The organism is Mycobacterium sp. IS-1264, assembly GCF_001954195.1.
Taxonomy (GTDB): Bacteria; Actinomycetota; Actinomycetes; order Mycobacteriales; family Mycobacteriaceae; genus Mycobacterium.
This window is the reverse complement of record NZ_MBES01000052.1, coordinates 113,636-170,022: the sequence shown is the minus strand read 5'-3', so window position 1 is coordinate 170,022 and position 56,387 is coordinate 113,636. Positions and strand designations below refer to the sequence as shown.

Sequence of the window (56,387 nt, the reverse complement as noted above, 5' to 3'; positions counted from 1 at the left end):
GCCGCCGACGAGCTCGGTGCGCGATACGTCGCGGCCGATGCGTCCGACCCGGACGGATTTGCTTCTGCGATAAGCACATTGGAATCGATCGATCTCGTGGTCCACGCGGCCGGCACACTGGGCGGAACCTACGCGCGCAAGCAGACCTTCGAGCAGTGGCGGACGATCATTTCGGCCAACCTGGATTCGTGCTTCGTGGTCACCGCCGCGGCGCTGCCCCGGATGCGCGCGGGCTCGCGGTTCGTGTTCATTTCGTCGTCGGCGGCGCACGAACCGATGATGGCCCGCACCGCCTACTCCGCGTCCAAAGCCGGCATGAACGCGTTCGCTCGCGCGTTGGCGCTCGAGGTCGACCGCGACGGCATCGCCGTGCACATCGTCACGCCCGGCCCGGTGGAAACCGAGATGCTGCAGGATGTTCCCTTCGAGATGTACGCAATTCGGGTGTCGGACGTGGCGGATGCGGTCGCGTGGCTGGACGCCGTCGACCCGTCGGTGGACCTGCCGGAGATACGGCTTTCCGCCGTGCAGCGGGGCCCGTATGCCCGCCCGCCGGTGGTGCCTACCGAAGCGCGGCGCCGGCGTCAGGGAACGCCTTGATCACCGATTCGCCGAACTCCCGCAGCGAATCGGGCTTAGCGAAATCGGCGAACCACACATAGAACCGCTCGACGCCCTGGCCGGCCAGACCGCCGAAGTGCCGGATCAGCTCGTCGGCATCGCCGCATACCAGGCCCGACCCCAGGTTGCCGAATCGTCGGGTGCTCACCTCGCGGACGGCGTTCGGATCGTCGCCCGACCTGGCGAACCCGATCATCTGCTGAACCGAGACCCGCGCGGATCCCGTTTGCGAGGCGAGCTTCGGCAGCCGGTCGATGCGATCCGCCTGCAGATTCCACCAATCCGCATAGTTACGAACGAGTTCCATCATGCGCGGTCCGCTGCCGCCCAGGACCAGCGGTATCGGATGGTTCCGTTTGGGTAGCTGAACGGGGCCGCCCTCGTCGGCGCCGTCGCCCCAGTACTGCCGGATCAGGGCCAGGTGACGCCCGAGTTGCGCAACGCGGGCCACCGGATCCTGTTGGCCCACTTCGAATCTGGTGAATTCCGCCGGCCAAGATCCTGCGCCCAAGCCGAGGTCGAATCTCCCTTCGGAAGCGTTCGACAGGGTCACGGCTTGCTTGGCGAGCACGGCGGGATGCCGGAAGGCGTCGCACAGCACCAGGTGACCGATCCGCAGCCGCTGCGTCTTGGCCGCCACCCACGTCGCAATCGCCATTGCCTCCCAAATGCTTTCGTTGGGCAATCCGGGTGCTTCCAGATGATCGATGAAGGCGATTCCGTCGAAGCCGCTGGCCTCGGCGTGCAGCGCCCGATCGGCGATGTCGGCCGCGGACAACCGCACCTGCGGCAGGAACAGATACCACTCGACCATGCACCCACCTAATGCTCGCGCCGATTGCAACAGCGTCGCTAGTTTACTATTTTTATTATGTTAGGGGTCTTATGGATGTCGGTCTGACTTCGGAGCAGCTGTCGCTGCGCGACACTGTGCGCGACATCCTGCGCGCCGAGTGTCCCCCCGACGCCGCCCGCCAAGCGATGACCGACCCCGAACGCTGGCGCGCCATCTGGAAGACGGTGGTCGACCTCGGCTGGACGGAACTTGCCGCACCCTCAGAAGAAGGGGCTCGCGGCGATTACGGGCCCGTGGAGTTGGCGGTGGTTCTCGAGGAGTGCGGCGCCGCGATCGCGCCGATCCCGATGCTGAGCAGCGTCGGCCTGGCCGCGGGTGCGTTGCGCGCCGGTGGCCTCGACGCGGCACTGGCCGACATCGCCGGCGGCGTCGTCGCCACCCTGGCGGTGCAGTGCCCCGGCCGCCGCCTGCCCGGGGCCCCGGTGACCCTGCGGGACGGGCGCCTACGCGGGCGGGCCGTCGCGGTGCCCAACCTGTCCCGGTCGGAGCTGATCGTCACGCTGGCCCGATCCGATGACGGCGTCCTGGTGGCTGTGGCCTGCTGCGGCGACGGGGTGACGCCGGTGCCGCCGGGCGAATCGACCGACCCCGCCCAACCGGTGGCCGACGTGGAGATCGACGTCGAGCCGTTGGCGACCGCACCGGTCGGCGTCGGGTCGGCGCTGACGGCGCCGTTGGTAGCCGCCGCGGCCGACCTGGTCGGCGTTGCGAGCGCCGCCCTGCATCGATCCGTCGAGCACGCCAAGGCGCGCCGTCAGTTCGGTACCCCGATCGGGGCCTTCCAGGGGATCAAACACGCGCTGGCCGATAACTACGTCGGCCTGGAACGCGCCCGCAGCCTCACGTATGCGGCGGCGGCCCGCCTCGGCGATCCCAGCGCCATGCCCGCGGACGCGTGGACCGCGGCGGCCCTGGCCAAGGCGGCGGCCGGCGACGCGGCGGCCAATTGCGCGCGCACCGCGGTGCAGGTGCACGGCGCGCTGGCGCAGACCTGGGAACACGACATCCACCTCTATGTCCGGCGCGCGTGGCAAGGCGCCGCACTGCTCGGCGACAGTCGCGCGCTCTACCACGCGGTGGGCCGCCGCTTCGCGGGAGGCGCGGCGTGAGCGCCGTCGTGCAGGAATTCGCCGCCTGGCTGACGAAATTCCTGCCGAACGACTACTACGAGAACTATCGCCGATACCGCTGGGACCTCCCGCTGCGGCGCGACTATCAACGGGCCGCGTTCGAGGCCGGATGGATACAACCGACGTGGCCCCGCGAACACGGCGGTCGATCGCTGGGCCTGCGCGACGCCATGGAAGTGCGGCTCGAAGGGGCGATGCGCTCGGCGCCCAAGCTGCCCAACATCGCCGGCCCCAACGTCGCAGCGCCCGGCATTCGTCAGTTCGGCACACCCGCGCAGATCGACCGCCTGCTGGTGCCCCTGCTGCGCGGCGAAGAATGGTGGGCGCTGGGCATGTCCGAGCCCGAAGCCGGGTCGGATTTCGCCGGCTTGCGCACCCGCGCCGCGCGCGACGGAGACGTGTTCCGGATCAACGGTCACAAGATCTGGACCACCCAGGCGCACGAGTCGCGGTGGTGCACGCTGTACGCCCGCACCGATCCGGACGCACCGAAACACCGCGGCATCTCGTGCCTGATCCTCGACCTGCACTCGCCCGGGGTGCGGATCGAACCCATCCGGATGGCGTCGATCTCCGACGAGACGTTCTGCGAGGTCTTCCTCGACGACGTCGAGGTGCCCGCGGAAAACCTGCTGGGGCCACTGCACGGCGGTTGGAACGTCGCGCTGGCCTCGCTGCAGCACGAGCGCCGGATGATCTGGGTGATGAACTGGGTCGAGATCAAGCGAGGTCTCGACTCGGTGCGGGGCACCCACGACGACGATCTATACGCCGAGCTCGGCTCGCTGCTCGCCGATGCCGAAGCCCTGCGAGCCACCGGCTACCGCTCGCTCGGCAACGAATTGGCCGGACGACCCAGCCCCGAAGCCGACATCATGAAACTGCTCGGATCGGTTACTTTGCAACGTGTTTGGGAGCTCGGCGCCGCCGCGGCGGGTCCGAGCTCGGCGGGAGACCCGGATCTGCTCTTCGAACGCCAGGATGCGCTGGCGGCAACAATCTACGGCGGAACGTCGGAGGTCCAGCGCAACATCATCGCCGAGCGGGTGCTCGGGCTGCCGAAGGGATGAGCACGATGGACTACGACCTCGGCGACGATGCCGGCCAACTGCGAAACCATTTGCGGGAGCTGATAGCCAATCACATTCCCGCCGACTTCCTGGGCGCCTGCACCGACGATCCCCGCGACCTGGCGACCACCGAGACATTCTGCAAGCTGCTCGCCTCCGAGGGGCTGCTGGCCCTGGCCTGGCCGAAAGAGCATGGGGGCGGCGGTGGTTCGGTGTGGCAGCAGACGGTGCTGCGCGAGGAAATGTGGGCCCAACACGAGCCCCGCGGTCCGCAGTACATGGGGATCAACTGGGTGGGCCCGGCGCTGATGCGCTACGGCACCGCCGAACAAAAGGCCAAGCACCTGGCGGCCATCGCCTCCGGCGACGTCATCTGGTGCCAAGGCTTTTCCGAACCCGAAGCCGGAACCGACCTCGCGTCGTTGCGTACCCGCGCGGTGCCGGATGGTGACGGATGGCGCATCACCGGCCAGAAGGTGTGGACGTCGTATGCGCTGATGGCGTCCTGGTGCGTGCTGGCGGCGTGCACCGACCCCGACGCCCCAAAACCCAAGCGGCTCACCCTGTTTCTGATCCCGATGGACCGGCCCGGTTTCACCGTCCGGCCGATTCCCTCGATGCTCGGACCGCACCACCTCAACGAGATGTTCCTCGACGATGTGCCGGCGTACACCGGTGACGTGCTCGGCGAGATCGGCGACGGGTGGCGGGTGATGCGCGAGGCGCTCGCATTCGAGCGGGTGGGCATCGCGCGGTACGCCCGCTGTGAATCGCTGCTCGATCGGATGCGCACCGAGCTCGGCGACGACTGGAATGCGTTGCCCGAATCGATTCGCGCCCGCTGGGTGCGGGCGTTGGTGGACCTTCGGGTCGCCCGGCTGCTGGCCTATCGGGCGGTGTCGCTGCAGGACGATACCGCGGCGGGCGCGGCCGCCAGCGCCGCTCGGATCGTCACCACGACGTGCGATCAGCAAGTGGCCGAGCTGCTGTTCGATGTGCTGGGGCCGACCGCGCTGGACAGCGGCGCCTCGGCGCCGTTGCACGGAGCGATCGAAGACCATTGGCGTTACGCACAGGCGGCCACCGTGGCATCGGGCACCATCGAGGTGCAGAAAATGTTGGTGGCCCGTGACGTGTTGGGAGAGCACCGGTGAAAACCGACCTGCCACAAGATATCAGCGACTTCGCCGACGTTGCCACCAAGCGGCTCACTCGGTTCGGCGGGCCGCCGGCGGCGCTGCGCGCCGAGACAGATGACGAGGTTCGGCGGTCGGCGCGCGCGGCCCTGAGCGAGGTCGGCGCGTTCGAGCTCGACGTCCGCTCGGCGGCCGACGATCTGCTGGCCGCCGCGGTGCTCTGCCAGGCCGCCGGCGCGACGGCGCTCCCCTATCCGCTCGTCGAAGAGCTGCTGACAATCGACGGCGCCCGCCTGGCCCTGGTGAATCCGGACGCGCCGCGCATCGATCACGGCGATCTGCCCGGCGACTGGATCGCCGCGGACCTGGACGGCAACCGCTACCACCCGCAGCCCGGGTCGCGGACGAACGCGAAACTCGGGCCGTTTCTGGTGCCGGCCACTCTGAGCGCACCCGATGGAACCGTGCCGGTCGCCGACGTTAATCTTCATCTCGTGCTGGGATCATGGCGGATTCTGGGATCGGTGCAGCAGTCGCTGCGGATCGTCACCGAACATGTGCGAGCCCGAATCCAGTTCGGCAAGCCGCTGGCCGATTTCCAGGCGGTCCGGTTCGCCGTCGCCGACGCCGCAGTCGCGGTGCGCGGGCTCCATGAGCTCGCCAAATACACCATCTCCCGCCCGGAATCGGTAGCGCCGCAAGCCCGTTCGGCCGACGCGCTCGTCCTTCGGCTCAAGGCATCCGACACCGCGCGGCAGGTGCTGCGCACTTCCCATCAACTGCTCGGCGCGTTGGGCTTTTGCGACGAGTCCGACGTCAGCGTGCTCGACCGGCACACCCAGCCACTGATCCGATTGCCGCTGAGCACCGAACAGCTGGCGCTGCGGCTGATACCCGGTGTGCCGGACGGTTCGCTGGAGACGCTGTTCAGCGGTCCGGTATCGGCATGAGCCGCGCCGGCGACGATGCAGAGCGCAGCGATGAGGAGGAGCGGCGCCATTGAGCACAGAACCCGTCGCGCCTTCGGCAACACCCAATCCGCTCGAAGACGGAATCCCGTTCGGGACCAAACTGGCGCAGCTCGCCGAAGAACGGCACGGCGAAACGGCGGTAACCATCGTCGCGCTCGACGGCAGCGCGCAGTCGCTGACGTTCGGTGAGCTCGACGCCCGCGCCAACCAGTGGGGGCGTGCGCTGGCGGCCAGCGGCGCCGAGACGGGTTCCCTTGTCGCGCTTGCTATCCCGAATTCAGTACACCTCGTGCTCGGGACCCTCGGATGCTGGAAGATCGGCGCCGTTCCCGTACCCATGCACTGGGACCTGCCCGAGTGGGAGCGAGAGCGGGTGCGCGAGGTGATCGACCCCGCCGTCGTCGTCGACGAAACCACCCGCTGGGAGTTAGAGGCGCGCGCTGCCGGTGAGTCCTCGAGCCCGCTGCCCGAGGCCGTTGCCCCCCACTCCAACGGCATCTGCAGCAGCGGGTCGACCGGCGTGCCCAAGGTGATCCTCAGCCTTGCGCCGTCGCTGTGGACGCCGCAGCACGGTGAACCGTTTCTGTCGAACTGGACGCCGGTGGCCCAGCCCCAGACGATCATGGTGCCCGCGCCCATGTATCACACCAACGGCTTCGCCACCTTCCTCTTCCTGCTCGCCGGCGACCATCTGGTGGTGCTCGAAAAGTTCGACGCAGCATTGGTTTTGGACGTGATCGAACGCTATCGGATCACCAACTTCACGGCCACGCCTACCATGCTGTCGCGCATCGCGGCCCGGCCCGACGTCCGGCAGCGCGACCTGTCCAGCGTGGTGTTCATCCTGCAGGGCGCCGCGGTGATGCCGCCGTCGCTCATGCACACCTGGTGCGAGCTGCTCAGCCCCGAGCGGATCGTGACGGCGTACGGCATGACCGAGAACCTCGGGCTGACCGCGTTGCGGGCCGACGAGTGGCTCACTCACCCAGGCAGCGTCGGCCGCGGCTTCCGTGACACCGAGATCCGGATCCTGGACGCCGACAAGAAACCGCTCGGTCCCGGTGAACACGGCGAGGTCTATCTGCGCGCGCCGATGAGCGCGGGATCCCGCTACCTGGGCGGCGCGGCGCCGCTGCCGTCGACCGATGACGGCTTCGTTTCCGCCGGCGACATCGGATACCTGGACGACGACGGCTACCTCTATATCGTCGACCGCCGCGTCGACATGATCGTCACCGGCGGCGCGAATGTCTTTCCCGCCGAGGTGGAGTCGGCACTCGCGGGCCACCCGGGCATTGCCGACGTCGTGGTCATCGGGCTCTCCGATCCGCAGTGGGGACGTCGCGTGCATGCCGTGGTGCAACTCGCCGAGGGCCACGATGGGCTCACCGAGCAGCAGGTGATCGAGTACGCCAAAAGCCGGCTCGCCCACTACAAGGCCCCCAAGACCGTCGAGTTCGTCGACGCGATTCCGCGCACCGCGGCGACCAAGGTCAATCGCTCGGCGATGATCGCGGCCCGGGGCGGCTAGTCAGGCCGTTGCGGGCGGGAATTCGGCGCGCTGCGCGATGGCATCGCGGTAGGCGTACACCCGATTCGAGACCGTCCCCAGTACGGCAATGGTGCGGCCACCACGTCCGTACGCCGCGAGGAACTCCCAGGTATCGGGATCGCCTTCGATAACTTCGAGCGCATCGTAATCGGTTGGTACGCCCAGCATTTGCACCTTCACGTCGTACTGATCGGACCAGAAATATGGCACGTCGACGTACGCCTCCGCGTCGTCCGGCCCCGCCAGCAGCGTCCGAGCCGCGGCCGCACCCTGACGTCCCGCGTCGTCCCAGTGCTCGGTCCGCAAGTGCCGTTCATACAGCGGGTGAAACCAGCGCGCGACATCGCCGGCGGCGACGACATCGGTGCCGCCCTCGACCGCTCCAGTGGCATCGCAGACCACGCCGTCGTCAACAGGCAATCCCGAACCTTCGAGCCAATCGGTGGCGGGAGCCACGCCCAGTCCGATGACGACGAGATCGGCCGGAACCTGTGCACCATCGGTGAGCCGAACCGCCTCGACGCGGCCGTTGCCGACGAATGCGTCGACACCCACGCCGACCCGTAAATCCACGCCATGGTCGCGGTGCAGGTCCGCCCAGCGAGGTGCCAGCTCGCCGCCCAAGGCGGCCAGTAATGGACTGGTGGCCTTCTCGATCAGCACCACGTCCAGGCCCAACGACCGGCAACTCGCGGCGACCTCGGCACCGATGAACCCGCCGCCGACCACCACGACCCGGGGCCGCGAGCCCAACCGCTGGCGGATCGCCAGGCAATCGTCGACCGTGCGCAGCACGAACACACCGTCGGGAACCGGGCCCGGCCATTGGCGCGGGACCGCGCCGCTGGCGATCACCAGCCCGTCGAATCGCACTGCCAGATCCTGGTTTTCGTCACGCACGTGGACCACCCGCGCGGCCATGTCCAACTTGAGCGCCGATGCCCCTCGCAGCACACGCGCCTCGAAGTCGAACTGCGGCGCCAGGTCGACACCCGCCCGGTGCACCTCGCCGGTAAGCAACTTCTTCGACAGCGGCGGGCGATGGTAGGGGGCTTGCCGCTCGGAACCCACGATGGTCAGCGCACCGTCGTAGCCCTCTTGTCGCAGGGTCTCGGCCGCCCGCGTGCCAGCCACGCCCGCACCGACCACGACCACGTCCTTCAGCTGACGACTCGGCATCGGCTCACTCCTCCACCTTGATCGCCTGCGTGGGACAAGACACTTCGGCGCCAATCAGCTGCTGGCGCAACTCCGCGGGCGGCTCGTCCTGGAGCAAGTGGAGCCCGTCTTCTCGCACGTCGAACACCTCATGGCAAATGCTCATGCAGACGCCGTTGCCGTCGCAGGTGTCCAGATCCACCGAAACCTTCATCGAACCTCAGCCCTTTCCGCCGCTACGCCGGAAACCCCGCGGGAACCGTCGGGTCCGCCCGACTTGGCCTGAGCACGCGCCCGCTCCTGGGCCGCCTTCGCCACCGGCGAGTAGTTCAGGTAGTCGACCGCCATCTGGGTGGACGCCTCGTCATTGGGATGGTGGCTGGGCCGCAGATACCGGACCGGCGTCGTCACCATGAGCTTCCAGGGGCCGACCACCCGGTACTCGCGGGCGGCCCACAGCCAATCCCGCCACCGCCACTTTTGGTCGATGGTCGGATCCTGCGCCATCAGGTAGCGAGCGCCCGCGATCCACCAGCCGACGAACAGCGGCGTCGTGAAAAACATCGAGAACGCCCTGATCCAGTAGTTGCCGCTGACGTGCTGGAAGACGTCGTACACCAGCGAGCGGTGCTCGACCTCTTCGGCGCCGTGCCAGCGCAGCAGGTCCAGCATCATGGGATCGGCCTTCGCGTAGTCCAGGCCTCGGTTGGTCAGCACCCACTGGCCCAGCATCGCGGTGTAATGCTCCAGCGCGGCCACATCGGCCAGCCGGCGATACAGCCACCACCGTTTCAGTGCCGGCGGAAACCACTTGGGGGCGTCACCCAGCGTTATCGACAACAGCCTCCCGAGCCGGTCGGTGTACGGCTTGGTGTCGATGCCCTGCTCGGCCAGGTGGTCCAGCACGATCTGGTGCGCCCAGGCGTGCCAGGACTCCTGCTGGATGAACGGCTTGATGGCGGCCTCCAACTCGGGGTCATCGACCAGCGACGACGCCTCGAGGACGGCCTTGATGAAGTGCCGCTCACCCTCGGGAAGCAACAGATGCAGGACGTTGATCATGTGGGTCGAAAACGGGTCGCCGGGCACCCAGTGAAGGGGTGTGTCCGACCAATCGAAACGGACCATCCGGCGGTACTTCGGGTGTCCTTCGTGGTGAAGTTGGACCTCTGGCATGAGAAGCTCCTCCCGCCGACGAAGCGCCTCCGCCGGTTCCTTCGTTGCCTCGAAACGAACAGCCAAGCCACCAGCGAAGCGAACGGCGCCGCGCCGCGGAACAACTGTTCACTCAACCGCGTACCCGCCCGAGGGACGGGTTATTCGTACCGTCGGTACTGCTTTCCTGAGAGTTCAATCAGGAAGCGGCGGACTCCAATTCACGCATGCGCTGCAGCGCTACCTTCGTCAATCGCATCGACAACGCCGGCGAGAGCCGCTCCAGGTACCAAAATGCCTTCCACCATGCCGGCACCACGATGATCGCGTCTCCCCGCAACACGGCACGAAGGGCGCGCTCGGCGAATATCTCGGGTGCCATGGGCCGCAACCGTTCCCACGATTTGAGGAGGTCCTCGTCACTGACGCCGGGCATATCGACCCGTCCATACTTGCCTCCGGTGAGGATCGGGGTCCGGATCGCGCCCGGACAAAGCACCGACACTTGCACCCCGTGGCGCTCGGCCTCCACCCGCAACGCCTTCGAGATCCCGACGACCGCGTGTTTGGTGGCGGTGTAGCTCACCGAGCCGGGCGAGGCGACGAGACCGGCCATCGACGCCGTGTTCACGATGTGACCGGAGCCCTGCCGGATCATGTGCGGGTAGACCGCTTGGATGCCGTGCACCACACCGCGCAGGTTCACATCAAAGACGTCGTTCCAGTCCTCGAGCGTGTATGAGTCGGCCTCGCCGGCGACCCCGATGCCGGCATTGTTGAACAGGTAGTCGATCCGCCCGGATCGCTCCACCACCTCGGCGACCGCGCGTTCGAACGACGAGTAGTCGCGCACGTCGAGCTCGATCGCATGCGCCCTAACACCGCCACTGTCGAGGCGTTGTGCCAGCTCCTGCGCCATTGCGATTTGACGATCGGCGATCCAGATCTCGGCGCCCCCGTCGAACAGCTTGGTGGTCAGCGCGGCACCGATGCCGGACGCGCCGCCGGTAACCAATGCGATCTTCCCTGACACCGTCGCCGCCATGGCGGAAGAATATTCGCATTCCACCTTCGCGGATATGCCACAGCGCGCGGTAACCTCATTCTCATGACCGGCCCCAACGAGGAAACCGAAGTAACGCGCGCCGAGCGATTCATCAAGACGGCTGTCGCGATACTGGGCGAAACCGGACGCACCGACTTCACCGTGCAGGAGGTCGTGGCGCGCTCCAAGACCTCGCTGCGGGCCTTCTATCAGCATTTCGGCAGCAAGGACGAGTTGTTGCTGGCGCTGTTCGACAGGACCATCGCGCAATCCGCGCAGGGCTGGCGCGCCGAGACCACCGGCCTGGACAGTACGTCCGCGCTCAAGCTGCTGATCGACCGCGTCAGCCAACAACCGGAATCGACCACCCAGGACAGCCTCAATCGCGCGCTCGGCCTCTACAACCAGTACCTGGCCGAGACCCGTCCCCGCGAATACGCACGCGTGCTGTCTCCCATGCATCAACTGATTCGGGACATCGTGGGGCAGGGCATCACCGAGGGCGTGTTCAACCCGGGACTCGACGTCGGCGCGGCGGCCGCGATCGTCATGCAGACGATAGTGGGTGCGCAGCGATTGCATTGGCTGGGCAGCGAATTGAACGGCACACCGATCGACGCCGGCCAGCTGTATGACTTCTGCAGCCGCGCTCTGGGCATCCGGGAGACCGACGAGGAGTCGGCCGCGCCGTCCCTCTCGGAGCTGTTCGCGCAGATCGGCATGCGGCCGGGCTCGCGCGAGGGCGAATTCGCGATGACGATGCCGGTCAGCCCGCAGGTGGTCAACACCTCCGGCGCGCTGCAGGGCGGCTTGATCGCCACGCTCGTGGACGTGGCCGGAGGACAGTTCGGGCTGGAATACCTGCAACCAGGCACCACGATGACGACCGCGGACCTGTTCGTCCGCTACCTGCGGCCGATCCGGCAGGGCTCCGCGTTCGCGGTGCCCCGGATGCTGCGGTCCGGGCGCCGGTCGATGGTCATGCAAGTCGACATTTACGGCGACGGCGACGAACTGCTCGCCACAGCGACGGTGAACTTCGCGGTGATCGAGGGAACGACACCCCAGCTCCCCAGCTGGCCAGGCGCCTGACGGCCCGCTGCACATGCCGAGCCGTCACATTTGCCACAGGAGCATCCGGCGCTGACCGACACAATGTTTGCCCCGCCTCCCAGCGACAACTCGGAGGTCTCCCTCCGACCACGCTCAACTCCCAAATACGGAAGTTGTCGCTGTGAGGCGGGCAAGAGGTGTGTCGCCCCTGCGCGGAGACCAGTGTGGCGAATGTGACGCCGGCCCGGGCTGGGTACACGTTGTTGCGCAAAAGTGGTAACGTCATTACCACCGACTGAGAATCAAGACTGCCGCAAGGAGATCGCCATGCCGTCTCGCGAACTTTCCTTCCCCGTGTTCGACGCCGACAACCACATGTACGAACCGCAGGAAGCGCTGACCAAGTTCCTCCCGGACAACCGCAAGCACGTGATCGACTACGTCCAGGTGCGCGGTCGCACCAAGATCGTGGTGCGCGGCCACATCAGCGAGTACATCCCGAACCCGACGTTCGAGAAGGTCGCCAAGCCGGGCGCCCAGGAGGACTACTTCCGTAACGGCGCGCAGGGCAAGAGCTACCGCGAGATCCTGGGCGAGCCGATGAAGGCCATCCCCGCTTTCCGCGAGCCCGGCCCGCGGCTGGAGGTCATGGACGAGCTCGGCATCGACTACGCCCTGATGTTCCCGACGCTGGCCAGCCTCGTCGAAGAGCGCATGAAGGACGACCCGGAGATGACGCACGACGTCATCCACGCGCTCAACCAATGGATGTACGAAACGTGGTCGTTCAACTACGAGGAGCGCATCTTCGCGACTCCGGTGATCACCCTGCCGATCGTCGAGCGCGCGCTCGAAGAACTCGAATGGGTGCTGGAGCGCGGTGCCCGCACGGTGCTGGTGCGCCCAGCGCCGGTGCCCGGCTTCAAGGGCAGCCGCTCGTTCGGCCTCGAGGAGTTCGACCCGTTCTGGCAGGCCTGCATCAAAGCCGAACTCCCGGTGTCGATGCACGCCTCGGACAGCGGTTACTCCGAGTTCGCGAACGTGTGGGAGCCAGGCGACGAGTTCCTGCCGTTCAAGCCGACGCCATTCCGCAGCTTCGCGATGGGCCATCGGCCGATCCTGGACGCCATGGGTGCGCTGGTCTGCCACGGTGCGCTGTCGCGCAATCCCGACCTGCGGATCCTGTCCATCGAAAACGGCGCCGACTGGGTGCCAGACCTGTTCAAGGGCCTCAAGGGCGTCTACAAGAAGATGCCGCAGTCGTTTAGCGAGGACCCGGTCGAGGCGTTCAAGCGCTGCGTCTACATCACCCCATTCTGGGAGGACCGGTTCACCGAGATCGTCAACATGGTGGGCACCGACCGCGTGCTGTTCGGGTCCGACTGGCCGCACCCCGAGGGCCTGAAGGATCCCATCTCCTTCGTCGACGAGCTCACCGATTTCGAGCAGGACGATGTCGCCAAGATCATGGGCGGCAACCTGATGAAGCTGATGAAGGTCTCGAAGCCGGCCAAGAAGCCCGTGTCCGCCTGACGGCGTTCCCGGATCACACCTAGCGCGCCCCCGAGGTCCGAGGGCCCGACTTTGTCTGCCCTGGTGAACATGCGTCCTATAGACGGGCCCACCCGTGTTGCTATAGAAAAGAACCCACGCAACACCACGGTCAGTATCCAGAGATAGACGGGCATCCATCGCGGCCTCGCCGAGGCGGCCGACTAGGAGCGCACGATGAATCTGGCTCCCGCGGAGTCATTTCCCACCCAGATCGCCTTGAGCCCTCGACTGCTGTCGGAGCTGGGCGATCCGCACAGCACGCTGAGGGCAACCACCCAACGCAGCGGAACGGTAGTAATCGTCCGCGCGGGCGGTGAGGTCGACGGCTCCAACGAGCACATTTGGCAGCGGCTGGTCGGCGAGGCGGCCGCCGTCGCCAGCGAACCCGGTCCATTCGTTGTCGACGTGAACGGCCTCGGCTTCATGGGTTGCTGCGCATTCGCCGTCCTGGCCACCGAATCGGAGCGGTGCCGTCGCCGTGGGGTCGAACTTCGGCTGGTGAGCTGCGATCCCAGCGTCGCCCGGGTGGTAGAAGCATGCAATCTCCGCGACGTTCTGTCCCTGCATCCCACCACCGACGCCGCCCTGTCGACGGCGCCTGCGGCGCGTTAGCAAACTGCTGCGCTGAGCACCCGTTACCCGTTGATAGGCTGATTGCCTGCGAGTAATGGATTCGCACAGGCTTTTTGCTCGGTCCGTAAAGGAGGGACGGCCATATGGTCGCCGAAAAGGACTGGGACAAAACCGTGGGTCCGGCCGACGAGGTGCGTCGCATATTCGAGAATGTGCCGGCGATGCTCGTTGGCCTGGAGGGGCCGGACCATCGCTTCGTCGCCGTCAACGCGGCTTATCGCGCCTTCAATCCGACCGGCAACCCCGTGGGAAAGCTTGCGCGAGAGGTCTTTCCGGAGCTGGAGAGCCAGCAGATCTATCACATGTTCGACCGGGTGTATGAAACCGGTGAACCACAATCCGGGTCGGAGTGGCGGCTGCAGGCCGACTACGACGGTACGGGATTGCAGGAGAAGTTCTTCGACTTTGTCGTCACGCCCCGCCGCCGCGAGGACGAATCGATCATGGGCGTGCAACTCATTTTCGACGATGTCACCGCCCGGGTGCGGGCGCGGCTCGCCGCCGAGGCGCGCATCGAGGAGCTGTCCGAGCGCTACCGAAACATGCGCGATTCGGCCACCGTTATGCAGCAGGCATTGCTGGCCCCGTCGGTGCCCGTCGTTCCCGGTGCCGACATCACCGCGCAGTACCTCGTCGCCGCAGAGGACACAGGTGCCGGCGGCGACTGGTTCGACGCAATCGCCCTCGGTGATCGGCTGGTTCTGATCGTCGGCGATGTCGTCGGCCACGGTGTCGAAGCCGCGGCCGTGATGTCGCAGTTGCGCACCGCCCTTCGGATGCAGATCGTTGCGGGCCGCACCATCGCCGAGGCCCTCGACGCTCTGGACCGCTTTCACGAGCATGTACCCGGATCGAAGTCGGCAACCATCTGCGTCGGTTCGCTCGATCACGCCACCGGGGAGTTCCAGTACTGCACCGCCGGACACCCCCCGCCGCTGCTCGTGACCGCCGACGCGCAGTCGCGGTACGTGGAACCGTCGGGCGCGGGCCCGCTCGGCAGCGGGGCCGGATTTCCCGTGCGCTCCGAGCTCCTCGACGTCGGCGACTCGGTCCTGCTGTATTCCGACGGCCTGATCGAACGTCCCGGCCGGCCGCTGGTTGCCAGCACCGCGGAATTCGCCGACCTGGCCGCCAATGTCGCCGGCGGCAGCAGCGGTTTTCTCATCGACGCGGGGGCGCGGCCGATCGACCGCATCTGTTCGGAAACCCTTGAGTTGCTGCTCCGGTCGACCGGCTACAACGACGACGTCACACTGCTTGCGGCGCAACGGCGTACGCCACCCTCGCCGTTGCACATGACCGTGGATGCGACGATCCGCGCCGCACGCGCCGTGCGCTACCGGCTTCGCGATTGGTTGGCGGAGATCGGTGCCTCCGACGCCGACATATCCGACGTGGTGCACGCCATCTCGGAGTTCGTCGAGAACGCCGTCGAACACGGTTACGCCACTGACGTTTCCGACGGCGTTGTCGTCGAGGCATCTTTGTCCGGCGACGGCAACCTCCATGCTTCGGTCCGCGACCACGGCAAGTGGAAGGACTACCGGGAAGGCGAACAGGGCCGTGGGCGCGGACTCGCGATGGCCGAAGCCTTGGTATCCCGTGCTGTTGTCACGCATGGCATCGACGGGACGACTGCCAGTCTTACGCACCGCCTTTCGCGGCCGGCGAACTTCGTCTCCGACCCAATGATCGGCCGGCCGACCTACCAGCGTGCGGTCAACTCCGAATTCGTCTCCATGGTCGACGAAGCCGGTCACATCATCGTCAGCGGCGATGTCGATGCCCACACCGCATCCACCCTGGATCGTCAGATTGCAGTCGAAAGCCGCTCGGGCATAGCATCTTTGACGATCGACCTTAGCGCGGTCACCCACCTGGGATCGGCGGGCATCAGCGCGCTGGCCGCCGCGCGGGACCGGGCGCGCATGCAGGGTGGCGACTGTCTGCTGGTGGCACCGCCCGGAAGCCCGGCGCACCACGTCTTGTCGCTGGTCCAGATCCCGGTAGTCAGCGGCGAGATCGAGAACGTCTTCGTCGAAGATTAGGTCAGCGCGCCTTGCCGTGACGCACCTGATTGAACGGCACCCCGCGGTCGGCGGCGTATTCCCGTGGAAAGTCCAGCACCCGTTCGCCGATGACGTTGCGGGCCATCTCCGTGGTGCCGCCGCCGATGGCGACATTCTGCCGCGACAGATAACGCAGCCCGGCCTCCAACCCTTCGCCGATGTCCCCCACCACACCAGCCGCCCCCGTGATCGCCAGCGCCGTGTCCATCTCGAGGGTCACCGTCTCGGAGTGGAAGAGCCGGATGAGCGTGCCGCCGGCCGGAGGCAACACGCCGTCCCTGACGTTGCGGTACACGTGATCGATCAGCTGCTCGGCCACCGCGCGGTGCACCAGCGCCCGGCCGGCCATTTCGTGCACGCGCTCGTTGTCGGCCTGTCCCGTCTTCTCGGCGAGTTCGGCATAGTCGACCGGGGTCGTATGGCCGCCTTCATGGCCCGCGCCGCTGGAGAATTCCGAGCCCTGCCCGACGGCCCGGCGTTCGTGATACAGCTGCCGCGACGCCACCGCCCAGCCACCGTTGACCTCCCCGACGACGGCGTCGTCGCCGACGTCGACCTCGTCGAGGAACTCCTCGCAGAATTCCGTGGAACCGCTCAGCATCGTGATGCGCCGCAACGTGATTCCCGGATGCGCGATCGGCACGAGGAACATCGTCAGGCCCTCGTGCTTGGGCACGTCCCAGTCGGTGCGGGCCAGGCACAATCCGTAATCGGCGGCGAACGCGCTGGTGCTCCACGTCTTGGCGCCGTTGAGCACCCAACGATCATCCCGCCGTTCCGCGCGCGTAAGGACGCCGGCCAGATCCGAGCCACCGCTGGGCTCCGACAACAGTTGCACCAGAACCTCATCGCCACGCAGCGCGGCGGCGATGTGCTGCCTCTTCTGATCTTCGCTACCCATGTCGAGCAATGTGGCGCAGCAAATTGTGAACGTCGGGGTGTTGAGGATCAACGGCATCTCGTAGTTGCGGGATTCCTCGTCGAATGCCTTCTGATATGCGTAATCCAGCCCCAGACCACCGTATTCGCGGGGAAAGCAGATGCCGGCGAATCCCCCGTCATAGAGCCGCTTTTGCAGTTCGCGAGCTCGCAGCCAGGAGCGTTCGTCATCGCGTGGCGCGCCCGGCGGAGAGTCCGGGTCGATGGCAGGCATGTTGTCCGCCAACCACTCTCGCGCGCGGGCGGCGAACTCCGCGACGGTTTCGGCTGCCGTCATCCGGCGTTCACCATCGACCGGACCGCCTTCTCCGACTCGTACACCCTCAGGTTGTGCTCCTCGGGAGTGCCAAACATAGAGCGGTACAACGTAACCCGTCTCAGGTACAGATGCAGGTCGTGCTCCCAGGTGACACCGATGCCGCCGTGCATCTGCACGCACGCCTGAACGACGCGCCCGGCAGTCTCCCCCACGTAGGACTTGGCGATGCTGGCCGACAGGCCCGCCTGGGGCGCGCCGGCGGCCACATCGGCGACCGCCGCGGCAGTGGTGGCGCGGCACGCCTCCAGCCACAGCTTCATGTCGGCGAACCCGTGTTTGAGCGCCTGGTACGACGCGAGCGGGCGACCGAACGTATGCCGGTCCAGCGCCCATTTGACGGTGAAGTCGAAGACCGTCTGCAGGACGCCGACCACCTCCGCGCACTGCAACACCTGAGCGATCTGGCTCTGCCGCTCGATCAACGCCGGCGTCTCGGCCGCGCCCCCCACGGCCGCCGACCGCTCCACCACCACACCGTCGAACTGCACCCGCGCGTACTGCTTAACCAGGTCCACCGACTGCTGCGGCACGATCCGTACGCCCGGCGCGTCCGTCCGGACCAGGAATTGGCGAACGTCAGAAGCATTTGGGCCGCATCGCGCCACCACCAGCAGCAGCGCGCTCTGGGCGCCGGCCTCGACGCGGTCCTTGGTGCCGTCGATGCGGTACCCGGCGTCGGTTTCGGTGGCCGTCACCGTCGGATCCAGCGGCGCCCAGCCCCGGCCCGGCTCGGACACCGCCCACGAGGCCACCGTTTCGCCCGACATCAGCGACTCGATCGTGTCGGCGTGCGCTTGCGCCTCGGCGCAGCCGGCCAGCGCGGCGAGCACGATGCTGACCGGGTACAGCGGTCCGGGCGCGACCGTCTTGCCCAGCTGCTCGGCGACCATGGCGAGGTCGGCGATGCCGCTGCCCGACACGCTGCCGCCGCCCAATTCCTCCGGAACCAGCAGACCCGTCCACCCGAGTTCGGCGGCCCGCTGCCACCATGCAGGATCAAAGGACGCGCCCGCGGCGTGCAGCTCGCGGACGTGACGCAGCGGCGCTTCCTTTTGGAGAAAGGCTTGGGTTGTGGAAGCGAAGAGTATCTTTTCGGGAGAGTCGACGGCGGTCATGGTGTCGACAGGGCCTTCCTGGGCATTCGATCGCCGCTGCCAGGGATGCAAGGTGGAAAGTGTGGGTGGATGATCGTCCGCCTCATCGGTCCTCGTCGGAGTTCGCTGGAGACTCTGATGCTATCAATGAGCAATACAGTAAGAGATACCGGAGTCCAGTCGATAATGATGTTGACCAGCGGTGAGCGCGATGCCTAAGGCGAAGGAACCGCGGGAGGATTCGGCCACATCGAAAGCCGACGCCATGGCCCTCCTCGAGGAGGCCGAGGCTGAGGCCGCCGAGGCCGAAGCGCTGGCGGCGGCTGCCCGCGCCCGCGCCCGCGCCGCCAGGCTGCGCCGCGAGGCGCTGGCTAAGGCAGAACCAGAGCCCGAGACCAAAGACGAGGCTGAGGCCGAGCCGGAGGCCGCCGCAGAACCCGAGAGCAAGGCTGAGCCCGAGAGCACGGCCGAGCCCCAGCCCCGGGCCGACGAGGCGGAAGCCGCGGAGGCCGAGCCCGAAGAGACGGCCGATGAGGAAACCTCCGACGAGACCGCCGAGGCCACGGAACCGGCGGCGGGGGCGGCCCGGTGGCGGCGCTGGCTGCCGTCACTGTCCGTGACGTGGAAGGCGGCGGCGATCATCCTGATCGTCGGCTTCGGCGCGGCCAGTGGATACATGGTCTGGCAACACAATGCCGCCACCGAGCGAGACCAGCGCGCCGCGAGGTTCGTCGCCGGTGCCAGGCAGGGCGTTGTCAACATGACCTCCCTGGACTTCAACAATGCCCAGCACGACGTCCAGCGCGTCATCGACAGCTCCACCGGACAGTTCAGGGACGATTTCCAGCAGCGCGCAAAAGATTTCACGACGGTCGTCGAGCAGTCCAAGGTCGTCACCGAAGGCACGGTCAACAGCGCGGCCCTTGAATCCATGGACGACCATTCCGGAACGGTATTGGTCTCCGCGACCTCGAAGATCACCAATTCTGCGGGCGCCAAGGACGAACCGCGCGCGTGGCGGCTCCGCGTGACCGTGACCGATGACGGCGGACAGTACAAGATGTCGAAAGTTGACTTCGTGCCATGACCGAAAAGACGCCCGAGGCAACCGAAAAGCCCGCAACGCAGGAATCGCCCGCGCGACCCACCCGGAACCGGCTACGCATGCTGCGCAACGCGAAACTCGTTCCGGTGATTTTGATCGTGCTGCTGCTGATCTCCGGCGGATCGGCGGCGTGGCTGTACTTCCGGCAGTACAAGCCCGCGCAGCAGACCAGCCCCGACGTGGCCCGGGCGGTGGTCAGCGCGGCATCGGATGGAACGGTGGCGCTGCTGTCCTACTCACCGGAGTCGCTCGACAAGGACTTTGCCGCCGCCAAGTCGCACCTCGCCGGGGACTTCCTGTCCTATTACAACCAGTTCACCTCGGAGATCGTGGCTCCGGCCGCCAAACAAAAGTCGCTGAAAACCACGGCTCACATCATGGGCGCGGCGGTGTCGGAGCTGCATCCGAATTCGGCCGTCGTTCTGGTCTTCGTCGACCAGAGCACCACGAGCAAGGACAAGCCCGATCCGTCGATGTCGGCCAGCAATGTGTTGGTGAGCATGACCAGGGTCGACAACCACTGGCTGATCACCAAGTTCGACCCGATCTAAGCCACGCGACCCGAGCGCTACATCGCGAACACGCGGCGCAGCGTCTGCGCGTGCAGCGCCCGGTTCTCTTGGGACACAACCCAATCCGGAACCAGCGCATCGAAGCCGTTGAAAGTCGCGGCAATAACGTGCAGCTCGGTGTGAACGTAGGCGTGTAGCAGCCTGTTGGCATAGTCGATCGCCTCGTCACGGCACGGGTCGATCTCGGAGCAGCTGATAAACGTGGGCGGCAGGCCCTCCAGGTTCGCCCGATGCGCCGGAACGTGTTGACCGTTGGCGCCGGCTTGACTGAGGTAGTGGTTCCACGCCCGGCTCACCGCGGGACCGTTGAGCCCCGGCGTGCGCTGGAATTCGCGCCGCGATTGGGTGGCGTCGGAGTCCAGCATCGGCTGATGCAGGATCTGCACCAGGATCTGCGGACCTTCGTCGTCGAACATGCGCTGGGTCAGGCCCGCGACCAGTGCGGCGCCGGCGTCGCGGCCCATCACCGCGATCCGGCCGACATCCACGTTCAGCTGGGCGCAGTTGCGGATGGCGTAGTAAAAGCCCGCCTCGACGTCGTCCAATGCCGCCGGGCAGGGGTTTTCCGGCGCCAGCCGGTAGTCGACCGAGACCACCAGGCATCCGGCGTCCCTGGCCAGCTCAACGCATTGCGCGTGATCGGTGTCGAGGTTTCCGGTCACGAAGCCTCCGCCGTGGGCATAGAGGACCAGGGGTGTGCCCGAAGCGTCTTGCGAGGGGCCCCGATATAAGCGGAGGTTGAGCTGCTGGCCTCCCGGCCCGGGGATGGATCGCGATTCGATGGTCACTCCGTCGGTGCCGACTGCAGCGGCACGCTTTGCGGCCAGCAAATTGGCGTGTTCCCGCTCGGCAGAAAGCGTCTCGGCCTGGAATTCGACGATGCCCACATCGATCGCGGCCTCGCGCAGCACCGGGTCGATGCGGTTAAGACCTTGCGGCCGCGTCAGATCCGTTTGTGTCATACCCTCTCAACTTCCGTCCGGGAAACCCTCTTCAAGGTAGACCTGCGATTCCATGTGGTGAAAGATGCGGTACCCGTCGCCGCGAGGAGTGAGTAGCCAGGTGATCCAGCTGGTGCCGGTGTGCGCGATATCGGATTCTTCTCCGGTGAAGCTCCATCGGCTCAGCAGCACGCAGCGAACAATGCCGCCGGCGAGTTCCTCGGCGCACCACAGCCGCGATGACATCGATGCCCGCTTCAAGCGGCCGGCCAGCCGGGCCCAATGCCTGTCGAGTGCGTCGGCGCCGATCAGCGGCGTCGCGTACTCGTCGCCGATGTACATCGGCCGCGGATCGTCACGCTCCCAGAGGTCGGCGACGCCGGCGATATCCAGCGCCGCCCATTTCGCGTCGTATTCGCCGATCAGAGCGCTCAACTTGGCGGTCAGATCGGCCATCGCTCACCGTTCCCCGGGCAACGCCTTGACGGTTGCGGGTAGCCCGTAGAGCGCGGTCGCGTTACCGCGCATGATCCGCTCGCGCTGGTCGGCGGGGAACCGGTTGATGGCGTAGGTCGGGGCGTCGTAGCTCCAGTGCGGGTAGTCGGTCGAGAACATGAGATTGTCGCCGAGGTCCATCATCTGCAGGTACTCGCGAAACTGCACGGTGTCGGTGTCCTCGAGCGGCTGCGTGGTGAACCGGACGTGTTCGCGCACATACTCCGAGGGGCGGCGACGCACATGCGGAAGGTCGCCGCGGCGGGCTTCCCAAATCCTGTCCATCCGCGACATCACCGGCATCGCCCAGGTGAAGCCGCCCTCGACGAAGACCACCCGGAGGTCGGGATGGCGATCGAACGCACCGTCGAACACCAGGCTCATCAGGTGCGAGACGTACAGCAGCGGCCAGGACGCGAAGAAGTCATGCCAGTGCGCGGGGTTGCCTACCGGGTACAACGGAATCAACTCGAAGGGCGTCTGACCCATCAGGTGCGTGGCCACCGGGAACCCGTTGCGCGAGGCGGCCTCGTAGAGCGGGTCGAAATGCGGGTTGCCGAAAGGGATTCCACGGGTCTGCGGGGTCATCAGCACCTGTGCCATGTACGGATGCCCGGCCCACCGCTCGACTTCGCGGGCCGCCTGCTCGGGCGTTTGCGCGCTGACGCTGATCGACCCGCGCCAGCGGCCGTGCCAGTTGTGTTTGTCGAGCCAGACGTCGGCGAGCCAGTCGTTGTGGGTCGACTTCAGCACATGCTCGGCCTGCGGCAGCTGCGCGTCACACATCGGCTCCAGGGTCGCGATGCTGACACCGGCGTCGAGCAGCAACTGCTTGGCGGCGAAATCCGGGTCGCTGCCGGCGACTCCGCCGTCGGGCGGGGCCGCGTCGAGGCGCAGCGACATCGTCTTGTACGAGTCCGGCGTGTCGTAGAAGTGCGGCACGGGGCTGACGGCATTTCCCGTCGGCCAGATCTTGTCCACCCATTCGGCCGGGGCGTAGGACTTGAGCACCTCGGCGGAGACGGGCAGCGGGTGCACATCGGTGTCGACGATGGTGACCGCGATTTCGTCTTCCTGACCCGTTGGTGAGTCGACTCGCTCGATCGTTGTCATCACACACGCTCCTTGATCCCGTAGAGCTCACTGGCGTTCCGCCACAACACCTTGTCGCGTTGCGCATCGTCGAGTCCCTCGGCCATCGCGTCCGGCGACGACGTGGACCAGTGCGGATAGCTCGACCCGTACATCAGCAGGTCGGACTTGCCGCTGAACTCCATCCAGCGCTGCATCGCGCCGGTGTCGACCGGTCCGTCGAACGCCGACGAGCAGAACCGGACATGGCCGGGCAGGTACTCGCTGGGATAGCGGTCCACCCACGGTGTTTGGTCCCGCATCGACAACCAGAAGGTGTCCAGTCGCCACATCAACGGGGTGAGGATGTCGTAACCGCCGTCGGCGAACACGAATTTCAGGCTCGGGTGCCGGCCGAACACGCCCTCGACGATGAGGGTTGCCAGGTGCACGAAGTAGTTCAGCGGCATGAAGGCCGCATATCCCGGGTAGGTGTGCGCGTGGCCGGCGAACGTGGGCGGATGGTCGACGCCGTTGCCGCCGTTGATGTGCACCGCGACCGGCAGGCCGTGGGCGGCCGCGGCCTCCCAGATGGGCTCGAACATCGGTTTGCCATACGGCTCGCGCGACTGCATCGGAACGCCGACCTGCACCAGCTTGGGATGCGCAGCGAGGCGCTCGATCTCGGCGACCGCGCCCTTCGGGTCCTCGGGGTTGACGCGGATGGTGCCACGGAAGCGGCCGGTGGTGTCGGGTTCCAGCCACCGGTCCAGCAGCCAGTCGTTGACCGCGGCGCAGATCCTGCTGTTGAGCAGGTAATCCGCGATGTTTCCGCGGGTCAGCGGGTTCAGGATCGCGTAGTCCACGCCGTTTGAGGACAAATGGCGGCCGACGGTGTCGGGATCCGACCCCGGGTAGTTCTCTCCGTAGAGGTCTTGGCGGTAATCGCCGCCCGGCGCCTGGTACCACTGCTGCTCGACATCGGGGATCGCCCGCAGCTTGTGGGCATCGGGGAGATAGCGCCGGATCTCGGCGTTGTAGCGGAAGTGCGGCTGCACATTGGTATCTATGACGTTGGGGCTCATGCTGTCAGGTACACCTCACCGTCGGTGACGTCGACTTCGTAGGTGCGGACGCGGCGTCGCGGATCGGCGACGTTTTGGCCCGTCGTGACATCGAATTCCCAGTTGTGCCAAGGGCATCGAACGATTTGACCGTCCCGCACCCGGCGCATCCGATCGGGCAATTCCGGAGCCGACTCGTTGGTGCCGCCGATCAGGCCCAGGCACAGCGGCGCACCCTCGTGCGAGCAGTAGTTCACGATCGCGTACAGGGCGCCGCGCACGTTGTACACGCCCACGCCGAACTTCCCGACGTCAACCAGTTTCATGCCGCCGGGTGGCAGCTCGTCGAGGGAGCACACGAAACGCCGCGTGGGCACCTGCTGAATCTCCGCCTTCTTGACACCAGGGTCAATACTGTGCCCATTACGGTAACTACTACAAGACCGTTGGGCTTCGTTGCTATTTATACTATGATAGCGATATTCCCTTCGATCCATACCCGCCATACCGGCTGTTCAGGAGGAGCGCGGATGACGCTCAGCACCGACCCGGGCGGCCAGCCCGTCACTCTCGACCTCACCGGCGAAACCAGCCCGTATCCGTTCTTCGAGTACATGCGGCGCACCGACCCGGTCTGGCATGGTGCCCTGGCGGACCACTCCCAAATGCCGGAGGAGATGCGCCCGCCCGACGAATGGGTCCTGTTCGGTTACGACGACCTGTTCCAGGCGTTCCGCGACGACCGCATTTTCAGCTCGCACAAGTACGACGAGACCATCGGTTTGGTGATGGGCCACACCATCCTGGCGATGGGCGGCAAGGAACATCACGACCACCGCAACCTGGTGGCCAAGGCGTTTCGCGCCACCGCGCTGGAGCGCTGGGAGCCTTCGGTCATCGGGCCGGTCTGCGATCGGCTGGTCGACGAAATCAAGAACGATGGTCACGCCGACCTGGTGAAGGCGGTGACCTTCGAATTTCCGACGCGGATCATCTCCACACTGCTCGGACTCCCCCGCGAGGATCTCGACCTCTTCCGGCGACTATCGCTGGACCTCATCTCGATCCCCACCGATATCGAGGCGGGGCTCAACGCGGCGACCGAGCTGCATGGCTACTTCCTCAACCAGGTCGAACAGCGGCGGCGCAAACTCACCGACGACATCATCGGCGATCTGGTCGCCGCTGAAATCGACGGCGAGAAGCTCAGCGACGAGGCGATCATCGCGTTCCTGCGCCTGCTGTTGCCCGCCGGACTCGAGACCACCTATCGCTCATCGGGCAACCTGCTGTACCTATTGCTGACGCATCCCGAGCAGTTGGCGATGGTCTCCCGGGACCGATCACTGATTCCGAGCGCGATCGAAGAGGGCCTGCGGTTCGAAACCCCGTTGACCATGGTGATGCGGACGACGACCGAGGAAGTCGAAATCGGTGGCAAGACAATCCCATCCGGAGCGCAGATCGACATGTGCATGGGCTCGGCCAACCGCGACGACAGCCGCTGGACCGATCCGAACACGTTCGACATTCAGCGGCCCCGCCAGGCACACATCGCGTTCGCCGGCGGCATCCACATGTGCCTCGGCATGCATCTGGCGCGCCTGGAAACGCGGGTCATGTTGAACAGCCTCTTCGACCGGGTCAAGGATTTGGCGTTCGTGCCCGACGACGGAACCGGCGAGGAGTCGAAAATCGTCGGGCTCACCTTCCGGTCGCCCAACAAGCTTCCGGTCACGTTCAGCCCGGCCGCATGAGAAGCCGCGCGGCTATCCTCCACGATGTCGGAGGGCCCTGGTCTGTCGAGGAATTCGAGCTTGATCCGCCGAAAGCGGGCGAAGTTCTGGTCGAGATGGCCGCCGCGGGGTTGTGCCATTCCGACGACCACATCCTCAAGGGCGACATGTCGGCGCCCAACGAGGTGATGCGATCCCTCGGGCTGCCCACCATGTTCCCGATGATCGGCGGCCACGAGGGTTCCGGCATCGTGCGTGAAGTCGGCGAGGGCGTCACCGGCGTGGTGCCCGGCGACCACGTGGTGATGTCGTTCGTCGCCGTGTGCGGACAGTGCCGCTGGTGCGCGACCGGGATGGAGTACATCTGCGACGTCGGGATCGGCACCATGATTCCGGGAATGCCCACCGATGGCACCTTCCGGCATCACACCGCCGACGGCCGAAATCTGGGCCACATCGCGAAGGTCGGTGCGTTCGCGGAACACACTGTCGTATCGACGAATTCGCTCGTGAAGATCGAGCCGGACCTGCCGCTGGCGCCGAGCGCGCTGCTGTCGTGCGCGATCCCGACCGGCTACGGTTCAGTCGCGAACCGCTCCAACATGCGCGCTGGGGACACCGTCGTCGTGATCGGCGTCGGCGGGATCGGCACGGGAGCGATCCAGGGCGCCCGGATTAACGGCGCCGCGCAGATCGTCGCCGTCGATCCCGTTGAGTTCAAACAGAAGTCGGCGTTGCGGTTCGGCGCGACCCACAGCACCGCGACCCTCGATGAGGCGCTCGACCTGGTGCGCGGCCTGACGTACGGGGTGATGGCCGACGCGGTGGTGGTCTCGCCGTCCTTGATCACCCCCGACGACGTGCGCGACGCGGTGCGGCTCACCCGCAAGGGCGGAACCTGTGTGCTCACGGGGATGACCTCGCAGTTGACTCGGTCGGTCAACATCGAGCTGCAGGACTTCATCCTGATGAACAAGACGTTGGCGGGCACCATATTCGGCTCCTGCAACCCGAAGTCGGACATCGCCCGGCTGGCCAGGCTCTACCAAACCGGGCAACTGCAACTCGACGAGATGATCACCAGGCGCTATCGCCTCGACGACATCAACGACGCCTACGACGACCTGCTCAACGGCAAGATCGTCCGGGGCATCATCGATTACGGGATCAGCTAGTCCTTGCGGCCCATCGTCCGCTGGGCTTGACCGTAGGCGTCGATGGGGCTGTGCAGCGCCAAGCCGCCATCGGCGTGCACGATTTGGCCGGTCACCCAGGGCAATTCGAGAACGCCCACGATGGCGCCGGCCACGTCGCCCGCGTCACCCACGCCGCCCAGGGCCGTCCGCTCGGTCAGTCCTTCCACCCAGCCGGGAAGCTGTTCGGGTTTCGCCAGCATCGGCGTCCGGGTGACACCAGGCCCGACGGCGTTCACCCGGATGCCGTGCACACCCCATTCCACGGCGGCGACCTTCACCAGCATGTCCACGCCCGCTTTGGACACGCAGTAGGCGCCCATGTCGCGGTCGGCGAGGGTGCCGCTAATGCTCGAGACCGCGACGATCGAGCCACCCACGCCGGCGTCGACCATGGCCCGTGCCCCGGCCCGGATGGTCAGCCAGGTGCCGGTGAGGTTGACCGCCAACACCCGCTCCCATTCCGCGGGCGGCTGTTCGAGCAGCATGCCCGACGCGCCGATCCCTGCGCAGGTCACGACCCGGGTGGGCGCGCCGTGGCTGCGCACGGTTTGTTCCATCGCGGTCGATACGGCTTCGGGATCGCTGACATCGCAAGCGATGTCGCCGCCGGACAGGTCCCACACCACGACCCCGTGACCGGCCTCGCGCAGCCGCGCTGCAACCTCGCGACCGATCCCCGAGCCACCGCCGGTCACCAGGGCGATCGGGGCGGTCACGGCGCGACCCCCAGTTTGGCCAGGGTGCGGTCCCACAACTCGCGCTCGAGCTGGGGATCATAAGCCGCACGATTGGCCTTCGCGATCTTGCGCTTCACGTAGTACTCGCCAGACGTCCAATCGACGCCGGGCCTGCTCGACGCGAACCAGACCAGCTGGTCGGCTCCCTGGTCCGCGGTGAGCGTAAATCGGGCGCTTATCGGCACGCGGTACTTCATGAACGTGAGAAACCGTGACCCCGATGCCTCGCCGAAATTCGAGTTGACGAAGCCGGGGTGAAACGTCGCGGTCGACAGCCCGCTGGCATGGTATCGCCGATGTAACTCCATGGTGAACAACACAATTGCCAGTTTGCTCAAGGCATACGCGACGCTGGGTCGGCGTCCTGCCGTGCTGTCCAGGTCGGAGATCCTGACTCGCGGAAGCAGCCGCTGTGACGAGCTCGTCGTGTTGATCACGGAGGCACGCGACTCGACGAGCACCTCCACCAACTGCGTGGTGAGCAGAAACGGCGCCAGGTAATTGACCTGGAACGTTATCTCGTGCCCATCAACCGTGTTGTGGACGTCGGTGAACATGCCTCCGGCGTTGTTGGCCAACACGTCGATGCGCGGGTATTGGGAACGAATCTTGTCCGCCAGCGCCCGAACCTGGGACAGGTCGGAAAAGTCGGCCACGAAATAGTCGGCATCCAATTCGGCGGCCACCGCGGCGGTCTTGCTTTCCGAGCGCCCCACTACGATGACGTTCTCGCCGCCACTGCGCAGCCGACGGGCCGCCGCGGCACCGATGCCGTCGCTGGCACCCGTGATGAGAATCGTCCTGCGCGCCATTGCCTGGTCCTCCACGGGGAGTCTAGCGAGCGCGATCTAAGCGGACCGCTCAGCGGGCGCGGCCCGATTCAGGCCAACAAGTAGCGCACCGGCAAATGCTTGAGGCCACCGACGAATGTTGTCGCGACCAGCTCCGGATCACCGTTCAGCTCAATGGATTTGAGCCTTGGCAGCAGCTCGGAGAAGAAGCTGTTGACCTCCATGCGAGCCAGGGCGGCGCCCATACAGAAGTGCACGCCATAGCCGAAGGCCAGGTGCTTGTTGGGGTCACGCCCGACGTCGAAGCGGAACGGGTCGTCGAAGACATCCTCGTCGCGATTCGCCGACACGTACGACAGCAGCACGGACTCGCCCGCTCCGATGGGCACCCCGCGCACGACGGTGTCCTCCGCGGCGGTGCGCATGAACTCCTTCACCGGGGTGACCCAGCGGATCATCTCCTCGGTGGCCAGTGGCATCAAGTCGAGGTTGTCGCCCAGCCGCTCGCGCTGGTCCGGGTTCTCGATGAGTGCCTGCATGCCACCGGAGATGGTGGCGCTGGTGGTGTCGTGTCCCGCGGTGGCGACGATGAGGTAGTACGACACGGTGTCGATGTCGGACAACGGCTCGCCGTCGACGCGGGCGTTGGCGATCGCCGACGCGAGGTCCTCGGTCGGGTGCTCGCGGCGTGCCGCGGTCACGCCGTTGAAGTATTCGAACATGTCCATCAACGCCGGCAGCTGGTCCTCGTTGGTGCGTCCGCGCTTGAACTCCGAGTCATCGCTGCCGAACAGCTCCTGGGTCAGCTTGAGCATGCGGGGAAAGTCGGCCTCCGGCAGCCCCAGCAACGACATGATCACGTAGAGCGGGTAATTGACCGCCACCTGCTGCACAAAGTCGCACTCGGGGCTCGACGCCATCATCTTGTCGACATAGATCTTGGCCAGCTCGTCGACGCGAACCTTCAACGCCCGCATGGCCTTTGGACGAAACCAATCGGAACCGATCGCGCGCACCACCCGGTGCTGCGGGTCGTCCAGGTGGATCAGCGTGCGCACCCCCGCCGCGGCCTGCATCTCGTCGCCTTCCGCGGTCGTCAGGACCGGGCGTGGCCAGTTGGTGAAGAGCATGTTCTCGCGCTCGATGTCCATGATGTCGGCGTGCTTGGTGATCGCCCAGAACGGCCGGTAGTTCGGCACGTCGACCCAGGACACCGGCGCGTTCGCCCGCAGGTGAGTCAGCGCCGCGTGCAGCCGCGCCTCGTCGGTGTACGCCAGCGGATCCGTTAGCAGCTTGGCGGCGTCATCCATCGTGGGCGTGCTCACTGGCGAAACTCCTTCAGTGCGGTGGCAATACAGTCCGGAGAGGCTTTGAAAAATATCGGCAAGACGCGGTCGACCACGCCCTCGCAACGACTTCGGAGCGCGGCGCCAACCGTGTCCACCGGGCCGACGACCGCGAACGCACCGAGCATTTCGTCGTCGATGAGCGAACCCATGGCGTCCCATTCGCCTTCCTTAGAGAGGCGGTTCAGGTCGGCGTGCAGGTCGCCCCAACCGTGCACGTCGAGCACTGTGCGGTACGCCGGTGTGGATCCGTAGAACGCGATCTGCTTGCGCGCGGCGGTCATCGCCGCCGCCAGCTCGGCGTCATTGTCGCCCGTCGCGACCATGACTTCGGATGACACCTCGAAGCCACTGCCGTCCCGGCCGGAGCGCTGCATGCCTCGCCGCAGCGCCGGCAGCGTCACCTCTTCGAGGTAGCGCTTCGAGACCATCGGGTGACCGAGGTGGCCGTCGGCGACCTCGCCGCACATTTCGGTCATGGTCTCGCCGACGGCGGCGAGGAAGACCTTCGGCGGCGGGTGGGGGTGCGGCTCGGGGGTGAACATCGGGGTCATGATCTTGTGCGTGTAGAAGTCGCCCTCGAAGCGCAGCTTGGTGCCGTCCTTCCAGGCGGACCAGATCGCGCGCAGCGCGGAAACGAATTCGCGCATCCGGCGCGCCGGGTGACTCCACGGCATGCTGAACCGCTTCTCGATGTGGGGCTGGATCTGGGTGCCCAGCCCAAGGATGAATCGACCCTTCGAGTACGCCTGCAGGTCCCAACCGACATTGGCGACGATCATCGGATTGCGCGCGAACGCCACCGCGATGTTGGTGCCGAGCTGGAGGCGCGACGTGTGTTCGGCGGCAAGCAGCAGCGGCAGAAACGGGTCATGACTGGTTTCGGCGGTCCAGCCCCCGTCATATCCCTGCTGCTCGAGCGCGGCGGCCGCCTCGGCCACCACCGCCAGTCGATTGGGGATGCCCCCGTCGATCTTGAGGCGGGTGGCTTCAGCCATGCGGGTAACTTTACAGTAAGCAATCCAGTATGTGACCCTGCAAGTTCCAACTAGGCGATCGCAGCCGCACGAGGTAGGACAGAAGCATGACGAAAGCCCAGGACTGGGGTGAGACGCTGCAGGATCTCGGCCGCCGCCGCCAGCGCGCATTGGCCATGGGCGGGCCGGAGCGCCTCGACAAGCACCGCGGCAAGGGCAAGCTCGACGCCCGCGCGCGGATCGAGCGGCTGCTCGACGCGGGCACGTTCCGCGAGCTCGGCACGCTCGTCGGCGGCGAGGTCGCGGCCGACGCGCTCGTCGTGGGCTCCGGCGCGATCAACGGCACGCCGGTGATGCTGGGCGCCGAGGACTTCACCACGATGGCCGGCAGCATCGGTCCCGGAGGCAACTCCAAGCGATACCGCATCGCCGAACTGGCGCTGCGCGACAAGATTCCGCTGGTGATGCTGCTCGAGGGCGCGGGCTTTCGTCCCACGGGCGGGCACTACGGACGCAGCCCGACCGACCTGCTCGCCCAGGCGCAGTGCTCGGGTCGCGTCCCGACCGTAGCGGCGGTGCTCGGCCCGTCGGCCGGGCACGGCGCGCTGGTGGCCCCGGTGTGCGACTTCCGGATCATGAGCGCCCAGGGCGCGATCTTCACGGCCGGGCCGCCGGTCGTCAAAGAGTCGACGGGAGAAGACATCTCGAAGGAGGACCTCGGTGGACCGGACGTCGCTCTGCCCAGCGGGGTGATCCACAACGTCGCCGAGGACGACGAAGCCGTGCTCGACGATATCCGGCGCTACCTGTCGTACTTCCCGCCGAGCGCGTGGTCCTACCCGTCGCCGCTGCCCGCCTCCGAGACCAGCGAGCCGCGGCAGACGCCGGAGCTGCTCGACATCGTCTCCCGCGACAACCGCCGCGTGTACGACATGCGCGCTGTGCTCGACGTGATCTTCGACCGGCCGGACTGGTTCGAGGTCCAGCCGCAGTACGGCAAGGCGATCATCTGCGCGCTGGCCCATCTCGGCGGCCACCCGGTCGCGGTGGTGGCCAACCAGCCCCAGGTGCTTGCCGGCTCCATCGACGCCGCCGCCGCGGACAAGGCGGCGCATTTCATCATGGTGGCCGACTCATTCCATCTGCCGATCGTTTTCCTCGCCGACAACCCCGGGATGCTGCCCGGCAGTCGGTCCGAGCGCAGCGGTGTGCTGCGCGCCGGTGCCCGAATGTTCGCAGCGCAGACGGCGGCCACCACGTTGAAGCTGCACCTCACGCTGCGCAAGGCGTACGGATTCGGTTCCATGGTCATGTCGCTGCTGGGGTTCGACCACCAGGTCGCGACCTTCGCCTATCCCGGCGCGACGATGGGCGCCATGAGCGCGGCCGCGCTGAGCAGGGCGTCGCACGCCGGCGAGGACCTGTCGGAAAAGCTGCGCAACGCCGAGTTGCAGGCGTCGTACCGGTCGGCCGAGGGCATGGGATTCGACGAACTGATCGACCCTCGCGAGACCCGTGACGCGTTGCTCGCAGCCCTGCTGCGGGGCCTGTCCAGCCGCCAGGCCGCCGCCGAACCGGTGACCCGAACCGTCATCATGCCCTGAGGCGATACGCCGTGACGACGGGTTCGAGCTCGTCGGGCGTCGCCCCGTGCAGGATCACCGCGTCGGCCCCGTAGTCGAATTCCTTGCGGATGCGGTCCACACACTGGTCCGCAGACCCGGTGGCCGACGGTTCCAGCCATTCGTCGGGTATCAGCGTCGCGACGTGCTCGATCTGCTCGGGCGTGGCCTTGTGATCGATCCCGCCCGCGATCGACGTCACCACCGCGTCTTCCCGAAACCGTTGCAGCACAGCGGGATCCCACTTATTGGTCTGCACCAACAGGTCGCCGTAGCCCTGCAGGTAGGTGGCCAGGCGTGCGACGGTCTTCTTCAGCCGCAACCGCTCGGGAAGGTGGTCGCCGACCGTCGCGAAACACGACCATACCCGGACGCTGTCGGGATCGCGGCCCGCCTTCTCCGCGGCCGACTTCACCGTTTTCACGCAGCGCTGCACCGTCTCCGGGGTGAAGTAGGTGTGCAAGATGACGTCGTCGAATACCCGGCCGCCGAGCGCGAGCGTCTGGGGCCCGAAGGCAACCAACGCCAGCCGAATGTCTTCGTTGAAGTCCGGATCCAGAAACAGGATCGGGTACTTGCCCATCGGGCCGTCGTGGTTGAAAATCGTCTCCCCATGCCAGAGCCGGCGCATGACCTGGGCCCAATCCTCCATCTGCGCGGTCGTGACCGCGGGAATGCCGAATGCTCCGTAGATCGCGGCGATGCCGCGGCCGATGCCCAGGGTGAAACGGCCAGCCGAAAGCCGGTGCATGGTGGTGGCCCACGATCCTGTGATCAGCGGATGACGGGTGTTGTGATTGGTTGCGGCCGTGGCGATCTGCATCCGGTTGGTCACCGCGCACGCGGCGCCGACGAGCGACGAGGCCTCCTTGACGTTCCAGCGCTCGGAGATGAACGCGGTGCCGAAGCCCAGTTCCTCACCGCGGCGCGCCTCGTCCATCAAGGTCGCCGGTCCCTCGCCGCCGGCCCCGGCCAGCAGGTAGTAGCCCAATTCGTCCAGCGGGCGATCGCTCAATTCCAAACCCCTTGCTTGTAGCCGCAATTCCAGACCTCGACGATCTTGCCGTCGACGATGCGGAACACCTCGATGCTGGCGACGTTGGTATTGGTCCCGTCCTTGGTGGTCATCGTCGAGTCGTAGACGATCGCGACGTGCTCGCCGTCGTCGCCGGCGACCAGGATGTTCAAATCGAAGCGCAAGCTGTCGAACAACTCCCAGAGGTCCTTGACGCGATTGACCGCCTGCTCGCGGGTCAGGGTGTGCGCCTCCCCCACCTCGTGCCGAATCACGGTGTCGGCGAACAACTCCTCGGCCAGCGTCAGGTTGCGTTGGTTCCACACCACGAGGTTGTAGAGCTCGACCACTTCGCGCGCGGTCCGAACGAGTGCCATCAGCCGGTGGCCGCGTCGTCGGCGATCCCGCGCAGGAATCGCTCGGTGACCCGCTGCACGCGCCGGGAGAACACGTGGCCTACGTGGCCGCCGTCGTACCAGTACAGCTCCCCACCCCAGCGTTCCTGCAACGCAATCGCGGGTTCGCGCATCGCCATCCGGTCGTGCCATGCCCCGACGATGAGCCGGCGGTGCGGAGGCGGGGCGGGATCCACCGCGAGCGGGTCGATCACCGATGCCAGCTTCGCGATCTCCGGGGACCCCAAGAGCTCCCGGAACCCGTTACGCGACGGCCCCCACCGCGCCAGGTGTCGCGCGATCATCGCGTTGAGCCCCAGGATCGGGGTGTACAGCGCCACCGCGTCGATCTGCCTCTCCAGGTGGGAAACCAGCGCCGCGACCGGCGTGCCCATCGAAATCCCCGCCACCACAACGGCGGTGGCTTGTGGCTGCACCCATCGAACGACGGCGCGCACCTCTGAGACCGCGCGCATCATGCCGGCGACGTTGCCCAGCGGATCCATGTCCGGGTAGGCGGGCCATTCGCGGCGGCGGCACCCGTGGCCGGGCTGTACCGGCATCGCGACGTTGAATCCCAGCCTGTGATGTATCCGGCCGATTCGAGACAACAACAGGTCTTCCGTGCCGCCCTGGCCGGCGCCGTGCACCCATACCAGCCATGGCCTCGGGCCGTCGCGGTGCCGGCACAGGTGCACCGCCGCCCGCGCCGGACCACCCAGGCCCTCGGCTTCCAGAGTGCTGGGCAGCGCCGGGTCGTGCTCGAACATCATCCGCGCGTAGGCCAGCCCCGCGATGTGCCGCCGCCGTAACGACGTCACCCGCAACGGTTTTGGGTCGGCGTGCGCACGGTCGATGCCCAGTTCCGACAATTCCTCGGCCGCCGCGGAGCACGAACTCAGCGGCCGCAGCGGACCGGGGACCCCGCCCAGCAGCGAGAAGCCGCTCAGCACAAGCTCGTCCAGCATGACCTCGCCGAACTGACGCACGCCGCGCCGCGACACCGGGACCCAGCCCGTCGACTCGTTAAGACCCGACACCGTCCGCGGCAGCACCATGCCCAGCTCGCGCGCTGCGAGGCCCAAACCGCTCAATGCCTTAGCCACCGCCATCACTGAGCTTCAGGATGGTTCGGGTCAGATGCAGGGTCTTGATCAGCCAGTTGCCGTCCCGCTTCTCGTACGTCTCGCGATAGTGGCCGGCCCCGTGCAACTCGTGGCCGTCGCCGAAGACGATCCAATCTTCCATCGCCCAGATGCCGGTCGCGGTGGTCTCCGAGGTCAGGGTGATCTCCGGGGTGTGGCAGTGATGCATGGTGGCCGCGTTCTCGAGCCCGCCCAGCACCATCGGGACGAAGTTGTCGACACCCTCCAGTGGCGGCGCCGTCTTGGGATCGGCCCCACCAGTAGAGACCGCCATATCCAGGTACACCACCACGTCGGTCGTGAATACGCCGCGCCAGCCCTCGACATCTTTGGCGTCCAGGAACCGGCAGTAGCGCGCCTTGAGTTGCCGGATCGCTTCGAGCTCGTCAGCCGCTGTCGTCATTTCGCTCCTTGCCGCGCACCGACCGAACTGCTGAAATCTATACTGTAACGGACTTAGTATCAACGCTCACGGGAGGCGCCGGCGTGAAAGTGCCCTTCACCTGGAAGGTAACCGGCTGGTTCATGGTTGGGTGGTCGCCCGAATTTCCGATCGGCGAGGCGCGGCCGCTGCACTACTTCGGCGAGGATCTGGTGGCCTACCGCGACGAGTCGGGCGAGCTGCATGTCCTGGAGGCGCACTGCAAACACCTCGGTGCGCACATCGGCCACGGCGGCACCGTAGTGGGCGACTGCGTCCAGTGCCCCTTCCACGGGTGGCGCTGGGGCCCCGACGGCACCAATCGATACATCCCCTATCAACCGGACCGGCCCAACCGCGCGCTGCGGCTGCGGGTGTTTCCCGTGCGGGAGCAGTACGACTGCGTGTTCGTCTGGCACCAGCCGGACGGCAAGGAGCCACAGTGGGAGATGCCGGACATCTTCCGCAAGTTCCCTCAATTCGAGACCGACCCGGCGGCCTATTACCGGGCGTATCCGGAGTTCTCCCGGCGCGCGGAGCGCGAACCGGTACATCCGCAGATCGTGGCGGAGAACGCCCCGGACAGCGCCCATTTCGAGTATGTGCACCACGCCACCGTGACGCCCAGGGTGCTGGACTGGAAGATCGTCGACCACGAATGGCGGTTCGTCGCGGGTTGGCCGGACGCCAGCAGCGACGACCCGGAGGATCTCGCGCTGCGATTCCACAGCCACCTGTTCGGTCTGGGCGGGGCGATCAGCGCCTTCGAGGGCGCGCAGAACCATCGGCTGATCTTCACCTGCACACCGGTCGACGACGAGTGCTCCGACCTCTTCTACTCGATCTGGTGGCCTCGAATCCCCGGCGATTCCGCCGATGTGCCTGACGGCAAGTTGCGCGAGGTCATCGAAAAGCAGTTCCTGTCCACCGTCTTCGACGATCTGCAGATCTGGCGCTATCAGAAATATGTGGAGCGCCCACCGCTCTCCAAGGTCGACGCGAAAGGGTATATGGCACTGCGTAAGTGGGCGACCCAATTCTATGAAGTGCCGGCATGACGGCACTTCAAGACCTTGCGGCGCCCGCGCACACCGCGATTGTCACCCAGGAATGCCAGGGCGCGGTCATCGGCCCGCACGCCGGCCTGGCCGCGCTCGCGAAGGAGGCGCGCCGCGTTGCGCTGCCCAACATCGTGCGGCTGCTGCCGGCGGCGCGGGCGGCCGGTGTGCGCGTCGTGCACTGCCTGGTGCAGCGACGGCCCGACGGGCTGGGCTCGAGCCACAACGCGAAGATCTTTGCGCTCGGGCGCGGCGGGGTAGACATCGTCCCCGGCACGCCCGGTGCCGCGGTATTGCCCGAATTGGGGCCCGAACCAACGGATCTGGTGCTGAGCCGGTGGCACGGCGTCGGGCCGATGGGTGGTACCGACCTTGACGCGGTGCTGCGGAACCTCGGAGTATCCACCATCGTGGTGGTCGGTGTTTCGCTGAATATCGCGATACCCAACGTCGTGATGGATGCGGTCAACGCCGCCTATCGCGTCATCGTTCCGCATGATGCCGTCGCCGGCATCCCGACCGAATACGGAGAGGCCATCATCGCCAACACCCTGTCGCTGCTGGCGACCATCACCACGACCGACGACCTGCTCGGGGTATGGACACGGCCATGACCGACACCGCAACACAATTCACGGTGCCAGCCGTCGCGACAGCCGTCGCCGCCGCGATTCCCGATCGGGAGTTGCTGATCCAAGGCGAGCGGCGCTACAGCTACGCACAAATCCTCGAGCGATCGAACCGGCTCGCCTCATATCTGCACTCGCGGGGACTGGGATGTCACACCGAGCGCTCAGCGCTCGCCGGACACGAGGTGGGCCAGGATCTACTCGGCATCTACGCCTACAACGGGAACGAGTTCGTCGAGGCGTTGCTCGGCACGTTCGCCGCGCGGGTTGCGCCCTTCAACGTCAACTTCCGGTACGTCAAGAGCGAGCTGCAGTACCTGCTGGCGGACTCGGGGGCGACCGCGCTGATCTACCATTCCGCGTTTGCGCCGCGCGTGGCCGAGGTGCTGCCGGACCTGCCGCAGCTACGCGTGCTGATTCAGATCGCCGACGACTCGGGCAACGACTTGGTCTACGGCGCAGTGGATTACGAGACCGTCGTCGCTTCCAGCTCGCCCGCGCCGCCACCGGTGCAGCCGTCGCCCGATGACTTGTACGTCCTGTACACCGGGGGCACCACGGGGATGCCGAAGGGTGTGCTGTGGCGCCAGCATGACATCTTCATGACGTCGTTCGGCGGGCGCAGCCTAATGACCGGGGAGCCCTTCGCCTCCATCGACGAGATCACGGCGGGGGTAGTCGCGGGCCCCGGCACCAAGTTGATGATTCTGCCGCCGCTGATCCATGGTGCGGCCCAGTGGAGCGTGATGATGGCGATCACAACCGGGCAGTCCGTCGTCTTCCCTTCCGTCGTCGATCATTTGGACGCCGACGAAGTGGTGCGCACCATCGAGCGGGAACGACTGCCCGTGGTGACGGTAGTGGGCGACGCGATGGCGCGGCCGCTGCTTGCCGCCATCGAAAAGGGCACAGCCGACGTGTCGTCGCTAGCCGTGGTCGCCAACGGCGGCGCGTTGCTCACCCCGTATGTCAAGCAGCGCTTGATCGACGCGCTGCCCAACGCCGTCGTCGTCGATGGCGTCGGATCCTCGGAGACCGGTGCGCAGATGCACCACCTGTCGACGTCGGGCGCGGTGTCGACCGGAACCTTCAACGCCGGACCGGACACCTTCGTCGCGGCCGAGGACTTGACCGCGATCCTGCCACCAGGGCACGACGGCATGGGCTGGCTGGCGCAGCGGGGCTACGTTCCGTTGGGTTACAAGGGTGATGCGGCCAAGACCGCCAAGACATTTCCGGTGATCGATGGCGTGCGCTATGCGATCCCCGGCGACCGGGCACGCCACCGCGCCGACGGCAGCATCGAATTGCTGGGCCGCGATTCGGTGACGATCAATTCCGGCGGCGAGAAGATCTTCGTCGAGGAGGTCGAGACCGCGATCGCGTCGCATCCCGCGGTAGCCGATGTGGTGGTGGCCGGGCGCCCGAGCGAGCGGTGGGGCCAGGAGGTTGTTGCCGTGGTCGCGCTGGCCGAAGGCGCCGACGCCAGCGCCGACGAGCTTGTCGCACACGCCGCACAATCCCTGGCTCGCTACAAACTTCCCAAGGCGGTGGTGTTCCGTCCGGAGATCGAGCGCAGCCCGTCGGGCAAGGCCGATTACCGGTGGGCGCGCGAGCAGGCGGTGAACGCGTGAAGTACCAACGCAGATAAACCCATATTGTCTACTGTAAGAATTACAGTACGATCGTACGCGAGGACCGCCCGTTCACGGCAATCATGTTGGAGATCAGGTGACGACCAACGTTCACACCGCCGCCGGCACCGGCGACGAAACCGTCAGCCTGCGCGACCCCTACCCCTTCTTCGCACATAAGCGCCGGGAGGCCGGCATTTTCCGCGGCACCGTGATGGACTATTCGAAGACGCCCGAATCGCTGATGCCCAAACGGGAGTACTCCGCGGTTTCCTTCAACGCGGTCAACACGGTGTTTCGCGACGGCCGGGTATTCAGCTCCGAGCCCTACGACAAAACGATCGGCCTGTTTATGGGGCCCACCATCCTGGCGATGGAGGGAAAGAAGCATCGCGATCATCGCAACCTGGTCTCCGCCGCGTTCAAGTCGAAGGCGCTGGCGCAGTGGGAGCCCGCCATCGTGCGGCCGGTCTGCAACGCGTTGATCGACGAGTTCATCGACGCCGGTACGACGGATCTGGTCCGGAATTTCACCTTCGAGTTCCCCACCCGCGTCATCGCCCGGCTGCTCGGCCTGCCCGACGAAGACCTGGGGATGTTCCACCAGCGCGCCGTGGAGTTGATCAGCTACCACGTCAATTATGAGCGAGCCTTCGAGGCGTCGGCGGCGCTCAAGGACTACTTCGTCGAACAGATCGAGCGGCGCAAATCCAAACCCACCGAGGACATCATCGGCGACCTGGTCACCGCCGAGATCGATGGTGAAAAGCTCAGCGACGAAGCCATCTACTCCTTCCTGCGCCTGCTGCTCCCCGCCGGATTGGAGACCACCTACCGGTCGTCGGGAAACCTGCTGTATCTGCTCCTGACGCATCAGGACCAACTCGCCGCCGTGCAGGCCGACCACGAACTGATCCCCCAGGCCATCGAGGAGGGACTGCGATTCGAGACGCCGCTGACCACCGTGCAGCGGTTCACCACCGAGGACGCCGAAGTGGAAGGCGTTGAGATCCCGGCACGCTCGGTGATCGGCGTGTGCATCGGCTCGGCGAATCGCGACGAGCAACGCTGGGAGCGTTCGGAGGAGTTCGACATCTTCCGCAAGCACATGCCGCACATCTCCTTCGCCGCCGGCGAGCACACGTGTTTGGGCCTGCACCTGGCGCGGCTGGAAACCCGCGTCGCCCTCGAATGCCTGCTGAATCGGTTGACCAACGTCAACCTGCTGGCGGACAACGACCCACACATCCACGGTCAGCCGTTCCGTTCGCCGACGGCGCTTCCCGTGACGTTCGAGGCGAAGTAGGGTCCGGGAATGGTCAAGGTAATGGAGGGCTTTCGGGTCCTGGAGCTTGCGCAGTTTACGTTCGTCCCCGCGGCGGGGGCCATCCTCGCGGACTGGGGCGCCGACGTTCTCAAAGTCGAGCACCCGGTGCGCGGCGACACCCAGCGCGGCTTCCTCAACATGGGCGGCATCCAGGTCGACCCGGACCGACATCCGTTGATGGAGCACCCCAACCGGGGCAAGCGCAGCATCGGGATCGATGTTTCCACGCCAGGGGGCCAGGAAGTGATCTACGAACTGGCCAAGACGTCCGACGTGTTCCTGACCAACTACATGCCCGCGCAACGGCAGAAGCACAAGTTCGACGTCGAACACATCCGCGCGGCGAACCCGGACATCGTGTATGCCCGCGGTTCTGCGTACGGCGACAAGGGCGCCGAGCGTGACGTCGGCGGGTACGACGGGACGGCGTTCTGGACGCGCAGCGGCATCGGATACGCGCTGACCCCCGAGGAGCTGGGCGGCGCACTGGGGCAGGGCATTCCAGCGTTCGGCGATTCCATCGGCGGCATGTTCATCGCCGGCGGCATCTCGGCCGCGTTGCTGCATCGTGAGCGCACCGGCGAGGCCCTCGAGCTCGACGTGTCGTTGCTGAGCACCGCCTGGTGGGCGGCGGGGGCGAGCGTGACGCAGGGCATGGAGACCGGCGAGGTCATGCGCACGTTCATGCCGGGTTCCGGCGCGCCGTCGGTCAATCCGTTCATGGGCAATTACGAAACCTCCGACGGCGGCACGATCAACCTGTGCATCATCAGCCCGACCGGCTTGATCCGCGACACCTTCGAGCATCTCGGCATCCCCGAGGCCGCCGACGATCCCCGCTTCGCCGACGTGCTCCCGTTGATACAGAATGCAGACGCGGCCGCCCAACTGATCGCGAAGGCCTTCGCCGGCAAGCCCTTTGAATACTGGCGCCAGCACCTGAAAACGATGAAAGGCCAGTGGGCGCCGTTCCAGAGCCTGATCGACCTGGCCAGCGATGAGCAGGCCATCGCCAACGACATGATCAGCGAAGTCGAGCTCGCCAGCGGCGGCGAACCGTTCAAGGTCGTCCGCGGCCCGGTGCAGTTCAATCACGAGCCGCTGGTGACCACCAGGGCGCCCCAGGCCTCCGAGCACACCGAGATCGTTCTGATGGAGCTCGGCATGGACTGGGATCGCATCGCCGAATTGAAGGAATCGGGAGCCATTGCGTGAATGACGTTGCGATTATTGGGGTTGGGCTGCACCCGTTCGGTCGGTTCGAGGGCAAATCCGCGATGCAGATGGGAGCGGATGCGATTTTCGCCGCGGTTGCCGACGCCGGTGTCGCGTGGCAGGACATCCAGTTCGCTACGGGTGGCAGCTGGACGGTGGCCAACCCCGATGCAATTGTCGCCATGGTCGGTCTGACCGGCATCCCGTTCACCAATGTATTCAACGCGTGCGCGACCGCGGCCAGCGCGGTCAAGGCCTGTGCCGATGGGATCCGGTTGGGCGATTACGACATCGGCATCGCCATCGGCTTGGACAAGCACCCGCGCGGGGCGTTCACCGAAGACCCGGCGCTGGTCGGTATGCCGAGATGGTATGCCGAGAACGGGCAGTATCTGACCACCAAGTTCTTCGGGATGAAGGCGAACCGCTATTTACACGAGCACGACATCTCTCAGGGCACGCTCGCTAAGGTCGCGGCCAAGAACTTCCGCAATGGAGCGTTGAACCCCAACTCCTTTCGCCGCAAGCCAATCTCCGAGGACCAGATCCTGAGTTCGCCGATCCTGAACTACCCATTGACCCAGTACATGTTTTGCGCACCCGACGAGGGCGCCGCGGCCGCGGTGATGTGCCGGGCCGATATCGCACACCGCTACACCGCCAAACCCGTATACCTGCGGGCCGTGGAGGTCCGCACTCGCCGCTATGGCGCCTACGAGGTCAACACCACCTTCGCCCCGGTCGACGAGGACGTGTCGCCGACCGTCTATGCGGCCAAGGCCGCATTCGAAAAGGCCGGCGTGGCGCCGGACGACGTCGACGTAATCCAATTGCAGGACACCGACGCCGGCGCCGAAATCATCCACATGGCCGAATGCGGGTTCTGCGCGCACGGTGATCAGCAGAAGCTGCTCGCCGACGGTGCCACCGAGATCGGCGGTGCGATGCCCGTCAACACCGACGGCGGGCTGATCGCCAACGGAGAGCCGATTGGCGCATCCGGACTGCGCCAGATTCACGAAATAGTTCGTCAACTCCGCGGCGAGGCTGGAGACCGGCAGGTCCCGGGCAATCCGAAGGTCGGGTTCACTCAGCTGTACGGGGCGCCGGGCACCGCCGCCGCCACGATATTGACGACCTGACCTCGGTCACGCGGCGCCCACCATCAGATCGCCTGTAACTTTCGCGCGGGCCGTTTCGTCGTAGTAGCGAGCAGGGAAAATCGCTTCCCGCACAGCAGCTCGGCGGAAGGAATTGCGATGTCGCATTTGACTGGACATCTCACGGTGCGACGCCACGCGGGTCGTGTCGGCGTCCTTGCGATCGCCACCGCGGCAACCGGTCTGGCGTGGCTGTTGGGACGGATGGCCCGCGTTGACTACATAGTGGATACGCCGATCGGCACCCGGGAAATCACCCTCGCGCTGACCATCGTCGCCACCGTGGCTGCGGGCATAGCCGGCTGGATCGCGATCGCGCTGCTCGAGCGCTACACCTCATCTCCCCGAAGCATTTGGATCGCGCTGACCCTGGTCGTCCTGGTGGTATCCATCGTGCCGGTCTTCCGGACGACCGCGACCCTAGACACCCAACTCATGTTGACCGCACTGCACTGCGTGGCCGCAGCGGTCCTGATCCCCGCTCTGCCTCAGCGGCACAAGACGGCAACCCGCCGCCGGTAACTATCGAAGGAGTACTCATGCATATCGTGATTTTCGGTGCCAATGGCTTGACCGGGAGGCTGCTGACGCGGCGCGTGCTCGACGCCGGTCACTCAGCGATTGCCGTCACCCGGCGCCCCGACGACTTTCCGATCACCGATCCGCGGCTGACGGTAGCCGGCGCGGACGTGCGGCGCGAGGGCCTCGCCGGGATGGTTGGCGGCGCCGACACCGTGCTGTCGACGCTCGGTGTGCCGTTCACCCGCCAGCCCGTCGACACGTATTCGGTGGGCACCCGCAATGTCGTGAACGCGATGCGCGAAGCCGGCGTCAATCGGCTCGTGATCGTGAGCTCCACCGGCGCCTACCCTGCGCCGGGCCGCCGCCAAGCGCCGCTGATGCTGCGACTGTTTGAGCCGATCATCACCCGCACAATTGGTAAGACTGTCTACGACGACATCCGGCGGATGGAGACGTTGGTGCGCGAGAGCGGCCTCGACTGGACGATCGTGCGTCCGTCGGGATTGTTCGATCTGCCTCAGGTTACCAATTATGTTGCCGGAGAAGTGGATCCGGTGGGCGCATTCACGGCGCGCATCGACTTGGCGGACTACCTCGTCAAACTTGCCCAAGATGGGACGGCGAGGCGGAAGACGGTTGTCGTCTCCACAACCGAGCACACGCCCACCGTGTGGGAAATGATCCGACGCGAGGCCTTCAAGAGCGACGCGCAGGCGACGAACGCCGCGGCGTCGCCTTAGGAACCGCAACGATATTGACGACCTCAGTCGCGACGCCGAACGGCGCGTCAGGAAACTTTCGGCGGCGCGTAGGCGGGCTTGCCCAGCCCAAGCGCGTACTGGCCGATCATGTTTCGGAACACCTCCAACGTGCCGCCGTAGATTCCGACCAAGGGGGCGAACCGGTAGGCGTATTCCGCGCTGCCGTCGTCGGCGGCTCCGTCGGTCCCGTACGGCAGGGCCGACGCCGCCCCGAGGATGTCCATCAGCTCCGGGGAGATGTCGCGCATCGTTTGTGCGATGGCGACCCTGCCGTAGATGTTCGGAGACGACAGCGCCGCCTCCAGCCGGGCAAAGCTGCGGCCCAGTCGATACGCGACCGACTTGTCATCGACAAGCCGGCGGCCGTCGGGGCCGGGCTGCGTCACGCGCACCACGGCCTTGTCCACCGCCTCGGCCAGCGAGCCGGCCTGGTGCATCATGATCGACGTGTCCTGCAGCCCGTCGGGCGCGGCGGCGACCGCGCCGTGCTCGGTGTTGAGCGGCTCCCGCAGCACCGTCCAGCCCGCATTCACGTCCCCGAGCCGATACTTGTCGTCGACGCGGACGTCGCTGTAGTAGACGATGTTGGTCCGGTCGCCGTCGACCGTGCGGATGCCCTGGATTTCGATGCCCGGGGTATCCAACGGCACCAGAAACATGGTCAGGCTCTTGTGTTTCGGCGCACCGGGGTCGGTGTTGGTGATCAGAAAGACATACTGGCAGTTGTGCGCGCCGGTGGTGAACATCTTGGAGCCGTTGATGACCCACGCGTCACCGTCGCGCACCGCGCGGGTCTTGCAGGTCGCGACGTCGGAGCCGCCTTCCGGTTCGGTGTAGCCCAGGCACAGCCGGACCTCGCCGCTGAAGACCTTGGGCAGCACCTCGTCGCGAACTTCCGGTGACCCGAACTTCTGCACCGAGCGCGCCACCATGGCGGTGGTCCCCCACGTCACCCACGGCACGTGCGCCCGGCGCTTCTCCAGCTCCCAGATACGCCGATGCACCCGGCTGAACCCGCCCTCCGATTCGGGCTTCCACTCCTTGGCCAAATAGCCTGCGGCACCGAATTTGAGATGCAGACCTTCGTCGAAGTTGTCGCCGGTTTCGCGGTCTCGCCGCCTGACCTCTTCGGTCATGTGGGTGCCCAGAAAGTTCCGCGCCTCATCGAGGAATGCCTGGTCCGCATCGGACAGCTCAACCCGGGAGAAATCCATCTAATGCTCCTGTCCTATGGGGGCGCATTCGCGGGCGGTCACAATCTCGGCGACCCGTTGGGCGGTTGCACCCGGGTCGCCGCCCGCCAGCGGCCACCCCCTCGCCCGGACCAGATACGCCGTCGCGGCGGCCTCCGACGAAACCCCAAGCCCGCCTTGGATGTGCACCGCCATGGTTGCGGCCTTGGCGGCCTCCTCGGCCATGAACACGAATGCCGACGGCGCCAGCTCGGGTCGTTCGTCGGGTTCGTTGTCCAGGAACCAGGCCGCGCGCCGGGCAAGGTTACGTCCGCCCTGGACGGTGATGGCCATGTTCGCCAGCGGATGCGAAATCGCCTGCAGCGTCGAGATGGGCACACCCAGCGTGTAGCGGGTCTTGGCGAATTCCGCGGCGATGGTCATCGTTTCGTCGACCAGGCCCACCAGGGCCGCAGCGGTCAGCAGTCGCCATTCATCCAGGGCCCGTTGATAATTCGCGATCGCGCCGGGCCCTTCGGCGATGACCGTGCGGGCGTCGGCGGCGTCCGGATCCACCCACGCCATCGGTAGCCGGCCGATGTTGTCGACAGTGGCCGGCCGGGTGCCGAACGTCAGGCGTACCACCTGATCGCCGTCGCGGACGACGATGTGGTCGGCGATCGACCCGGTCGGTATCAGGCGCGGGCCCGGCGAGCCGTCGAGGCGCGCATCGAGCGCGGCGAGCTGTTCTCCATTGGTCACGCCGGCGGTTTCGGCGCCCAGCGCGCCCAGGCGTCCCAGCAGCCGCGCCGCGCAGACATGGTCGATCCACGGGACCGGCGCCAGTGACCGGCCGATCTCTTCGGCCACCAGGGTGAGATCGACCAACGTCGCCCCGTCACCGCCACACGATTCCGGTAGCGCCATCGTGGTCGCGCCCATCGCGCACAACCGCTCCCACAGGTTCTTGTCGAAGCCGGAAGGCTCTGCGGCGCGCACCGTTTCGATCGGGCAGTGGGTTTTGAAGAACTGCCTGTAGGCGTTCTGCAGGTCCGCGTGGTCGTCGGACAGGCTGTAGTCCAGTCTGCGCAGTTCGAAGCGGTCCATGGTCAGTGCTCCTGTCCGAAGAAGAATTCCTGCGCGTTGTTGTAGAGGTAGTTGTCCAGGACCTCGGCCGGCAGGTCCAGCGCACGGGCTTCGGGTATGACGCGGCGCATGCGCAGGACCGGCCAGTCGGACGCGTAGATCACCTTGTTGGGACCGCGCGTGCGCATGTAGTGCAGCAGGCTTTCCGGCAGCCGCTTCGGCGACCACGCCGATGTCATCAACCGCAGGTTGGCGTACTTGAGCAGCAACCGGATCGCGACGTCCCACCACGGGTCCGCGCCGTGGATCATGCACAGCTTCAGTTCGGGAAACCGCACGCACACGCGGTCGAGATGCATGGGGTGCTGCACCTCGCCGGGAATCGGTGGTCCCGGGATGCCGGTGTTGACGCACAGCGGGAGATCGACCTCCGCGCACTTGGCGTAGAGCGGGTAGTAGACCGCGTCACTGGGCGGATACTGGCCGTCGCCCCAGAAGCTCGGCCCCACAACCGCATACGCGACCGGCAGGTCGCCGACGATCCCGCTCAGTTCCCGCAATGAGCGCACCGGACGCAGCAGGTTGACCCCACCCATGGCCAGCGCGAACCGATCCGGCTTGGCTTCGACGAACTTGCGCGCGGTGGTCGACGGATTGGCGAGCGAGTCCATCAGGATCGCCTTCTGGACACCTTGCTCGTCCATCTCGTCGAGCAGCTCGGACAGGTCGACCGGAGCGAACATCGACTCCGGCCCCTTGAAGTAGTCGTCGCGGACCTTGAGCATCCAGGAGGGCTGGGAATCCGTCTCACCGAAGTGCACGTTGACCAGGCAGTCGATCGCTCCCGTGTTCATGACACCTTCTGTTCGGCTTGCTCTCGGGCCCAGCGGTAGTTGGGCTTACCGTTGCCGAGCCGCTGAATCTGCTCGACGAAGATGAATGCCTTGGGCGCCTTGAAATGCGCGAGCTGCGCGGTGCAGAAGGTGTAGAGGTCCTGCCCATCTCCGCCGAGGTCGGCGCCCGGGTGTGCGGCGACGAGCGCGACGACTTCCTGGCCCCACCGTTCGCTCGGCCGCCCAACCACGAGCGCGTCGGCGATGCCCGGATGTGCGCGCAGGACCTCCTCGACTTCTTCGACGAACACCTTTTCGCCCCCGGTGTTGACCACCAGTGAATCGCGGCCGAAAAGGCGGATGGTGCCGTCCTTTTCAAGAGACGCCCGGTCGCCCGGGATCACGACTCGCTGGCCGTCGATCTCCGGGAAGGTCCGTTGGGTGCCATCGGGATCGCTGAAGTATCCGAGCGGAATCCGGCCGGTCCTCGCGGCCCAGCCGATCTCCTGCTCACCGGGCTCCAGGAACCGGCTGCGGTCAGCGGAGACGACGGTGGCGCCGACCCTGGGCTCGAAGGTTTCGCTGGCGTGCCCGTCGCGGCTGTGCCCGAACGCCATGTTCCCGGATTCCGACGATCCGTAGCCTTCGATGATGGTGATGTGCGGCAGGCATTCCATCAGTGCCCGTTTGTATTTCGCGTGGGTGGCCGCGCCGCCGGTGCCGATGGCGTTCAGCGCCGACAGATCGTAGGTGTGCGCCTGTAGTTCGGCGACCAGCGGGCCGGCGTACGCGTCGCCGACCATCGTCATCATGCCCACCTTTTCCCGCTCGGCGGTTTCCCACACCGACCGCACGTCGAGCTTGTGGCGATCGTCGTAGAGCACGACGGGCAGGCCCGCACAGAGCGCCGCGAACGCGGTCCACATCCCCGCCGCGTGCATCAGTGGCGAGACCGCGAACCAGGGTGGGCCGCCGGGGCGGACCTTGTCGTGGATCTCGGTGACGCTCTCGTGGTCGGCACCCACCATCGACGACACGTACATGTCGCTTTGGCGCCACAGGACTCCCTTGGGCCGTCCCGTCGTTCCGCCAGTACACATCATGATCAAATCGTCCGGCGATCCAGCCAGGTCGAGGTCGGCGGCACCGGCGGCCAGGGCGTCATCGAGCGAGATGGCCCCCGACAGTTCGGAAGCGCCGCTTCCGTCGTCGACGGACACCAGCAACTCAGTGCCGTTGGGCGGCAACACCTCGGCGAACCGGGCGCCGAGCGAGCGGTGATAGATGATGCCCCGCGGACGGATGTAGTCAAGCAGGTCGCCGATCTCACGCACCGAGTAGTGATGGTTGACGTTGACCGGAACCACGCGCGCCTTCAGGCATCCGATCAGCATGTCCGGATACAGGTCGTTGTACATGATGAGCGCGATCCGGTCCTGACCACACTCCCATCGTTCGAGCGTGTCGCGCGACGCGTAAACCCCGAATCCCTTGTCGATGAGGAAGTTTGCCAGCCTACTGGTTCGAACTGCCGAGTCGGCGAAGCTGCTGCGCCGGTCGCCACAGGCAGTCATCAGGCGGTCTGGCACCACCTCGGCGATCGCGTCGAGTACCGCCCCGACGGTCCATTCGCTCACCGGGCTGGCCGCCTAGGCCGCCACTGGGGCTGTGACGCCCAGCAGATCTAAGGCGTTCTCGCGCATGATCTTTCGAATATCCGCGTCGCTGAAATCCTTGAGCTCCTCGACAAACGACAACGGGGACTCGAGGCCCTCGCCGTGCGGCCAGTCGGAGCCGAACAGGATCTTGTCGACGCCAATGACTTCGGCCAACTCCGGCAAATCGTCCTCGTAGTAGGGGGCGATCCAGACGTTGTTGCGCAGCTGTTCCACCGGATCCTCGGGGAAATCACGGGGCTGGGTGTTGGCCGCCTTCTTGAGGCGTTTGACCAGCCGGTGGACGAAGTACGAACCGTTTTCGATGCTGACCGCCTTGAGTTTCGGATGCCGGGTGAACACGCCGTGCACGATCATCGAGGCCATGGTGTCATGAATTGCACGGTCGTCGAGGAGAACGTTATCCAGCGGGTCCTTGGCGCCGAATCCCTCGAACGTCGACTTGCCGCCCCACGCCGCCGCGATGTGCAAATAGCCGCTGTCGCTCAAGTGGAATCCCACCGGAACGCCCGCCTCGGCCAGTCGCGCCCACACCGGATCGTGGCTGCGATCACCCAGTGACCGCGGCTTGACCAGGCCGGGCACCGGCGCCGGTCGCACCAGCACGAGCTTGGCGCCGCGCGCCAACACGAACTCCAACTCGGCGAGGGCCTGGACCGGATCGGCCAGCGAGATGATCGGCGCGGCGATGATCCGGTGGTCGGGCCGGTCGAAGCCCCAGTCCTCGTCCAGCCACAGGTTGAAGGCGTGCACCGACGCCATCGTCGCCTCGATGTCGTGCTTGAGCGCCTCCTCGACCCCACAACCGAATGTCGGCAGCATGAACACGGTCTCGATGTCCTGGGTGTCCATCACCTGAATGCGCGCATCACGGTTCTGGTACTCGGGATGTTCGGCCAGTCGCTCGACCTTCATCAGCGACGCCGGGTCGACGCCTTCGGGAATCTCACCGCGGAACAACAAGTCCAGGCAGCCCGGCACGATGATCGGGTCGAAGGTCGGATTGGGAACGAAATGGTTTACCCGGCCCCCGATCACGGCCAGAGTGCGCTTGCCTTGGGTGACCATCTGCACGCCGCGGCTCTTGAACGCCTTGTCCAGGTGGCGGGTGAACGCGTCGAGCGGTTCGTAGTAGTGGTTGTCGACGTCAATCGCCTTGTACCGCAAGCTACCCATCATGATTCCTTTCCGGTACCCGCGAGCGAGGGAAACTGCGGCGGGCGCTTCTCGAGGAAGCTCGTGATCCCTTCGATGACGTCAGGCCGCGGCATCGCCTCGTGCAGCAACACCTCGGCACGCGAAGTGGCTTCCACGACATCGCGCGTCGCGTCGCCGTATACCTGCGTCTTGATCACCGCCATCGACGCCGGCGAGCAATTGCGCGCGATGTCCTCGGCGTAGTCGAGCGCGCGCTTCATCAAGTCTTCCGGCGCGACGACCTCTTTGACGAGGCCCAGCTGGGCGGCCTCCTCGGCGAGGAAAGTGCGCCCGCTCAGCAACAGGTCGAGGGCGACGCCCCAGTTGGTCAGCCGGGGAAGTATCCAGGAGATGCCGAATTCCGCGATCAGCCCGCGGCGGGCGAACACGGCGGCGAACTTCGCTCCGGCGGCGGCGAACCGGACGTCGCACATCAGCGCCTGGGTGAGCCCGATGCCGACGCAGGAACCGTTGATCGCGGCGATGACGGGTTTGCGCAGCGTGGTCACGAAATGCGGCGGGCGTTCGCCAACCAGGTCGGCCAGGTCGGTCCGACCCGCCTTCTCCATGGTCTCGCCCAGTTTGGCCGCCGAACCGGGCGCGCCCAGGTAGGCGCCGGCGCAGAATCCCCTGCCCCGGCCGGTCAGCACGATCACCCTGACGTCCGGGTCCTGTTCGGCACGGTCGACGGCGGCGTAAAACCCGGCGGCAAGGTCGGGGCCCCAGGCGTTGAGGCGCTCGGGGCGGTTGAACGTGAGGATCGCGATTCCACTATCTGTGGCCTCGTACAGCACAGCGTCTTCGGCGTCTGAGGCGCCGTCGCTGCCGGACATCGTGCGCGGCACCCCCTCGTGCTTGACTGCCGGATTCGGTGGGCTTTTTGTACCCATACTGTATACCTATCGGTACCGCATTCCACAACTGCCACCGGGGCCACACGAAACCCGGGCCAACAGCGAATTCCGTGTCGCCGAAGTCGTCGACGGAAGTGTAAATCCCCCGCTCACGAGGCGATCGGATGATTCGTGTCCCGGGTGTGGCGAGCGACACGCCGCGACACACGTTTGGTCCCGCCCGGCGACCGGGAAGACGCATAGGAGACATCCATTAGCGAGGGGAGGGAATGCAATGGTTGACATCAAGAGCGGTGTAGCGGAAGCCGTCAAGGGCGTCGTGGAAGACGTGAAGGGCAAGGCCAAGGTCGTCATCGGCGCGGTGATCGGTCGTGACGATTTGTTCAACGAGGGCAAGGCCCAGCAGGACAAGGCCCAGGCCCAGCGCAATGCGGCGAAGAAGGAGGCCGAAGCCGAATCCGCCCGCAGCGCGGCCAAGCTCGCGGAGAAACGCCAGCAGGCCGAACAACACTAGCATCAACCGCATGGCGAAAAGGCCCGGCCTCATCGGAGGTCGGGCCTTTCGTCTTGAAAGTAGCTCGCCGCCAATCGTTTTCGCGCGACAGCTACTGGTCGATGAGCCCCAGCCGGCGGTAGGCCTTCTCGATCTGGGCCTTCGCCTCGGGCGGCAGCACCGCTTGGGGCGGCCGGGAGTGCGGGTAGTCACCTACCGGCAGACCCAGCAGCGAGGCGGCGTACTTGAACGCGCCGCCCCAGTGGGTGAAGTAGTCCGATCGCCCGGGGTAGCAGGTCCACCAGGATCCGACGTCCAGGTCGAACTGGTCCATCCCGGACGCGCGGCCGTAGTCCATCGCCTCGAGCAGTTTGTCGTTGCTGACCAGATCCCAGTACTCGGAAAACAGTCGCCGCTTGGGGGTCTCGAACAGGTAGCCGGCCGTACCCAATTGCGCCGGGCATACGATGCCGGCACGCAACCACCCCGCGCGATACACGGTCCGGTCGCATTCCCAGACCGCCAAGTCGGGAGCCAACTCGTGCAGCCGCCGGCTGGCCTCCGGCCGGAAGGCGCCCTCCTTGGTGGCGCACACGGCGGGTACCTCGTCGTAGATCCGCGCGCTTTCGGCCGGGGTCAACACGTAGCCGGAGGACGGGGAGTTGAACATCCCCAACGCGATATCGGTGCGCGCGCCGATGTACTTGAAGAACCGCAACACGCCCTCGCCGCCGTGGGCCTCCATCATCGGCGTTTGGATGTAGGCGATGTCGGCGCCCACCTCTTGGGCGTGGAGCGTCAACTCCAGACAGTCCTTCGCCGACATCGCGGCCGTGCAGGCCTGCACGACGACATCGGGATTCAGTGTGCGCGCCTCCTCGATTGCCACCTCTAACAGGCGTCTGCGCTCGTCGAGGGTCAGCGACCAGAACTCGGCGATGCCGCTGGTGCACCACAACATCGGGTGGCCGAGGTCGCCGACGCAGTAGCCCACCAGCGTCCGGTAGGCGTCCCAGTCGATGTCGTCGCCGTCGGCGCCGCAGAACGGCGTGTAGAGGGAGTCGCCGATTCCCCGCAGTGCCCCTCGCGCCCAAACACGCGCCTCGGCAGCCGTCGCCATAGTCCACTCCTTATGTGCGCCAAGCGATTTGAGATCAGGTGAAGTCGGAACCACCGTCGACGTTGATGTTGGCCCCGGTCATGTAGGAGTTCCGTCGCGACGCGAGGAACGCGGCGACGGGCCCGATTTCTTCCGGTAGCCCGGCCCGGGGCATTTGCGCCGGATGCCCGAAGTGCTTGCCGATGGCCTCCATCAGGCGATAAGGGTCGCTCCCGTCGACGCCGACCGAATTCGCCCAGCCGACGAGCGACTCGGACGCGATGCTGCCCGGCGACACGACGTTGACCAGGATCTCGTCCTTTGCCAGCAACAGGGACAGGTTTTTCGAGACGCTCGTCAGCATCGACTTGGCCGCCGTATAGGCGGGCAGCATCACACTTTGTCGCTGCGTCGAATGCGCCGAAAAGTTGACAATCCGAGCCCATTGCGCGTTGCGCAGCAACGGAAGTGCCGCGCGAACGCAGCGCACCATTCCCATCACGCCTTCTTCGACGGCCTCGCGCCACTGGTCGTCGGTCAGGACTTCGAAGCTGCCCGGCGCGCCCGGGCCGACCGTATTGATGAGCACGTTGAGTTCGCCGTTCCACCGCTCGCCAAGCTCGGCGAACAGCTTGTCGACCTCGCCGGCGTCACCGATGTCGGCGGCGAGTCCCACGGCATCGGGACTACCGCACCGCGTCAAATCCGTCACCGCGCTGTCGAGGCTGGCCCGTGTTCGGCCGACGACCGCCACCCGGGCGCCTTCCTCGGCGAGGCAACGCGCCGTCGCCAGCCCCATGCCACGGCTACCGCCGACGACCACCGCAGCGGCGTTCGCCAGTCCTAGATCCATGGTGTAATCCGCGGCTCATCGGGAGATTCACCCACAGGGTTGCGTCCGGCCATCTTCGCCCGTCCAGCCTTATTTACCAAAAAGCCTACGATAGGTATTACAGTAGCAGATGGAAATTTGCACGAAAGCCGAGTTGGCTGGTCAAAGGCGAACAGCGACACGCCCGCGTATGCGCAGGTGGGAGAGGATCTGCCGGTAGATTCACCTGCACGGGTGGCACGGTTCTTCAAGACCGCAGACGCAGGATACATTCTGATGGAGGTGCCCGTAGTGGCAAAGCAGGCAACCGCTGACAAGCGGCAGCGACGCGAACGCGGATCCATCAATCCCGATGACATCATCAGCGGCGCATTCGAACTCGCAGAGCAGGTATCGATAGACAACCTGAGCATGCCCCTGCTTGGCAAACACCTCGGCGTCGGTGTCACCAGCATCTACTGGTACTTCCGCAAGAAGGACGATCTGCTCAACGCGATGACCGATCGCGCCTTGAGCAAGTACGTGTTCGCCACCCCGTACGTCGAAGTCAGCGACTGGCGCGAGACGTTGCGCAACCATGCACGTTTGATGCGCAAGACGTTCATGGGTAACCCAATTCTGTGCGACCTGATTCTGATTCGCGCCGCGCTGAGTCCCAAAGCCGCGCGCCTCGGGGCGCAGGAGATGGAAAAAGCGATCGCCAACCTGGTCGAGGCCGGGCTCACGCCCGAGGATGCCTTCGACACCTACTCCGCGGTCTCGATGCACGTCCGCGGGTCGGTGGTGCTGCAGCGGCTCTACGAAAAGAACCAATCGACGGACCTCGGACAGCGCGCAATCGAGGACGCCGTGGCCATCGATCCCGGAACCACTCCCCTGCTGGCCCAGGTGACCGGAATCGGCCACCGCATCGCGGCCCCCGACGACACCAATTTCGAATACGGCCTCACGTGCATCCTCGACCACGCCGACCGGTTGATCGAAGAGGGCAAGCGGTCGAAGGGCGCCAAGTCGGCGCCATCGCGGCAACGCAAGGCGGCCAAGTCACCAGCTCAGCGGGCGCGGAGCAAGGCGCCGGCGGCGCGTTAGCACCGGCGAATCGCGTTATCACGCATCGGGTTCCGGCACATCGAAGTGCTCATCACGTAGCCGAAATGCTTCCTTGGTGCCGTGCTGTGCGCGGGTTTTGACGAAGTTGAACTCGTCCGGGCCGAACTGCAGGTTGGTGCCGAAAGCGTGGAACAGATAGCTCGCCACTTCCTCACCCTGGTACGCCTGGGTCTGCTCGACGAGCCGGAACGCCTCCTTGGCGATGACGACTCCATCGGCCGGCATCTTGGCCGCCTTCTCGGCCCAGTACCGGGCGCGGGCCGTGACGGAGCCGGGATCGCATGTGTCAGTGAAGATTCCGAGCTGCTCGATGTCGCCGGCTTCGATGATGTCGCCGGTCAGCAGCAGGCGCCGGGCCAGCACCGGCCCCAGCCGATGGAAGAACATGTGCAGGCTACCGAGCGCCGGGCCGAGGAAGCGCGTCGCCGGCATGCCGATCTTGGTGTCGCGCGCGATGACGGAGATGTCGGTCATCAGCGCCATCTCGAAGCCGCCGCCCAGGGCGTAGCCGGCGATCTCACCGACCGTTACCTTGGGGAAGCCCAGCAAGTTGTGGTAGAAGCCAAATGACTTGCGGTCCACCGTGAGTCGCCTGCGCTGGCTGGGACGGCGCTTGGCCGCCGCATCGTCTGGACCGCCCTCCTTCCCATACCAGCCGTACGCGTTGTTCATGTCGGCGCCGGTGCTGAAGACGCCGTCGACCCCGCGCAGCAGGACCACCGTGAGGTCGTCGTCGTCGGCCACGCGATCCAGGCAACGGGCGACGGCGTCGCGCATGGCGGCGTCGTAGGAGTTGCGTTGCTTGGGATTGTTCAGCGTGATCGTCGCGATTCGCCGCTCCGCATCGACGTCGAAAAGTACCCGATCGTCCGGGTCGCCCGAGGCAGTCATCCGTCGGATTCCTTTCGCCGCCTGCCGAATTTGAATCCGGTCAGCTTCTCCGGCGGCGAGGCCAACGTGTTGACCTCACCGATGCACAGCACTTCGTCGTCGAGCAGGAGCCGGGCCGTCGACGTGATCCCCCGTTCGCCCTGCGAACGAACGATGTCGAACCGCAGCTCGGTCAGCATCGGCGTCGGCCGGCGGAACGTCACGAGCAGTGATCGCGTCTTGCCGGAAAGCCCGGTGACGCAATTGTGATGCTGTATGACGCAGTCGAAAAAGACGCCCAGAAAGCCGCCGTGCACCAGTCCGGGCGGGCCTTCGTAGACGAGGGGAAAGACGACCCGGCCGCCGGCCGTCTCGGCGTCGAGATGATCGAACCCATACTCCGGAAAGCATGGATTGTAGGCGCCGATGTCCGTGGCGTGATTGAGATAGACGCGCCGGGGATCGTCGTCCATCTCACCTATTCGGGGCGCGTAGTCCTTCGGAGCGGCGGCGCCCAGCTCGCTTTCCCATTCGGCGAACTTGGAGAGCATGACGTCGACCGTCGGGTGATCGTGTTCGAGGCTGAGCAGCAGGGAACTCAGGCGCCGCATGGCGCCGGCGGCGGCCACGGTCTGGGCCAGCGGGGCCTCGCCGAACTTAGCGTCGCCGGTGTGGGGCGAAGCGGTTGTGCCCTCGGCCATGCTTCCTCTTTCACCCGGATATTTCCGTCGGCAGCGTTTCCTTGCTAACTTATACAGCGTATCAATCGTATTGCCTACTGTATGGGTAACCGTATCGGCGGAGAAAGGCCGGATTCGACGGTGAGCCACGAGGCCGAGAAGGCCGGTGCCGACGGTTCGGTGACTGTGCGCCGAGACGGCGCGGTCTTGCGGGTCACGCTCGACCGGCCATCCCGGCGTAATTCGTTGACCCAGTTGATGATCGGGACTTTGGTCGAGACGTTGACCGATGCCGCCGCCGACGATTCGCTGCGGGCGATTCACCTTCGGGGCGCCGGGGACGACTTCTGTGCGGGTGTCGACTGGGTGGCCACCAACGATCGGCAGCGCCCGCGTACCGGTGATCTGGTGCGGCGCGTTCCCCACCAAGCCCATCGGGTGATCGAGCTCGTCGGGAGCATTCAGCTGCCGGTGGTGTGCAGCGTGCAGGGACGGGCGGTGGGGTTCGGCTGCAATTTGGCGCTGGCCGCCGACTTCACCGTGGCCGCGACCGACGCGGTGTTCTGGGAGCCGTTCGTCGACCGCGGCTTCAGCCCGGATTCCGGCTCGACCTGGCTGCTGCCCCGACTGGTCGGCCTGGCCCGGGCCAGGCGAATGCTGCTGCTCGGCGAGAAAGTCAGCGCGGCGGGTGCCGCCGACTGGGGATTGATTCACCAGGCGGTAAGCCCCGCCGAACTCGACGGCGCCGCCGAGGAGTTGGTGGGCCGGCTGGCGTCCGGGCCGACGGTCGCACTCGGGCTGGCCAAGCAAGCGCTGGGCTTCGGTCAGGATGCGACGCTGAGCCAGTCGCTGATCCAGGAGCTGTTCAATCTGGAACTATCGTGTCGGACAAGCGATTTCAAAGAAGGCCTGGAAGCCTTCCGGCAACGCCGCGCTCCGAAATTCAACGGCCGATGAGGAGCAGGGATGCCCACTGACTCGTTCGACACCATCGACTACGACGTCGACGGGCACACGGCCACCATCACGCTGAACCGGCCGGAGGCGCTCAACGCGCTGAGCCCGCACATGATCACCGAACTGCGGGCCGCCTACGACGAGGCCGAGAACGACGACAGGGTCTGGCTGCTCGTCGTGACCGGCACCGGACGCGCCTTCTGCACCGGGGCCGACGTCAAAGCCATTCCCGGCGACG

The 56,387-nt window shown here is 66.1% G+C and carries 57 protein-coding genes (2 of these 57 running past the window's edge); 27 read left to right on the top strand and 30 right to left on the bottom strand.

Annotation, left to right across the window (positions count from 1 at the left end; genetic code table 11):
* Positions 1-600, top strand: the 3' portion of a protein-coding gene (locus A5744_RS09775) for an SDR family oxidoreductase (protein ID WP_076060452.1). The gene continues 120 nt to the left of window position 1, outside the view; only the last 600 of its 720 coding nucleotides appear in the window; its start codon lies off the left edge, out of view; it ends in the stop codon at positions 598-600.
* Here A5744_RS09775 and A5744_RS09770 read toward each other — a convergent pair.
* On the bottom strand, positions 563-1,435 hold the full coding sequence (locus A5744_RS09770; protein WP_076060451.1) for an LLM class flavin-dependent oxidoreductase: 873 nt from the start codon (positions 1,433-1,435) through the stop codon (positions 563-565). The genes A5744_RS09775 and A5744_RS09770 overlap by 38 nt on opposite strands.
* 71 nt (positions 1,436-1,506) lie before the next feature.
* On the opposite strand from A5744_RS09770, the gene A5744_RS09765 reads away from it, so the two are divergent.
* The 5 genes from A5744_RS09765 to A5744_RS09745 are packed head-to-tail and all read left to right on the top strand — an operon-like array spanning position 1,507 to position 7,315.
* Positions 1,507-2,586, top strand: a complete 1,080-nt coding sequence (locus A5744_RS09765; protein WP_076060449.1) for an acyl-CoA dehydrogenase family protein — start codon at positions 1,507-1,509, stop codon at positions 2,584-2,586.
* Positions 2,583-3,677, top strand: a complete 1,095-nt coding sequence (locus tag A5744_RS09760) for an acyl-CoA dehydrogenase family protein (RefSeq protein WP_076060447.1) — start codon at positions 2,583-2,585, stop codon at positions 3,675-3,677. The genes A5744_RS09765 and A5744_RS09760 overlap by 4 nt, the downstream gene beginning before the upstream one ends.
* Entirely contained in the window at positions 3,674-4,831 is a 1,158-nt protein-coding gene (locus tag A5744_RS09755; protein ID WP_170874456.1) for an acyl-CoA dehydrogenase family protein, read from the top strand. Before A5744_RS09760 ends, A5744_RS09755 begins: the two co-directional genes overlap by 4 nt.
* The gene (locus tag A5744_RS09750; protein ID WP_076060446.1) at positions 4,828-5,763 is read left to right on the top strand and encodes an acyl-CoA dehydrogenase family protein; all 936 of its coding nucleotides are present in this window, start codon (positions 4,828-4,830) and stop codon (positions 5,761-5,763) included. Before A5744_RS09755 ends, A5744_RS09750 begins: the two co-directional genes overlap by 4 nt.
* A 49-nt stretch (positions 5,764-5,812) precedes the next feature.
* On the top strand, positions 5,813-7,315 hold the full coding sequence (locus A5744_RS09745; RefSeq protein WP_076060444.1) for a class I adenylate-forming enzyme family protein: 1,503 nt from the start codon (positions 5,813-5,815) through the stop codon (positions 7,313-7,315).
* On the opposite strand, the gene A5744_RS09740 is transcribed toward A5744_RS09745, so the two are convergent.
* The 4 genes from A5744_RS09740 to A5744_RS09725 all read right to left on the bottom strand — a co-directional run bounded on the left by A5744_RS09740 (position 7,316) and on the right by A5744_RS09725 (position 10,694).
* Positions 7,316-8,515, bottom strand: coding sequence for an FAD/NAD(P)-binding oxidoreductase (locus tag A5744_RS09740; RefSeq protein WP_076060443.1), 1,200 nt, complete (start codon positions 8,513-8,515; stop codon positions 7,316-7,318). It lies immediately after the preceding gene.
* Between the two features lie 4 nt (positions 8,516-8,519).
* Positions 8,520-8,708: a ferredoxin gene (locus A5744_RS09735; RefSeq protein ID WP_076060441.1), complete on the bottom strand. Its 189-nt coding sequence runs from the start codon at positions 8,706-8,708 to the stop codon at positions 8,520-8,522.
* A complete protein-coding gene (locus A5744_RS09730) occupies positions 8,705-9,670 on the bottom strand; it encodes a metal-dependent hydrolase (RefSeq protein WP_076060439.1) in 966 nt (321 codons plus the stop codon). The genes A5744_RS09735 and A5744_RS09730 overlap by 4 nt, the downstream gene beginning before the upstream one ends.
* 178 nt (positions 9,671-9,848) lie before the next feature.
* A complete protein-coding gene (locus A5744_RS09725; RefSeq protein ID WP_076060437.1) occupies positions 9,849-10,694 on the bottom strand; it encodes an SDR family oxidoreductase in 846 nt (281 codons plus the stop codon).
* Between the two features lie 63 nt (positions 10,695-10,757).
* Here A5744_RS09725 and A5744_RS09720 point away from each other — a divergent pair, with 63 nt between their 5' ends.
* From A5744_RS09720 to A5744_RS09705, 4 genes are all read left to right on the top strand, one after another.
* Entirely contained in the window at positions 10,758-11,786 is a 1,029-nt protein-coding gene (locus tag A5744_RS09720) for a hotdog fold thioesterase (protein WP_076060436.1), read from the top strand.
* Between the two features lie 288 nt (positions 11,787-12,074).
* Positions 12,075-13,280, top strand: a complete 1,206-nt coding sequence (locus A5744_RS09715) for an amidohydrolase family protein (RefSeq protein ID WP_076060434.1) — start codon at positions 12,075-12,077, stop codon at positions 13,278-13,280.
* Between the two features lie 195 nt (positions 13,281-13,475).
* Positions 13,476-13,913 (top strand): anti-sigma factor antagonist, encoded by a 438-nt coding sequence (locus A5744_RS09710; RefSeq protein ID WP_076060432.1) that lies wholly within the window; start codon positions 13,476-13,478, stop codon positions 13,911-13,913.
* Positions 13,914-14,017: 104 nt separating this feature from the next.
* Positions 14,018-15,982, top strand: a complete 1,965-nt coding sequence (locus A5744_RS09705) for a SpoIIE family protein phosphatase (RefSeq protein WP_076060430.1) — start codon at positions 14,018-14,020, stop codon at positions 15,980-15,982.
* 1 nt (position 15,983) lies between these two features.
* Here the strand turns inward: A5744_RS09705 and A5744_RS09700 are convergent, their stop codons facing one another.
* Positions 15,984-17,219 (bottom strand): acyl-CoA dehydrogenase family protein, encoded by a 1,236-nt coding sequence (locus A5744_RS09700; RefSeq protein WP_076060429.1) that lies wholly within the window; start codon positions 17,217-17,219, stop codon positions 15,984-15,986.
* Positions 17,216-18,376 carry an acyl-CoA dehydrogenase family protein gene (locus A5744_RS09695; RefSeq protein ID WP_076060427.1) on the bottom strand — a complete coding sequence of 387 codons (1,161 nt, stop codon included), beginning with the start codon at positions 18,374-18,376 and terminating at the stop codon, positions 17,216-17,218. Before A5744_RS09695 ends, A5744_RS09700 begins: the two co-directional genes overlap by 4 nt.
* Positions 18,377-18,566: 190 nt before the next feature.
* Here A5744_RS09695 and A5744_RS09690 point away from each other — a divergent pair, with 190 nt between their 5' ends.
* Both A5744_RS09690 and A5744_RS09685 read left to right on the top strand, forming a co-directional pair.
* Positions 18,567-19,442 (top strand): hypothetical protein, encoded by an 876-nt coding sequence (locus A5744_RS09690; protein ID WP_076060425.1) that lies wholly within the window; start codon positions 18,567-18,569, stop codon positions 19,440-19,442.
* A complete protein-coding gene (locus A5744_RS09685) occupies positions 19,439-20,011 on the top strand; it encodes a hypothetical protein (protein ID WP_076060423.1) in 573 nt (190 codons plus the stop codon). Before A5744_RS09690 ends, A5744_RS09685 begins: the two co-directional genes overlap by 4 nt.
* 17 nt (positions 20,012-20,028) lie before the next feature.
* Here the strand turns inward: A5744_RS09685 and A5744_RS09680 are convergent, their stop codons facing one another.
* From A5744_RS09680 to A5744_RS09660, 5 genes are read right to left on the bottom strand one after another with little or no spacing between them, the layout of a single operon-like run.
* Positions 20,029-20,994, bottom strand: a complete 966-nt coding sequence (locus A5744_RS09680; RefSeq protein ID WP_076060421.1) for an alpha/beta hydrolase — start codon at positions 20,992-20,994, stop codon at positions 20,029-20,031.
* A gap of 6 nt (positions 20,995-21,000) precedes the next feature.
* Positions 21,001-21,429 (bottom strand): hypothetical protein, encoded by a 429-nt coding sequence (locus A5744_RS09675; RefSeq protein ID WP_076060419.1) that lies wholly within the window; start codon positions 21,427-21,429, stop codon positions 21,001-21,003.
* A 3-nt stretch (positions 21,430-21,432) separates the two neighbouring features.
* Positions 21,433-22,581 (bottom strand): amidohydrolase family protein, encoded by a 1,149-nt coding sequence (locus A5744_RS09670; RefSeq protein WP_076060417.1) that lies wholly within the window; start codon positions 22,579-22,581, stop codon positions 21,433-21,435.
* Positions 22,581-23,624, bottom strand: coding sequence for an amidohydrolase family protein (locus A5744_RS09665; protein ID WP_076060416.1), 1,044 nt, complete (start codon positions 23,622-23,624; stop codon positions 22,581-22,583). Before A5744_RS09665 ends, A5744_RS09670 begins: the two co-directional genes overlap by 1 nt.
* Positions 23,621-23,980, bottom strand: a complete 360-nt coding sequence (locus A5744_RS09660) for a Rieske (2Fe-2S) protein (protein ID WP_076060414.1) — start codon at positions 23,978-23,980, stop codon at positions 23,621-23,623. Before A5744_RS09660 ends, A5744_RS09665 begins: the two co-directional genes overlap by 4 nt.
* A gap of 153 nt (positions 23,981-24,133) precedes the next feature.
* Here A5744_RS09660 and A5744_RS09655 point away from each other — a divergent pair, with 153 nt between their 5' ends.
* Together A5744_RS09655 and A5744_RS09650 are read left to right on the top strand one after the other, a co-directional pair.
* On the top strand, positions 24,134-25,360 hold the full coding sequence (locus tag A5744_RS09655) for a cytochrome P450 (RefSeq protein WP_076060412.1): 1,227 nt from the start codon (positions 24,134-24,136) through the stop codon (positions 25,358-25,360).
* Positions 25,357-26,514 carry a Zn-dependent alcohol dehydrogenase gene (locus A5744_RS09650; protein ID WP_076060410.1) on the top strand — a complete coding sequence of 386 codons (1,158 nt, stop codon included), beginning with the start codon at positions 25,357-25,359 and terminating at the stop codon, positions 26,512-26,514. The genes A5744_RS09655 and A5744_RS09650 overlap by 4 nt, the downstream gene beginning before the upstream one ends.
* Here A5744_RS09650 and A5744_RS09645 read toward each other — a convergent pair.
* From A5744_RS09645 to A5744_RS09630, 4 genes are all read right to left on the bottom strand, one after another.
* Positions 26,511-27,251, bottom strand: coding sequence for an SDR family oxidoreductase (locus A5744_RS09645; RefSeq protein WP_076060409.1), 741 nt, complete (start codon positions 27,249-27,251; stop codon positions 26,511-26,513). The genes A5744_RS09650 and A5744_RS09645 overlap by 4 nt on opposite strands.
* A complete protein-coding gene (locus tag A5744_RS09640) occupies positions 27,248-28,084 on the bottom strand; it encodes an SDR family NAD(P)-dependent oxidoreductase (RefSeq protein ID WP_076060407.1) in 837 nt (278 codons plus the stop codon). Before A5744_RS09640 ends, A5744_RS09645 begins: the two co-directional genes overlap by 4 nt.
* Positions 28,085-28,152: 68 nt before the next feature.
* The gene (locus A5744_RS09635; RefSeq protein ID WP_076060667.1) at positions 28,153-29,373 is read right to left on the bottom strand and encodes a cytochrome P450; all 1,221 of its coding nucleotides are present in this window, start codon (positions 29,371-29,373) and stop codon (positions 28,153-28,155) included.
* Positions 29,374-29,384: 11 nt separating this feature from the next.
* Positions 29,385-30,407, bottom strand: coding sequence for an LLM class F420-dependent oxidoreductase (locus A5744_RS09630; RefSeq protein WP_076060405.1), 1,023 nt, complete (start codon positions 30,405-30,407; stop codon positions 29,385-29,387).
* 86 nt (positions 30,408-30,493) lie between these two features.
* Between A5744_RS09630 and A5744_RS09625 the strand changes: the two genes are divergently transcribed.
* Complete coding sequence (locus A5744_RS09625; protein WP_076060403.1) at positions 30,494-31,990, top strand: carboxyl transferase domain-containing protein; 1,497 nt, start codon at positions 30,494-30,496, stop codon at positions 31,988-31,990.
* Here the strand turns inward: A5744_RS09625 and A5744_RS09620 are convergent.
* Genes A5744_RS09620 through A5744_RS09605 form a run of 4 tightly spaced genes read right to left on the bottom strand, consistent with a single transcriptional unit; the run spans position 31,980 to position 34,966 of the window.
* Positions 31,980-33,023 (bottom strand): TIGR03857 family LLM class F420-dependent oxidoreductase, encoded by a 1,044-nt coding sequence (locus A5744_RS09620; RefSeq protein ID WP_076060666.1) that lies wholly within the window; start codon positions 33,021-33,023, stop codon positions 31,980-31,982. The two genes, A5744_RS09625 and A5744_RS09620, sit on opposite strands and share 11 nt — an antisense overlap.
* Complete coding sequence (locus A5744_RS09615; protein WP_076060401.1) at positions 33,020-33,400, bottom strand: ester cyclase; 381 nt, start codon at positions 33,398-33,400, stop codon at positions 33,020-33,022. The genes A5744_RS09620 and A5744_RS09615 overlap by 4 nt, the downstream gene beginning before the upstream one ends.
* The gene (locus A5744_RS09610) at positions 33,400-34,524 is read right to left on the bottom strand and encodes a PHB depolymerase family esterase (RefSeq protein ID WP_083679255.1); all 1,125 of its coding nucleotides are present in this window, start codon (positions 34,522-34,524) and stop codon (positions 33,400-33,402) included. The genes A5744_RS09615 and A5744_RS09610 overlap by 1 nt, the downstream gene beginning before the upstream one ends.
* On the bottom strand, positions 34,517-34,966 hold the full coding sequence (locus tag A5744_RS09605; protein WP_076060398.1) for a nuclear transport factor 2 family protein: 450 nt from the start codon (positions 34,964-34,966) through the stop codon (positions 34,517-34,519). Before A5744_RS09605 ends, A5744_RS09610 begins: the two co-directional genes overlap by 8 nt.
* Before the next feature lie 83 nt (positions 34,967-35,049).
* On the opposite strand from A5744_RS09605, the gene A5744_RS09600 reads away from it, so the two are divergent.
* From A5744_RS09600 to A5744_RS09565, 8 genes are all read left to right on the top strand, one after another.
* Positions 35,050-36,042, top strand: coding sequence for a Rieske 2Fe-2S domain-containing protein (locus A5744_RS09600; RefSeq protein WP_076060396.1), 993 nt, complete (start codon positions 35,050-35,052; stop codon positions 36,040-36,042).
* The gene (locus tag A5744_RS09595; protein ID WP_076060395.1) at positions 36,039-36,656 is read left to right on the top strand and encodes a cysteine hydrolase; all 618 of its coding nucleotides are present in this window, start codon (positions 36,039-36,041) and stop codon (positions 36,654-36,656) included. Before A5744_RS09600 ends, A5744_RS09595 begins: the two co-directional genes overlap by 4 nt.
* Positions 36,653-38,305, top strand: coding sequence for an acyl-CoA synthetase (locus A5744_RS09590; protein ID WP_076060664.1), 1,653 nt, complete (start codon positions 36,653-36,655; stop codon positions 38,303-38,305). Before A5744_RS09595 ends, A5744_RS09590 begins: the two co-directional genes overlap by 4 nt.
* A gap of 97 nt (positions 38,306-38,402) precedes the next feature.
* Positions 38,403-39,611, top strand: coding sequence for a cytochrome P450 (locus tag A5744_RS09585; RefSeq protein WP_076060393.1), 1,209 nt, complete (start codon positions 38,403-38,405; stop codon positions 39,609-39,611).
* Between the two features lie 21 nt (positions 39,612-39,632).
* Entirely contained in the window at positions 39,633-40,847 is a 1,215-nt protein-coding gene (locus A5744_RS09580) for a CoA transferase (protein ID WP_076060662.1), read from the top strand.
* Positions 40,844-41,989 carry a thiolase family protein gene (locus A5744_RS09575; RefSeq protein ID WP_076060391.1) on the top strand — a complete coding sequence of 382 codons (1,146 nt, stop codon included), beginning with the start codon at positions 40,844-40,846 and terminating at the stop codon, positions 41,987-41,989. Before A5744_RS09580 ends, A5744_RS09575 begins: the two co-directional genes overlap by 4 nt.
* 117 nt (positions 41,990-42,106) lie before the next feature.
* Positions 42,107-42,529 carry a DUF6069 family protein gene (locus A5744_RS09570; RefSeq protein WP_076060390.1) on the top strand — a complete coding sequence of 141 codons (423 nt, stop codon included), beginning with the start codon at positions 42,107-42,109 and terminating at the stop codon, positions 42,527-42,529.
* Positions 42,530-42,546: 17 nt separating this feature from the next.
* Positions 42,547-43,269 carry an NAD(P)H-binding protein gene (locus tag A5744_RS09565; RefSeq protein WP_076060388.1) on the top strand — a complete coding sequence of 241 codons (723 nt, stop codon included), beginning with the start codon at positions 42,547-42,549 and terminating at the stop codon, positions 43,267-43,269.
* Between the two features lie 47 nt (positions 43,270-43,316).
* Here the strand turns inward: A5744_RS09565 and A5744_RS09560 are convergent, their stop codons facing one another.
* The 6 genes from A5744_RS09560 to A5744_RS09535 are packed head-to-tail and all read right to left on the bottom strand — an operon-like array spanning position 43,317 to position 50,087.
* On the bottom strand, positions 43,317-44,504 hold the full coding sequence (locus tag A5744_RS09560) for an acyl-CoA dehydrogenase family protein (protein WP_076060387.1): 1,188 nt from the start codon (positions 44,502-44,504) through the stop codon (positions 43,317-43,319).
* Positions 44,505-45,569, bottom strand: a complete 1,065-nt coding sequence (locus A5744_RS09555) for an acyl-CoA dehydrogenase family protein (protein WP_076060385.1) — start codon at positions 45,567-45,569, stop codon at positions 44,505-44,507.
* Positions 45,570-45,571: 2 nt separating this feature from the next.
* A complete protein-coding gene (locus A5744_RS09550) occupies positions 45,572-46,402 on the bottom strand; it encodes an amidohydrolase family protein (RefSeq protein ID WP_076060384.1) in 831 nt (276 codons plus the stop codon).
* Positions 46,399-48,018, bottom strand: a complete 1,620-nt coding sequence (locus A5744_RS09545) for an AMP-binding protein (RefSeq protein WP_076060382.1) — start codon at positions 48,016-48,018, stop codon at positions 46,399-46,401. The genes A5744_RS09550 and A5744_RS09545 overlap by 4 nt, the downstream gene beginning before the upstream one ends.
* A 12-nt stretch (positions 48,019-48,030) precedes the next feature.
* Complete coding sequence (locus tag A5744_RS09540; protein ID WP_076060380.1) at positions 48,031-49,233, bottom strand: amidohydrolase family protein; 1,203 nt, start codon at positions 49,231-49,233, stop codon at positions 48,031-48,033.
* A complete protein-coding gene (locus tag A5744_RS09535; protein WP_076060660.1) occupies positions 49,233-50,087 on the bottom strand; it encodes an enoyl-CoA hydratase in 855 nt (284 codons plus the stop codon). Before A5744_RS09535 ends, A5744_RS09540 begins: the two co-directional genes overlap by 1 nt.
* A 295-nt stretch (positions 50,088-50,382) precedes the next feature.
* On the opposite strand from A5744_RS09535, the gene A5744_RS09530 reads away from it, so the two are divergent.
* Positions 50,383-50,622, top strand: a complete 240-nt coding sequence (locus A5744_RS09530) for a CsbD family protein (RefSeq protein WP_076060379.1) — start codon at positions 50,383-50,385, stop codon at positions 50,620-50,622.
* Positions 50,623-50,713: 91 nt separating this feature from the next.
* On the opposite strand, the gene A5744_RS09525 is transcribed toward A5744_RS09530, so the two are convergent.
* Positions 50,714-51,721 (bottom strand): dihydrodipicolinate synthase family protein, encoded by a 1,008-nt coding sequence (locus A5744_RS09525; protein WP_076060377.1) that lies wholly within the window; start codon positions 51,719-51,721, stop codon positions 50,714-50,716.
* 34 nt (positions 51,722-51,755) lie between these two features.
* On the bottom strand, positions 51,756-52,553 hold the full coding sequence (locus A5744_RS09520) for an SDR family oxidoreductase (RefSeq protein ID WP_076060375.1): 798 nt from the start codon (positions 52,551-52,553) through the stop codon (positions 51,756-51,758).
* A gap of 255 nt (positions 52,554-52,808) precedes the next feature.
* Between A5744_RS09520 and A5744_RS09515 the strand changes: the two genes are divergently transcribed.
* The gene (locus A5744_RS09515; protein ID WP_076060658.1) at positions 52,809-53,621 is read left to right on the top strand and encodes a TetR family transcriptional regulator; all 813 of its coding nucleotides are present in this window, start codon (positions 52,809-52,811) and stop codon (positions 53,619-53,621) included.
* Between the two features lie 18 nt (positions 53,622-53,639).
* Here the strand turns inward: A5744_RS09515 and A5744_RS09510 are convergent, their stop codons facing one another.
* Positions 53,640-54,533: an enoyl-CoA hydratase/isomerase family protein gene (locus tag A5744_RS09510; RefSeq protein WP_076060373.1), complete on the bottom strand. Its 894-nt coding sequence runs from the start codon at positions 54,531-54,533 to the stop codon at positions 53,640-53,642.
* Positions 54,530-55,213 (bottom strand): hypothetical protein, encoded by a 684-nt coding sequence (locus A5744_RS09505; RefSeq protein WP_076060372.1) that lies wholly within the window; start codon positions 55,211-55,213, stop codon positions 54,530-54,532. Before A5744_RS09505 ends, A5744_RS09510 begins: the two co-directional genes overlap by 4 nt.
* A gap of 120 nt (positions 55,214-55,333) precedes the next feature.
* Between A5744_RS09505 and A5744_RS09500 the strand changes: the two genes are divergently transcribed.
* Together A5744_RS09500 and A5744_RS09495 are read left to right on the top strand one after the other, a co-directional pair.
* A complete protein-coding gene (locus tag A5744_RS09500; protein ID WP_076060370.1) occupies positions 55,334-56,149 on the top strand; it encodes an enoyl-CoA hydratase-related protein in 816 nt (271 codons plus the stop codon).
* Positions 56,150-56,158: 9 nt separating this feature from the next.
* Positions 56,159-56,387, top strand: partial view of an enoyl-CoA hydratase/isomerase family protein gene (locus tag A5744_RS09495; RefSeq protein ID WP_076060369.1) — the start only. Its footprint extends 584 nt past the window's final position; the window shows 229 of its 813 coding nt (coding positions 1-229); it begins with the start codon at positions 56,159-56,161; its stop codon lies beyond the right edge, outside the window.

Coding starts and splice junctions, on each gene's coding strand:
- A5744_RS09770 (WP_076060451.1), bottom strand. CDS start 1,435: ATGGTCGAGTGGTATCTGTTCCTGCCGCAGGTGCGGTTGTCCGCGGCC.
- A5744_RS09765 (WP_076060449.1), top strand. CDS start 1,507: ATGGATGTCGGTCTGACTTCGGAGCAGCTGTCGCTGCGCGACACTGTG.
- A5744_RS09755 (WP_170874456.1), top strand. CDS start 3,674: ATGAGCACGATGGACTACGACCTCGGCGACGATGCCGGCCAACTGCGA.
- A5744_RS09740 (WP_076060443.1), bottom strand. CDS start 8,515: ATGCCGAGTCGTCAGCTGAAGGACGTGGTCGTGGTCGGTGCGGGCGTG.
- A5744_RS09735 (WP_076060441.1), bottom strand. CDS start 8,708: ATGAAGGTTTCGGTGGATCTGGACACCTGCGACGGCAACGGCGTCTGC.
- A5744_RS09730 (WP_076060439.1), bottom strand. CDS start 9,670: ATGCCAGAGGTCCAACTTCACCACGAAGGACACCCGAAGTACCGCCGG.
- A5744_RS09725 (WP_076060437.1), bottom strand. CDS start 10,694: ATGGCGGCGACGGTGTCAGGGAAGATCGCATTGGTTACCGGCGGCGCG.
- A5744_RS09720 (WP_076060436.1), top strand. CDS start 10,758: ATGACCGGCCCCAACGAGGAAACCGAAGTAACGCGCGCCGAGCGATTC.
- A5744_RS09715 (WP_076060434.1), top strand. CDS start 12,075: ATGCCGTCTCGCGAACTTTCCTTCCCCGTGTTCGACGCCGACAACCAC.
- A5744_RS09710 (WP_076060432.1), top strand. CDS start 13,476: ATGAATCTGGCTCCCGCGGAGTCATTTCCCACCCAGATCGCCTTGAGC.
- A5744_RS09705 (WP_076060430.1), top strand. CDS start 14,018: ATGGTCGCCGAAAAGGACTGGGACAAAACCGTGGGTCCGGCCGACGAG.
- A5744_RS09700 (WP_076060429.1), bottom strand. CDS start 17,219: ATGACGGCAGCCGAAACCGTCGCGGAGTTCGCCGCCCGCGCGCGAGAG.
- A5744_RS09695 (WP_076060427.1), bottom strand. CDS start 18,376: ATGACCGCCGTCGACTCTCCCGAAAAGATACTCTTCGCTTCCACAACC.
- A5744_RS09690 (WP_076060425.1), top strand. CDS start 18,567: ATGCCTAAGGCGAAGGAACCGCGGGAGGATTCGGCCACATCGAAAGCC.
- A5744_RS09685 (WP_076060423.1), top strand. CDS start 19,439: ATGACCGAAAAGACGCCCGAGGCAACCGAAAAGCCCGCAACGCAGGAA.
- A5744_RS09680 (WP_076060421.1), bottom strand. CDS start 20,994: ATGACACAAACGGATCTGACGCGGCCGCAAGGTCTTAACCGCATCGAC.
- A5744_RS09675 (WP_076060419.1), bottom strand. CDS start 21,429: ATGGCCGATCTGACCGCCAAGTTGAGCGCTCTGATCGGCGAATACGAC.
- A5744_RS09670 (WP_076060417.1), bottom strand. CDS start 22,581: ATGACAACGATCGAGCGAGTCGACTCACCAACGGGTCAGGAAGACGAA.
- A5744_RS09665 (WP_076060416.1), bottom strand. CDS start 23,624: ATGAGCCCCAACGTCATAGATACCAATGTGCAGCCGCACTTCCGCTAC.
- A5744_RS09655 (WP_076060412.1), top strand. CDS start 24,134: ATGACGCTCAGCACCGACCCGGGCGGCCAGCCCGTCACTCTCGACCTC.
- A5744_RS09650 (WP_076060410.1), top strand. CDS start 25,357: ATGAGAAGCCGCGCGGCTATCCTCCACGATGTCGGAGGGCCCTGGTCT.
- A5744_RS09640 (WP_076060407.1), bottom strand. CDS start 28,084: ATGGCGCGCAGGACGATTCTCATCACGGGTGCCAGCGACGGCATCGGT.
- A5744_RS09635 (WP_076060667.1), bottom strand. CDS start 29,373: ATGGATGACGCCGCCAAGCTGCTAACGGATCCGCTGGCGTACACCGAC.
- A5744_RS09630 (WP_076060405.1), bottom strand. CDS start 30,407: ATGGCTGAAGCCACCCGCCTCAAGATCGACGGGGGCATCCCCAATCGA.
- A5744_RS09625 (WP_076060403.1), top strand. CDS start 30,494: ATGACGAAAGCCCAGGACTGGGGTGAGACGCTGCAGGATCTCGGCCGC.
- A5744_RS09615 (WP_076060401.1), bottom strand. CDS start 33,400: ATGGCACTCGTTCGGACCGCGCGCGAAGTGGTCGAGCTCTACAACCTC.
- A5744_RS09605 (WP_076060398.1), bottom strand. CDS start 34,966: ATGACGACAGCGGCTGACGAGCTCGAAGCGATCCGGCAACTCAAGGCG.
- A5744_RS09595 (WP_076060395.1), top strand. CDS start 36,039: ATGACGGCACTTCAAGACCTTGCGGCGCCCGCGCACACCGCGATTGTC.
- A5744_RS09590 (WP_076060664.1), top strand. CDS start 36,653: ATGACCGACACCGCAACACAATTCACGGTGCCAGCCGTCGCGACAGCC.
- A5744_RS09580 (WP_076060662.1), top strand. CDS start 39,633: ATGGAGGGCTTTCGGGTCCTGGAGCTTGCGCAGTTTACGTTCGTCCCC.
- A5744_RS09570 (WP_076060390.1), top strand. CDS start 42,107: ATGTCGCATTTGACTGGACATCTCACGGTGCGACGCCACGCGGGTCGT.
- A5744_RS09565 (WP_076060388.1), top strand. CDS start 42,547: ATGCATATCGTGATTTTCGGTGCCAATGGCTTGACCGGGAGGCTGCTG.
- A5744_RS09560 (WP_076060387.1), bottom strand. CDS start 44,504: ATGGATTTCTCCCGGGTTGAGCTGTCCGATGCGGACCAGGCATTCCTC.
- A5744_RS09555 (WP_076060385.1), bottom strand. CDS start 45,569: ATGGACCGCTTCGAACTGCGCAGACTGGACTACAGCCTGTCCGACGAC.
- A5744_RS09550 (WP_076060384.1), bottom strand. CDS start 46,402: ATGAACACGGGAGCGATCGACTGCCTGGTCAACGTGCACTTCGGTGAG.
- A5744_RS09540 (WP_076060380.1), bottom strand. CDS start 49,233: ATGGGTAGCTTGCGGTACAAGGCGATTGACGTCGACAACCACTACTAC.
- A5744_RS09535 (WP_076060660.1), bottom strand. CDS start 50,087: ATGTCCGGCAGCGACGGCGCCTCAGACGCCGAAGACGCTGTGCTGTAC.
- A5744_RS09530 (WP_076060379.1), top strand. CDS start 50,383: ATGGTTGACATCAAGAGCGGTGTAGCGGAAGCCGTCAAGGGCGTCGTG.
- A5744_RS09525 (WP_076060377.1), bottom strand. CDS start 51,721: ATGGCGACGGCTGCCGAGGCGCGTGTTTGGGCGCGAGGGGCACTGCGG.
- A5744_RS09520 (WP_076060375.1), bottom strand. CDS start 52,553: ATGGATCTAGGACTGGCGAACGCCGCTGCGGTGGTCGTCGGCGGTAGC.
- A5744_RS09515 (WP_076060658.1), top strand. CDS start 52,809: ATGGAGGTGCCCGTAGTGGCAAAGCAGGCAACCGCTGACAAGCGGCAG.
- A5744_RS09510 (WP_076060373.1), bottom strand. CDS start 54,533: ATGACTGCCTCGGGCGACCCGGACGATCGGGTACTTTTCGACGTCGAT.
- A5744_RS09505 (WP_076060372.1), bottom strand. CDS start 55,213: ATGGCCGAGGGCACAACCGCTTCGCCCCACACCGGCGACGCTAAGTTC.